Annotated in this window: 61 protein-coding genes (1 of these 61 running past the window's edge); 23 read left to right on the top strand and 38 right to left on the bottom strand. The window is 37.1% G+C overall.

Translation table 11 applies throughout. The features are described from left to right. The 15 genes from U9K52_RS09750 to U9K52_RS09680 all read right to left on the bottom strand — a co-directional run. Nucleotides 1–1,321, bottom strand: the beginning of a protein-coding gene (locus tag U9K52_RS09750; protein WP_322926173.1) for a hypothetical protein. 1,385 nt of this gene lie to the left of the window's left edge; the window shows 1,321 of its 2,706 coding nt (coding positions 1–1,321); its start codon is at nucleotides 1,319–1,321; its stop codon lies off the left edge, out of view. Then, nucleotides 1,321–3,021 (bottom strand): SGNH/GDSL hydrolase family protein, encoded by a 1,701-nt coding sequence (locus U9K52_RS09745; protein WP_322926171.1) that lies wholly within the window; start codon nucleotides 3,019–3,021, stop codon nucleotides 1,321–1,323. The genes U9K52_RS09750 and U9K52_RS09745 overlap by 1 nt, the downstream gene beginning before the upstream one ends. A gap of 10 nt (nucleotides 3,022–3,031) precedes the next feature. Beyond that, nucleotides 3,032–4,048: a hypothetical protein gene (locus tag U9K52_RS09740; RefSeq protein WP_322926169.1), complete on the bottom strand. Its 1,017-nt coding sequence runs from the start codon at nucleotides 4,046–4,048 to the stop codon at nucleotides 3,032–3,034. After that, nucleotides 4,039–4,512, bottom strand: a complete 474-nt coding sequence (locus U9K52_RS09735) for a hypothetical protein (protein ID WP_322926168.1) — start codon at nucleotides 4,510–4,512, stop codon at nucleotides 4,039–4,041. The genes U9K52_RS09740 and U9K52_RS09735 overlap by 10 nt, the downstream gene beginning before the upstream one ends. Further along, nucleotides 4,512–8,954, bottom strand: a complete 4,443-nt coding sequence (locus U9K52_RS09730) for a tape measure protein (RefSeq protein WP_322926167.1) — start codon at nucleotides 8,952–8,954, stop codon at nucleotides 4,512–4,514. The genes U9K52_RS09735 and U9K52_RS09730 overlap by 1 nt, the downstream gene beginning before the upstream one ends. 8 nt (nucleotides 8,955–8,962) lie before the next feature. Further along, nucleotides 8,963–9,190, bottom strand: a complete 228-nt coding sequence (locus tag U9K52_RS21290) for a hypothetical protein (protein ID WP_323673789.1) — start codon at nucleotides 9,188–9,190, stop codon at nucleotides 8,963–8,965. 5 nt (nucleotides 9,191–9,195) lie between these two features. Continuing rightward, the gene (locus tag U9K52_RS09720) at nucleotides 9,196–9,672 is read right to left on the bottom strand and encodes a hypothetical protein (RefSeq protein ID WP_322926164.1); all 477 of its coding nucleotides are present in this window, start codon (nucleotides 9,670–9,672) and stop codon (nucleotides 9,196–9,198) included. A gap of 62 nt (nucleotides 9,673–9,734) precedes the next feature. Further along, nucleotides 9,735–10,238: a hypothetical protein gene (locus U9K52_RS09715; protein ID WP_322926163.1), complete on the bottom strand. Its 504-nt coding sequence runs from the start codon at nucleotides 10,236–10,238 to the stop codon at nucleotides 9,735–9,737. 13 nt (nucleotides 10,239–10,251) lie between these two features. Beyond that, nucleotides 10,252–10,659 carry a hypothetical protein gene (locus U9K52_RS09710; RefSeq protein WP_322926161.1) on the bottom strand — a complete coding sequence of 136 codons (408 nt, stop codon included), beginning with the start codon at nucleotides 10,657–10,659 and terminating at the stop codon, nucleotides 10,252–10,254. Next, nucleotides 10,656–11,147 (bottom strand): hypothetical protein, encoded by a 492-nt coding sequence (locus U9K52_RS09705; RefSeq protein ID WP_322926159.1) that lies wholly within the window; start codon nucleotides 11,145–11,147, stop codon nucleotides 10,656–10,658. Before U9K52_RS09705 ends, U9K52_RS09710 begins: the two co-directional genes overlap by 4 nt. Continuing rightward, complete coding sequence (locus U9K52_RS09700) at nucleotides 11,138–11,461, bottom strand: hypothetical protein (RefSeq protein WP_322926158.1); 324 nt, start codon at nucleotides 11,459–11,461, stop codon at nucleotides 11,138–11,140. Before U9K52_RS09700 ends, U9K52_RS09705 begins: the two co-directional genes overlap by 10 nt. Continuing rightward, nucleotides 11,461–11,784: a DUF6706 family protein gene (locus U9K52_RS09695; protein ID WP_322926156.1), complete on the bottom strand. Its 324-nt coding sequence runs from the start codon at nucleotides 11,782–11,784 to the stop codon at nucleotides 11,461–11,463. Before U9K52_RS09695 ends, U9K52_RS09700 begins: the two co-directional genes overlap by 1 nt. A gap of 3 nt (nucleotides 11,785–11,787) precedes the next feature. Next, nucleotides 11,788–12,876, bottom strand: a complete 1,089-nt coding sequence (locus U9K52_RS09690; RefSeq protein WP_322926155.1) for a major capsid protein — start codon at nucleotides 12,874–12,876, stop codon at nucleotides 11,788–11,790. A gap of 7 nt (nucleotides 12,877–12,883) precedes the next feature. Then, entirely contained in the window at nucleotides 12,884–13,225 is a 342-nt protein-coding gene (locus U9K52_RS09685; protein WP_322926154.1) for a hypothetical protein, read from the bottom strand. Nucleotides 13,226–13,242: 17 nt separating this feature from the next. After that, a complete protein-coding gene (locus tag U9K52_RS09680) occupies nucleotides 13,243–13,848 on the bottom strand; it encodes a hypothetical protein (protein ID WP_322926153.1) in 606 nt (201 codons plus the stop codon). Between the two features lie 127 nt (nucleotides 13,849–13,975). On the opposite strand from U9K52_RS09680, the gene U9K52_RS09675 reads away from it, so the two are divergent. From U9K52_RS09675 to U9K52_RS09655, 5 genes are read left to right on the top strand one after another with little or no spacing between them, the layout of a single operon-like run. After that, entirely contained in the window at nucleotides 13,976–14,245 is a 270-nt protein-coding gene (locus tag U9K52_RS09675) for a hypothetical protein (protein WP_322926152.1), read from the top strand. Next, nucleotides 14,230–14,580: a hypothetical protein gene (locus tag U9K52_RS09670; RefSeq protein ID WP_322926151.1), complete on the top strand. Its 351-nt coding sequence runs from the start codon at nucleotides 14,230–14,232 to the stop codon at nucleotides 14,578–14,580. Before U9K52_RS09675 ends, U9K52_RS09670 begins: the two co-directional genes overlap by 16 nt. 8 nt (nucleotides 14,581–14,588) lie before the next feature. Beyond that, on the top strand, nucleotides 14,589–14,792 hold the full coding sequence (locus U9K52_RS09665) for a hypothetical protein (protein ID WP_322926150.1): 204 nt from the start codon (nucleotides 14,589–14,591) through the stop codon (nucleotides 14,790–14,792). A 56-nt stretch (nucleotides 14,793–14,848) separates the two neighbouring features. After that, the gene (locus U9K52_RS09660; protein WP_322926149.1) at nucleotides 14,849–15,211 is read left to right on the top strand and encodes a hypothetical protein; all 363 of its coding nucleotides are present in this window, start codon (nucleotides 14,849–14,851) and stop codon (nucleotides 15,209–15,211) included. A gap of 3 nt (nucleotides 15,212–15,214) precedes the next feature. Beyond that, entirely contained in the window at nucleotides 15,215–15,442 is a 228-nt protein-coding gene (locus U9K52_RS09655; protein WP_322926148.1) for a hypothetical protein, read from the top strand. A 238-nt stretch (nucleotides 15,443–15,680) separates the two neighbouring features. Here U9K52_RS09655 and U9K52_RS09650 read toward each other — a convergent pair whose 3' ends face one another. From U9K52_RS09650 to pyrH, 14 genes are all read right to left on the bottom strand, one after another. Beyond that, entirely contained in the window at nucleotides 15,681–16,391 is a 711-nt protein-coding gene (locus tag U9K52_RS09650; protein ID WP_322926147.1) for a hypothetical protein, read from the bottom strand. A 24-nt stretch (nucleotides 16,392–16,415) separates the two neighbouring features. Beyond that, nucleotides 16,416–16,820 carry a hypothetical protein gene (locus U9K52_RS09645; RefSeq protein WP_322926146.1) on the bottom strand — a complete coding sequence of 135 codons (405 nt, stop codon included), beginning with the start codon at nucleotides 16,818–16,820 and terminating at the stop codon, nucleotides 16,416–16,418. A gap of 17 nt (nucleotides 16,821–16,837) precedes the next feature. Continuing rightward, nucleotides 16,838–17,875, bottom strand: coding sequence for a hypothetical protein (locus U9K52_RS09640; protein ID WP_322926145.1), 1,038 nt, complete (start codon nucleotides 17,873–17,875; stop codon nucleotides 16,838–16,840). Continuing rightward, entirely contained in the window at nucleotides 17,853–18,221 is a 369-nt protein-coding gene (locus tag U9K52_RS09635; protein WP_322926144.1) for a hypothetical protein, read from the bottom strand. Before U9K52_RS09635 ends, U9K52_RS09640 begins: the two co-directional genes overlap by 23 nt. 160 nt (nucleotides 18,222–18,381) lie before the next feature. Next, nucleotides 18,382–19,716: a phage portal protein gene (locus U9K52_RS09630; protein ID WP_322926143.1), complete on the bottom strand. Its 1,335-nt coding sequence runs from the start codon at nucleotides 19,714–19,716 to the stop codon at nucleotides 18,382–18,384. 14 nt (nucleotides 19,717–19,730) lie between these two features. Further along, nucleotides 19,731–21,290, bottom strand: a complete 1,560-nt coding sequence (locus U9K52_RS09625; protein WP_322926142.1) for a hypothetical protein — start codon at nucleotides 21,288–21,290, stop codon at nucleotides 19,731–19,733. Continuing rightward, nucleotides 21,277–21,786, bottom strand: a complete 510-nt coding sequence (locus U9K52_RS09620) for a terminase small subunit (protein WP_322926141.1) — start codon at nucleotides 21,784–21,786, stop codon at nucleotides 21,277–21,279. Before U9K52_RS09620 ends, U9K52_RS09625 begins: the two co-directional genes overlap by 14 nt. A 125-nt stretch (nucleotides 21,787–21,911) precedes the next feature. Next, nucleotides 21,912–22,112 carry a hypothetical protein gene (locus tag U9K52_RS09615; RefSeq protein WP_322926140.1) on the bottom strand — a complete coding sequence of 67 codons (201 nt, stop codon included), beginning with the start codon at nucleotides 22,110–22,112 and terminating at the stop codon, nucleotides 21,912–21,914. 18 nt (nucleotides 22,113–22,130) lie between these two features. Continuing rightward, complete coding sequence (locus tag U9K52_RS09610) at nucleotides 22,131–22,430, bottom strand: hypothetical protein (protein ID WP_322926139.1); 300 nt, start codon at nucleotides 22,428–22,430, stop codon at nucleotides 22,131–22,133. An 83-nt stretch (nucleotides 22,431–22,513) separates the two neighbouring features. Next, entirely contained in the window at nucleotides 22,514–22,852 is a 339-nt protein-coding gene (locus U9K52_RS09605; RefSeq protein ID WP_322926138.1) for a hypothetical protein, read from the bottom strand. Nucleotides 22,853–23,549: 697 nt separating this feature from the next. Continuing rightward, nucleotides 23,550–23,786: a hypothetical protein gene (locus U9K52_RS09600; RefSeq protein ID WP_322926137.1), complete on the bottom strand. Its 237-nt coding sequence runs from the start codon at nucleotides 23,784–23,786 to the stop codon at nucleotides 23,550–23,552. A 105-nt stretch (nucleotides 23,787–23,891) separates the two neighbouring features. Further along, nucleotides 23,892–24,443, bottom strand: a complete 552-nt coding sequence (locus U9K52_RS09595; RefSeq protein WP_322926136.1) for a recombination protein NinG — start codon at nucleotides 24,441–24,443, stop codon at nucleotides 23,892–23,894. Nucleotides 24,444–24,817: 374 nt separating this feature from the next. Next, nucleotides 24,818–25,984 carry a hypothetical protein gene (locus tag U9K52_RS09590; RefSeq protein ID WP_322926135.1) on the bottom strand — a complete coding sequence of 389 codons (1,167 nt, stop codon included), beginning with the start codon at nucleotides 25,982–25,984 and terminating at the stop codon, nucleotides 24,818–24,820. A 177-nt stretch (nucleotides 25,985–26,161) separates the two neighbouring features. Further along, nucleotides 26,162–26,869, bottom strand: coding sequence for a UMP kinase (pyrH, locus tag U9K52_RS09585; RefSeq protein WP_248393451.1), 708 nt, complete (start codon nucleotides 26,867–26,869; stop codon nucleotides 26,162–26,164). A 282-nt stretch (nucleotides 26,870–27,151) separates the two neighbouring features. On the opposite strand from pyrH, the gene porQ reads away from it, so the two are divergent. The 5 genes from porQ (at nucleotide 27,152) to U9K52_RS09560 (ending at nucleotide 30,319) form a co-directional block, all read left to right on the top strand. Beyond that, complete coding sequence (porQ, locus tag U9K52_RS09580) at nucleotides 27,152–28,144, top strand: type IX secretion system protein PorQ (RefSeq protein WP_263603117.1); 993 nt, start codon at nucleotides 27,152–27,154, stop codon at nucleotides 28,142–28,144. 168 nt (nucleotides 28,145–28,312) lie between these two features. Beyond that, nucleotides 28,313–28,987, top strand: a complete 675-nt coding sequence (gene cmk, locus U9K52_RS09575) for a (d)CMP kinase (RefSeq protein WP_322926134.1) — start codon at nucleotides 28,313–28,315, stop codon at nucleotides 28,985–28,987. 94 nt (nucleotides 28,988–29,081) lie between these two features. Next, nucleotides 29,082–29,429 (top strand): YtxH domain-containing protein, encoded by a 348-nt coding sequence (locus U9K52_RS09570; protein WP_248393448.1) that lies wholly within the window; start codon nucleotides 29,082–29,084, stop codon nucleotides 29,427–29,429. Between the two features lie 80 nt (nucleotides 29,430–29,509). Beyond that, nucleotides 29,510–29,818, top strand: a complete 309-nt coding sequence (locus tag U9K52_RS09565) for a phage holin family protein (RefSeq protein WP_248393447.1) — start codon at nucleotides 29,510–29,512, stop codon at nucleotides 29,816–29,818. Nucleotides 29,819–29,821: 3 nt separating this feature from the next. Then, complete coding sequence (locus U9K52_RS09560; protein WP_248393446.1) at nucleotides 29,822–30,319, top strand: phosphoribosyl-ATP pyrophosphatase; 498 nt, start codon at nucleotides 29,822–29,824, stop codon at nucleotides 30,317–30,319. Between the two features lie 68 nt (nucleotides 30,320–30,387). On the opposite strand, the gene U9K52_RS09555 is transcribed toward U9K52_RS09560, so the two are convergent. Next, a complete protein-coding gene (locus tag U9K52_RS09555; RefSeq protein WP_322926133.1) occupies nucleotides 30,388–31,122 on the bottom strand; it encodes an RNA methyltransferase in 735 nt (244 codons plus the stop codon). On the opposite strand from U9K52_RS09555, the gene U9K52_RS09550 reads away from it, so the two are divergent. Beyond that, nucleotides 31,108–33,705, top strand: coding sequence for a BamA/TamA family outer membrane protein (locus U9K52_RS09550; protein ID WP_248393444.1), 2,598 nt, complete (start codon nucleotides 31,108–31,110; stop codon nucleotides 33,703–33,705). The genes U9K52_RS09555 and U9K52_RS09550 overlap by 15 nt on opposite strands. Here U9K52_RS09550 and U9K52_RS09545 read toward each other — a convergent pair. Continuing rightward, a complete protein-coding gene (locus U9K52_RS09545) occupies nucleotides 33,702–34,289 on the bottom strand; it encodes an ElyC/SanA/YdcF family protein (RefSeq protein ID WP_322926132.1) in 588 nt (195 codons plus the stop codon). The genes U9K52_RS09550 and U9K52_RS09545 overlap by 4 nt on opposite strands. A gap of 26 nt (nucleotides 34,290–34,315) precedes the next feature. Further along, nucleotides 34,316–35,440, bottom strand: a complete 1,125-nt coding sequence (locus tag U9K52_RS09540) for a flavin reductase family protein (RefSeq protein WP_248393442.1) — start codon at nucleotides 35,438–35,440, stop codon at nucleotides 34,316–34,318. A gap of 28 nt (nucleotides 35,441–35,468) precedes the next feature. Between U9K52_RS09540 and U9K52_RS09535 the strand changes: the two genes are divergently transcribed. The 10 genes from U9K52_RS09535 to U9K52_RS09495 all read left to right on the top strand — a co-directional run bounded on the left by U9K52_RS09535 (nucleotide 35,469) and on the right by U9K52_RS09495 (nucleotide 45,740). Beyond that, nucleotides 35,469–36,023 carry a TlpA disulfide reductase family protein gene (locus U9K52_RS09535; protein ID WP_322926131.1) on the top strand — a complete coding sequence of 185 codons (555 nt, stop codon included), beginning with the start codon at nucleotides 35,469–35,471 and terminating at the stop codon, nucleotides 36,021–36,023. Nucleotides 36,024–36,038: 15 nt separating this feature from the next. Continuing rightward, complete coding sequence (locus U9K52_RS09530; RefSeq protein ID WP_248393440.1) at nucleotides 36,039–37,010, top strand: iron ABC transporter permease; 972 nt, start codon at nucleotides 36,039–36,041, stop codon at nucleotides 37,008–37,010. A 412-nt stretch (nucleotides 37,011–37,422) separates the two neighbouring features. After that, nucleotides 37,423–38,346, top strand: coding sequence for an ABC transporter ATP-binding protein (locus tag U9K52_RS09525; protein WP_322926130.1), 924 nt, complete (start codon nucleotides 37,423–37,425; stop codon nucleotides 38,344–38,346). Between the two features lie 163 nt (nucleotides 38,347–38,509). Then, a complete protein-coding gene (locus U9K52_RS09520; protein ID WP_248395005.1) occupies nucleotides 38,510–38,959 on the top strand; it encodes a MarR family winged helix-turn-helix transcriptional regulator in 450 nt (149 codons plus the stop codon). A gap of 102 nt (nucleotides 38,960–39,061) precedes the next feature. Then, on the top strand, nucleotides 39,062–41,455 hold the full coding sequence (locus U9K52_RS09515; RefSeq protein ID WP_322926128.1) for a 3-hydroxyacyl-CoA dehydrogenase/enoyl-CoA hydratase family protein: 2,394 nt from the start codon (nucleotides 39,062–39,064) through the stop codon (nucleotides 41,453–41,455). Nucleotides 41,456–41,591: 136 nt separating this feature from the next. Next, the gene (locus tag U9K52_RS09510) at nucleotides 41,592–42,770 is read left to right on the top strand and encodes a thiolase family protein (protein WP_248393437.1); all 1,179 of its coding nucleotides are present in this window, start codon (nucleotides 41,592–41,594) and stop codon (nucleotides 42,768–42,770) included. Between the two features lie 53 nt (nucleotides 42,771–42,823). After that, a complete protein-coding gene (locus tag U9K52_RS21285) occupies nucleotides 42,824–42,955 on the top strand; it encodes a four helix bundle protein (RefSeq protein WP_263603123.1) in 132 nt (43 codons plus the stop codon). Nucleotides 42,956–42,973: 18 nt separating this feature from the next. Continuing rightward, entirely contained in the window at nucleotides 42,974–44,752 is a 1,779-nt protein-coding gene (locus U9K52_RS09505) for an acyl-CoA dehydrogenase family protein (RefSeq protein ID WP_248393436.1), read from the top strand. Between the two features lie 157 nt (nucleotides 44,753–44,909). Next, on the top strand, nucleotides 44,910–45,191 hold the full coding sequence (locus tag U9K52_RS09500) for a hypothetical protein (RefSeq protein ID WP_322926127.1): 282 nt from the start codon (nucleotides 44,910–44,912) through the stop codon (nucleotides 45,189–45,191). Nucleotides 45,192–45,293: 102 nt separating this feature from the next. Next, nucleotides 45,294–45,740 (top strand): phosphohydrolase, encoded by a 447-nt coding sequence (locus tag U9K52_RS09495; RefSeq protein ID WP_248393434.1) that lies wholly within the window; start codon nucleotides 45,294–45,296, stop codon nucleotides 45,738–45,740. Nucleotides 45,741–45,795: 55 nt separating this feature from the next. Here the strand turns inward: U9K52_RS09495 and U9K52_RS09490 are convergent, their stop codons facing one another. Next, nucleotides 45,796–46,518: a DUF2490 domain-containing protein gene (locus U9K52_RS09490; RefSeq protein ID WP_248393432.1), complete on the bottom strand. Its 723-nt coding sequence runs from the start codon at nucleotides 46,516–46,518 to the stop codon at nucleotides 45,796–45,798. A gap of 75 nt (nucleotides 46,519–46,593) precedes the next feature. Beyond that, nucleotides 46,594–48,405: a TonB-dependent receptor plug domain-containing protein gene (locus U9K52_RS09485; RefSeq protein ID WP_322926126.1), complete on the bottom strand. Its 1,812-nt coding sequence runs from the start codon at nucleotides 48,403–48,405 to the stop codon at nucleotides 46,594–46,596. Between the two features lie 350 nt (nucleotides 48,406–48,755). On the opposite strand from U9K52_RS09485, the gene uvrA reads away from it, so the two are divergent. After that, nucleotides 48,756–51,548, top strand: a complete 2,793-nt coding sequence (gene uvrA / locus U9K52_RS09480) for an excinuclease ABC subunit UvrA (protein WP_322926125.1) — start codon at nucleotides 48,756–48,758, stop codon at nucleotides 51,546–51,548. 164 nt (nucleotides 51,549–51,712) lie between these two features. Here the strand turns inward: uvrA and U9K52_RS09475 are convergent, their stop codons facing one another. The 4 genes from U9K52_RS09475 to U9K52_RS09460 all read right to left on the bottom strand — a co-directional run bounded on the left by U9K52_RS09475 (nucleotide 51,713) and on the right by U9K52_RS09460 (nucleotide 56,266). Next, nucleotides 51,713–52,891, bottom strand: a complete 1,179-nt coding sequence (locus tag U9K52_RS09475) for an aminotransferase class V-fold PLP-dependent enzyme (RefSeq protein ID WP_322926124.1) — start codon at nucleotides 52,889–52,891, stop codon at nucleotides 51,713–51,715. A gap of 311 nt (nucleotides 52,892–53,202) precedes the next feature. Next, nucleotides 53,203–54,342, bottom strand: coding sequence for a hypothetical protein (locus U9K52_RS09470; protein WP_322926123.1), 1,140 nt, complete (start codon nucleotides 54,340–54,342; stop codon nucleotides 53,203–53,205). 12 nt (nucleotides 54,343–54,354) lie between these two features. Continuing rightward, a complete protein-coding gene (locus U9K52_RS09465; protein ID WP_322926122.1) occupies nucleotides 54,355–55,269 on the bottom strand; it encodes a TssN family type VI secretion system protein in 915 nt (304 codons plus the stop codon). A gap of 55 nt (nucleotides 55,270–55,324) precedes the next feature. After that, nucleotides 55,325–56,266, bottom strand: a complete 942-nt coding sequence (locus U9K52_RS09460) for a hypothetical protein (RefSeq protein WP_263603130.1) — start codon at nucleotides 56,264–56,266, stop codon at nucleotides 55,325–55,327. 316 nt (nucleotides 56,267–56,582) lie between these two features. Here U9K52_RS09460 and U9K52_RS09455 point away from each other — a divergent pair, with 316 nt between their 5' ends. Next, the gene (locus tag U9K52_RS09455) at nucleotides 56,583–57,374 is read left to right on the top strand and encodes a S1/P1 nuclease (protein ID WP_322926121.1); all 792 of its coding nucleotides are present in this window, start codon (nucleotides 56,583–56,585) and stop codon (nucleotides 57,372–57,374) included. The last annotated feature ends 297 nt before the right edge of the window (nucleotides 57,375–57,671 follow it).

Genomic DNA, 57,671 nt, shown 5'->3' with positions numbered 1-57,671 from the left:
TTATTTTCAGTGGTTCATCAACAATCCGAATGTAATCACCAATGTCAAACTTTCCCACGCCAATTTTTTTCATGTATTCCGGATCAACTTCCATCGAATATGAAACCTTGGCATTTTTGTTCAGCTCAAATTGTTCAAGACCCTTAACCAGAAGTTCATTTTCAGCAGCATCAATATATGATTGCGGCATATTAATATCCAGCAATACATATTCATCGCCTACAGCAAATTGAAACGCAGCGGCATTTTCATCCGGGAAGCTCCGCCCCTGATCATTTTTAAATGGAATGATCTCGAAATATTTTAAATCATGATCGTAACCACCTTTTTTGATCTCGAATTCATATCCCGCTAAATTCCCGGAATTGAAATGCACTTTTGCAGAAGTTCCTGCGACCAGATACTTTGTAGATCCGTCCGAATTCTTTGCATTGAGATCGAAATCCATTGTTGTATCAAAGAATTTAAATTTCGTTCCACCGAGTCCCGTAATTTTCCCGGTCCTGTGCGGGTAAATATCATCAAATGTGATCGAACCTTCTTTCAACCCGAAAGAAAGCACAGAATCTTGATCCTGAATATAATCTGCATTTGGGAGTTTTAAATGGGTGCTGAAGTTTCGGTATTCATTCGGAATATTGTTTGTTCCTCCGAAAACATACAATCGGTTTACAATATCGTTATCATCAACATTTGCCCGGGAAAGAGAATACAATCCTTTACCCTTACCATATTCAAATTGAATCGGAACGGTTTTGCCGTAGTTTCCGGTATGAATAACAAATTTACCATCTTCGACCTTTATCCAGAAATCCGTTTTAAATTCATTGCAAATCTTCTGAAGTGCTGAGAGACATGTATCATCACCGAAAGTTATTGTTTTCGTTTCGGCATTAGTGAATGTTCCGATTTGCCAGTTTGAAGCAAACCTCTGCATGTTGTTTTTTAGAGCAATCAAGAAAGTCTCAATTGTTCCAATCAGCGGAAATTCCAGATCAGGACCAAAACCTGTAGCGTCAGCATTGAAATATTTACAGCGAAGCAGGTCGAACATTAAGCCCTGCGTGGTGATATTATATTCATACTGAGAATTACTTTTTTTGTCAACTGCCGGAAGTGTATTGATACGGTAAACCGAGCCAAAAAGAATAAAGTAATCGTTTATTTCTATATCTAATTCAGAAACGGAATTCAGCTTTATTGATACTGAATCATCAGACAATAAAGCGCGGTTCAAGGAAGCGGTTTCTACCGTCCTTTTACCTCTTTCAATTAAATTGAAAATTGGATTTCCGTTTCTGTATAGAGTAATATTATTCATTAGCTATTTACTATTCTTGCAAATGTTTGAAAAATTGAGTTCCACAGTCTCACGATAATACTGTAACCGAAATCATTTGGATGAAGTCCGTCTAATGTTGTCATATCAAGCGTTTCATCTATTATGCCGCTGAATCTGTTTTGGTCTACAAACCTCCATTTATTTATTTTTGCGACAGCCATTAGTGCTTTTTCGTAATCCAGTAATGTGTGCCCTAGAGTATTCGTTGATGTTGAAGTATACCCTGCATTATTTCTTTTCATTGCATTTGCAACAAAAACATTTGCAGTCGGTGTTAATGCTACTATTTTATCTTTTAGAGCTCTCAATGCTCCATAATAAGTCATTACACCTGTCGCGTTATTGTAGTCCGTAATTGTTCCAATTGGAATATTTCTTTTGAAGTCATTGGTAATGGTGTCAACAGTCCAGAACGCATCAGAAGTATCGGTCCAGTCAACAAAATAATTAGTGATTGATGATGTGTCACCTGTTAAAGATGTAGCCCCTAATGATCTTCCGGAATAACAATATTTATTATAGCCGGTAAATTCAAATGTTTGCTTTACGAGGGTTTGAATTCCGACAGCAATATCCGTTGTTCCAGAATAAGCAATTCCGTCCTGCGCCCAAATTGAATGCCCTACACAATTCCACTTTAGTGGAATATATATTTTACCATTTTGCACAACTTTTCTACCAGCCTGCGTAATTCCTAAAACATTAGCAAGTGTATTGAATTCAAGAAATAAATCAACATAACCCTGAGCGGTGCTGAATGTTGTTCCATCCAAATTGTTAACAGTCGTGACCGCGGGAGTCCCATACCCGTTAGCTGCAGTTCTTGCCGTTGCTGGAGACACTCTTTTATACGCAAATGGGTTATTGACAAGAATTTGTGCCCACATTTCGCCGGCATAGTTTATTGTAGAATCAAAATTGACCGTTACTACCGCTTGTGTTACTGCTCCAGGGGCGACCGTTTGTCTTTTCTTTGCAACAAGAGTACCGCCAGCTGATTTACCTTGAAATAATCTAATTTCAATTTCCGTAACTGGACTTGTGGTATTTTGCGCAAAGCTGATTGTAACCTTATTGAAAGCATTTGGGACAATTCCAATAGACGCCGATACACCATAAACCGAACCTAAACTTCCATTTGATATTGTTCCAGATGCGGTCGCTTGTTTAACCCCATTATCTTGTAAGCTTGAATTGAAAACAGTGTCCTGTTTCCAGTTTTTCTCCGCAACATAATCAGCAACACTTTTATCTGCGGGTGTCGTACTCGTAGATAACGGGTTCAATGCTGAAGAATTAATAGTGTTCGGTAAGAGATCCTCTGATTTAGTCCATACACTCCCTTTTTTGTAGAAAAGAGTAGAATAACCTTTTTTAGCACGCAAATTTCCGGCATTTGCATAAAGTGTTCCGTAATCGGCCGGTGTTGTCGGGTTGGCATCATCAGAAGATAGCCCAGGCTTATATGTACCGTCCGCTGTTGGCGCAGTATCCGTCGGCATTAAAACTCCTTTGAAATCCGATTCAATCATTCCCTGAACTTCACCTTTAAAAGTGTCCAAATCTGACTGAAATTGATCTTTTGACACAGCGTTACCCACTAATCCATCTTTATCGATTGTAGCGGCATTTGGAGCCGGAATATTATCTGAAATATTAATTATTACTTGGTCTGGCATTATTTCGTTTTTATATTTTTTCCCATATTACTTCTGCAGGCGTTTCAACTATTGTGACATCATCAATATTACCTGCGATAATGATGATCTTTTCTTTACCCAGCATATCTTGCCAGTTTCCGACAACTTCTGCGGTTTCTATCTTTGGATTTGAGTAAACAATACCCGGTATTTCATTTCCGGAGCTGTCTAAAACTTTATAGAAGAATTTTGTATAATTGCTCATGACCAACTCCGCTACTACTTTAAGGTAGTTTATTCCTAATGCAGCTTCGATTACGGGGCTGTTTTCAATGAGTTCATAAGTATTGTCTGGCTTACGTCCCAGAATATAAAACTTGATGTTTTGCGGGCTTGCCAATGTCACTTCAACTGTGAACTGATAACTATTGTCAGTTGTAGGCACGGTGTATACTTCATAATATTGACTGTTTAAGGCACTACCTTGAACAAGTGATATTCCGGAACCTTCATAATTTGGCTTTGAATAATCAAGAAGAAAATCAACATCACCACGGCCGATTAGCTTTGTTCCGTCTCCCGGGAAAATTTCAGTTTCATAAGGGGAAGTGTACTTAATGCGTAACGTATCTAATTCTGTCTTTAAAATTTTCTTTATTGGATTTGGCTCTATTAAGCTTAAGGTAAAAGAACCATACATCTCCCCTTCCCGGAGTTCCTTTTCAAGTTCGACACCATTAATGAGTATTACTTCGTATGCGTAGGGTTTTTGATTGAACGGTGTTAATGATAATCTGCTAGTGGAATTTCTATCAAAAAAAGATAGGAATGCATTGAAATTATCCGTAAGATCATCAATATTTAAAGCTTTAATCCAGCACGAAAGAGATATTTCCCGGGCCTCGTATTTTGGAGCAGAAAGATCGATTTGCTTACCATGGTATTCAGTCCAGGTATAGGAATTGCGTTCTCTTGGCTTTAACTTATCCAATACACCTTTCGATTCCGACACATGAACGCCAAAATCTAAGAAGTCAAAACCGTTTATTGCCCATTTTAATCCCATCTACATTCTTTTACCTCTGCATCACCTGAAACTTTGCCGCCGTATCGAAATACACTAACATTGGCCGTTTCTTCTTTCTCCACAATTAATTCCGCATCATCCAGGACCGTAATAAAAAGCTTGGTATATCCGGAAGCTTTAACGGTGATTTTAGAATTTCCCCGGATGAAAATTTCAGACACATCATAGCCCGAAAAGCTAACTTCTGAAACACAGTCAAATATAGCCAATCTTAATGCCTTTTGTAAAGACTTGGACTGGTAGAAAACCCCGTATTGTTCATAATAACCACGGTATTTTTGCAGTACTTCTTTTGATGGGAAATTCTCCCTTAATGCCCAGTCGGAATTGGCAAAAAACAAGCTGCAAAGACTCTTCATGGAAGAATCTTTTACAGCATTTTGAAAACCTTCTTTGCAAGGATGAAATTCTTTTATTTTCGTGAGTATAAAATCTGTTTTCATTATGGTACACCGGCAAGGTTGTTTTTAACTTTTGAGTTTAATTCTTTGATCTGATCGTATATTCCTTTCAAAGGCCGTGTATTAATTTCAATTTGAGTTAGTTGCAACAATTGATTCTTAAATACATTCTGGTTTTCACGGTGAATCTTTAACGCTTCAGCCACATTAATACGCATGGCATTAATTTGCCCTTCCAATGCTCCGGCTGTTTTTTCAGTAATTCCTTTAATATCACCTTTCAACCCCTGGGCGTTTTCCGCAGATTCTCCAAACAATTCTTTATACTGTTCAAGAGCTGCCATGTACTGCTGCATGGCGGTTGTGCCCATAGCCTTGATCTTATCGCGTTCCTCTTGCGTAAGGCCATCGAAACTTCCAGAAACCACATTTGCTGCAATCTGCTGTTGGAGGATTTTTATTTTTTCAAGGAGACTATTTTTAATCTTATTTAAGTCGTAAGCTTGCGTGCTACTAGCGGTTTTTAACTTTTCGTCAATCTCTTTTATCTGATCTTCATAGCTTTTTAGAAGTGTTGCCTGTTGAGATGTTGCGCCTGATTCGCCGCCAAACCCCATGGAAGAATATAAGGAATCAACCATTTGCTGAACTGCAGGCTCAAGAATTTTTATACGCAGGGCATTTGCAACTGCATTCCTCATCACATCATCAACAATTTTCTCGAATGACTTTGCGGCATCTTCACCTTTCCCAAAAGCCTCTATAAGAGCTTCTGATATTTTTTCTGATAACTCCTTGAAATCTGTTGTAGTTATTGACTTTTGGAAATTATCAATTAGGTCTTGAATCTGAATATTTATGTCATTTATCTGCTGTGTGAAACTAGCTATCTTGTCCTGATCAGATTTCTTTTTTTCTGATTCTTTAGAGCGCATCTCAATGAGAATCCTTTGTTGTTCTTTTAGGTTGGCAATAAGTTGTCGTTGCATTGATAATTGACCTTCTCCAGCTGTTTTTTCGATAACCCGTTGAAGTTCTTCATATGATGCTTTTAGTTCATCAACTGCTCTTTTCCAAGCTCTTATACCCTTCTCTTTTCTGCCGTCACCAGCGGTGGAAAGCATTTTAACAATACCGACAACCATTTGAGCAATACCACCAACCATTTGCTGAATGTTTCCAGAAAAATAACCAACTAACGCATTAACCAAACCTTCAAGAGTTTGGGTAAGATCTTTTGCGAACTTTTCAAATGGTCCGCCTTTGCCATCTATGCTTAATGCTTCCGCCAATTCTTTTGCAGAGTTGACTGCTAAATCGGTATAAAATTTTGTTTCCTGTAGATGTTGGTTTAATCTGTTGAAATCTTCCTGGGTAGCTGTACCTTCTCGGATTTTTTTTCTTAGTTCTTTAAAGCTGTCAATAAGCTTTTTTACAGGGCCTGAATCTTTTGATAGATCTTTAAGCTTTTCAAGCTTTTCACGAAACTTTTCAACTTCCTGAGCAGGTGCTCCGAGATTAATTAGGTCATTTATTTTTGATTCCAATTGAGGAATAAAAGTTGAAATTTCCTTTTTTGTAAGAGCATCAATATTTCCAAACACCTTTTCAAACAAATCTGTTTTTTCCATCACAGAAACAAACGCATCCCTATACTCTTTAGCTTCAGCTTTTCCGGCGGCATCTAACAGACGTAATCTTTCCGGATCTGATAGAGTTTTATTTTTTCCAATTTCTTTACGTATGCCATTATATTTTTGAGCTATACTGACTTGTTTTTGTTCAAATGTTTCTTGCTCATTAATAAATTGTTGGTAAATATTTTTTTGCTCTTGAATTTTTTCCTGAAGTTTTGAATCAGCAGCTGCATAAAACCCTTGACTGGTGCCAGTATTATCTTGAGAATCCCTTAAATTTTCTAAATATTCAATTTGATCGTAAAGTGAAGGCAATTTTTGTAAAGCCTTATCAATAGAATCATTGAAATTCGACAGGGGATCTTTTTGTCCTGTTAATGACGAAAGAATATCTTTCAGTTTTTGCCATTGGTTTATTTCAGAATCCGTGAGAGAAACTCCTTCATTTCTTTTATTGTCTAAGACCTGAAATTTCTGTAAAATATCATCATAGTAAGAACCTTTCAAATCTGGAAACTCCTCATTGGCTATTTTCTCTCCATAATACTGAGCAATCTGATATTTAGCTTTCCATTGTTTTTCAGATTCTGCTAATTGTTCATCAAAATTTTTATATTGTCGTTTATTTATTTCCCCGTTAATTTCTTCTAGTCTTTTACCGGCTTCTTCGATTGATATAATTTTACCGGTTAAAAAAGGATTTCCTTTCTTATCCTTATCGTTGCCGTATTTATCAAGTTTACGAAGCTTAACCATTCCTTTTGATGCTACATCAATAGCATCAGATAAGAGCTGAGCATTACGCTGTAGGGCTTTTATTGAATCTTCTGGAATAATTTCAGCATATTGTTTTTCTTTCGTTTGTTTTGGGTTAAGGAGGTCGTTTAATTGTTTAATTTTATCTTTAATCTTCATGTATGCAGCTTGATTTGGAGCGCTGTCAAGCTGTGATTCTAATTCGTCTATTTGTGCTTTAATTCTTGCTGCCCAGCCTTCTTTTGCTTTGGTTTCCTCTTCAGGAGTCATATCTATCGGCTTAAATCCATTCAGGAAATTTTCAAGTTTTTCCCTGTTTTTTTCAAGCTGACCAACATCTTTTCCTAACTTTTTGTATTCCGCAATCTGTTTTTTAGTTTTTTCCAGGTTTTTTGTAGCATCATTAACCTGTTTGTTATTTTCCCTAATGATAGTATTGGAAACTCCTGTTTTTTGATTAGCTATTTTTCTTTTTTCGACAAGTTCCTTTTCAAGTTTAGCGGCTTCTTGATCGTATTTAACAGCATTCCTCAGATACTCTAGATTAGCTTTTCCTTGCTTTCTTGCTTCTACGTCTAAATCTCGCCACTTTTTAGCTTCGGCTTTAGCGTTATCAATTTGCACTTTTACCGCATCACGTTCAAACTGTGCTTCAAATGATTGTTCAAGCAGTTTGCGAGATGCAGATGCTTTGGCCTGCGCCATTGCAAAGGCATCAATTTTTTGAGTAACAAAAACCATTGCCTCGCCAAGCTTTGTAGTAGCCCTATATTGCGCGTCTAATGCTCCTCGGAAAGTTTCATCTATTTTTATCAGCTTTTCGTAGGCGGTTTTCCGCATTTCCAAAGTTGACGATTCGTTTTTAATAGTGTTTACAAGTTCACTGATTGAAGCTTTGGTCTGATAAACGCCTTTTGAAAAGTTCAAATGATATTCAGCCATGACTTCCTCTTGTGCTCTCTGAGCATTCGTAGTATCGTCAATGATACCTAACAGTTCACCTAATTCTTCCCTGTAATTGTATGTAATTGCAACTAAAGCACCTATAGCAGTAATGATTAATACATACGGATTTGCGTTTGCGGTTAAATTAAATAATGCTTGTGCGTCAGCAGCAGTTCTTATGCTCCTGGCCAATGAAATCCATGCTTTTATAGCATCAATTGCAATAGATGCCTTTTGAATTGCAGCAGTTACTAGTAAGGCAGTACGATAAATTCCATATATTTCAATAAGAGTTAAAAGCACCCTTCCAACCTCTTTGTAATTTTCAATAAGATGAGTAATAGCATCAATACCCCCCTTTAGAATGCCTTCGTTTGCAGTACCAATTTCATTGAGCATTAACTCAAACTCATGTTTCATTCTATTTAATGAACCAGTTAGAGTAGTTGCTTGCTTTCCGATAAGGTTATTGAATTTTCCTCCTTCTGAAGTAAGGTTGTTCATCGCTTTTTCAACTTCTGGGAATCCGACTTTACCTGCTTCAATTAGCCCTTTAAGTTCGGAAACATTCACTCCCATTACTTTTGCAAGTTCCCCCATGATTGGAATACCACGCATTGTAAATTGAAGAATATCTCTGGTATAAGCACGTCCCTGGGTTTTCAAGGTTCCATAAACGTATGCAATATCGCCTATAGGAGCAGAAACACCTGCAGCAACATTACCGAGCATTTCTATATCATGTGTTACTTTATTGACATCAATGCCGTAAGCTAAAAGCTGTTTTCCTGCCTGTCCGATTTCAGAAAGACGAAATGGGGAACGGAGTGTCAATTCCTTCCATTCATCCATCAATCCATTCATGACCTGCGTAGATCCGGTAATGGTTTCAATTGCATTTTCCATCTGCTGGAATTCACCACGAACATTAATAAGTTCCATGATGAAATCCTTAACAACATGAACTGAAAAGTAACTTGCAACACCAACCGATAGATTTCGGAATGCATTGTCCATTTGTCGCGTGTTTTGCTGTGTTTTTTGATTTAAACCAGCAATATCACGTCGCATTTGATCTACGTTTCTTCTCCATTCATTCAAGTTCAGCACTGCATTGAAATTCAACGCTCCTCCTGCATTATTCATCCTCTACATTATTTATATTTTTCAAGCATTGAGAAAAGCTGTTCCGGAGTTTGATCGGTATAGCTTACCGTTTTTCCGGGTGGCTTTCCTGAGCCTTTATCAGTTTCATTTTTGTCGTAATCGTAAGAAGGTGCATCGATAAGCATCCGCTGCAGGAATGCATAATCAACATCCCACAATAAGTATTCGAGTGACCATCCAAAGTGGTGACAGAGCTGACCACATAGTCCATAGATTGTTTTTAATCCATTTTCTCTACCTTCATCGGATTCGTCACTCTTACTGCGCTTAGTAATGTGGTAGAGGTCATAAAAGACTGGTAGTCGTTCAGCGAAAGAATGTTTTGAGTGAATTCCAGTAAATCTTTGGAGTCAATGTTTTCGTAAAGATGTTCAGTGAGCAATCTTTTGAAAAGACGTATTTTCCATCGCCTCCCTAAAATGGTAATCGCAATAATTTCAGCACATAATTTCGCGTTATCCGCAACTGAATTGAACTGAGCGTTTAAAATTCCAGTTACATCATCGCTCTGCAACTGATCCTGGTGTGTTTTAAGTTTGAAAAAAAGATGGCTCTGTCTGAACATTACTGCAAGTGGAACTTTTCTAACTTTCCAAACTCTTTCTTTTCCGAATAGCCTCGTTTTAACTACAAAACCAACCTCATTTAAAATTTTTAATTCTTTTTCCTCAGCAACTAATTTTTCCTCTTCGTTCATAGTACAATATTTTAATGTTAAAAAAAGCGCACCCACCTAAGCAAGTGCGCTGAAAAGAAAAATTAAGGTACTATTGGATATTTTACCATCTCGAAAGTTGGTGTATTTGCTTTAGTTGGCCGCAAAACTTTAGCATTAACGGAAACGCCTAAAAGATTGTCTTTACCCATATCAGAAGTGAATTTGTATGTAATTAGCGTTCTTACAACATCAAATCCAAATCCTACTTCTGGAGTGATTCTCAAACTTCTTTCCACTACTACATGTCCGATTGGTGGAATGTAGTTTCCGTCTTCATCTTTGGTTCCGGCTCCAAGTTCAACAAGTGTATCAGCATCCGGATTAGCAACGTCAAAATCAAAAGACATTGCTCCTTTAGTTGTTCTGGTAAAAAGAGGTTCGTCATACTCTTCAACATTGAAGTCGGTTGTTGTGCCGTCTTCCATATTGATTTTAAGAGTTCCGAGCATCGTTTCTCCCAGGGTTTTAAATACGGACCCCATTCCGCCGTCTGTTGCGATTGGTGCTAATTCAATTTTTGCCACACCATTATTAATCTGTCCCATTTATTATTGAATTTTATTTGTTATTAAATGCGTTTAATTTTAATCGAAAATTGATATAACAGTCTTTTTCATCCATAATGGTAGAACTGAACTCTATGTCAATATTTCCGTTGTTTGTAAATTTGTTTTCCAGAAGAGGCTTTACAGCATCTTTCACTGCTTTTAGTCGTGCTTCGTTCGGAACATTCTGCGTCACGGAATTAATAGTTACTTTCAAATATGGTACATAGCAATTAACATTGAATGCCCCGGTTTGAAAGAAAGTATTATTGATGGTGATACTGTTGATTACAATATCTTCCTTTATGCTGCCAGAAGGCCTAAAATCTTTGTAGATCTCTCCGGTAATAACAGATCTCACACCGCCATTTTTAAGAATGTCGAAAATCCATTGCTTTCCTTCAATATCTGACTGTCTCATGCTATTTGATTTAAGAATCTGTTCAGATCAAGTTTTGCTTTGAGTTCAGCACTGGAAAGAACGTTTTTCCCTCGGCTTTCAACAGCAACGGCATAATTCATACCGGCAACAACTACAAGAGCTAATTCCGGAAGGGCTTTGGAAATATCGATGGCGAGATCACGTCCAATTTTTTTACCATCCTTATTTGCGACACCACCCGCTTTAAACCTATTATCTGCGGTTCCGTCTTTTTTAAAATTGGTTACACCTAAATTAAAGTCCTCACTTACTACCCGCCCATTAAGGGTAATCACATAACCGATTGATGATCTTAAATTCCCGGTGACATCGTGCCAGTCACGATCTTTTGTGTATGATCTTGCTTCATTCACCGCATCTTCACCTACAACACGCATTATCCTGATTGCATTTTGTATTTTAGCGTCCAGCATATCATTGATGTATCGGTTGACTTCCGGCATCTTAAAGTTTGCTTTTATACCCATATCCTCGCATGCATTTGATCGTATTTTGTTCTCAAAACTTCACCTGTCATTCGCTGGTTTCCGTCTTTGTCGATTACCCGAATAGTCGATCCTATGTTGATTGGCTTTAAATCCTTCGGACACTGTATTAACCATGTGTATTCGTACTTGATCTGATCGTTTTGATTACTTCGAGTTCCGGAGTTGTTAACTTCATCCCGGCATTTGCCGAAATACTGCCAACCTTCAGAACCTGGAATCCATGAACCTGTGTCCGGATCATAAGTAGCGTCGGTTTTGACGAATACTTCAAGCTTGTACGGATACTGTTTCATTACCAAAGGTTTGAGCGATCACGGATTTTATTTTTTAAAAGTACATTCGGAAACTCCAACTCTTGACAAAGAATATCGTAATATGATTTGATACCCTCACTGTCATAGGTAATTGAATATCCTCCTTCTGAAACACTTTTCGGTCTTAATAAAAGTTTAGGGATTATGTTGTAAAACAGCGTTTTAGTTTTTACTTCTGATTCGGAGTTATATTCGGAATCGCCATTCAAACCGACATTAATCAATTCTGCATCAATAAGCGAATCGGAAAGATCAACCGACCATAATTCAAGGTTTGCTGTTATATAATCCCTAACTTTCATTTTCTATGATAATTTCAGTTTTAAATGATATACCGCATCGATTGCAGTGATTGCCGGGATTGCATGCAGCTGTCCTCTTGTAAATTCGTTCATTGGCTCCGTTTTGGACCATTTAGCAATTTTTACTCGGTCAACGTTAGCGTAAGAATGTCCGGAAACTTGCATCAAGTCACCTTCTACCACTAAACCGTTTTTAACAGTTCCAAGCTGCCCTTGTGGAACGAATACAATCACATCGTCAGCAAACGCTTTGAACGTGGTAATTGCTCCATCCTGTTCAAGTCCGAATAAAGAATCCTGAAGCTCGATTTCAGGAAGACCGTTTGAAGTCATGAAATCGTTCACTCTTGCAAGGGTTACCAATGCATAGTTATCTTTGCTTGAATTCTTGAAAATCGCCTGGATTTCGGCAGAGTCTTTCAGCTTATTGAAGGTCGGACGGGTCATAAGCATTTTTGCGAATTCTCCATTTCCTTTTGCTTGTGCTGCATCAATAACTGCTTCAAGATCGCTTGTTGGTTTTGCTGTCGAATCAGTCCATACTTTTGTGGCCGTGATAATGTTTTCTGCCGGAAGCATCATGTCAATCTGTCCATAAGCAACACCGTCAGGATTATTTGCCACAGTCAGATCGATTTTTCCGGTAGATAGAGCCTGTAAAAACATTACATCTACCCTTGCGGTACAACCGTCGGCAGCGTTTTTCACGTCATTGAAGATAAGATCAATGATCTGTTTTTTCTTCGTATCGTCGTTTACGTTATTTTGGTTCTGTAAAGTAATGTAGTTTCTGTAATCAGAAGCCTTCATAATATACTTGTGGGAAATTGTCGGGATTTTACCTTCTAATTTCTCAAGACCCTGGCGGCTTCTTACTGGAGATACAGCATCTTCTCCAATTACGGAAGCGATAGCTTCAATTCTGCTACGTCCAATAACGTCAGCAAAAGAAAGATCTACCTGTGGAGTATCCCATTCAAGATACTTAGTAAAAAGTCTTTCTTTGAATTTGTCTTTTCTTTTATCGATAATTGCCTGTAATGCTCCGCTTGTTGCATATTGCCCGAAAATCGATGTTATAATTTCGCTCATGTTTTAGTTATTTTGAAAGTGAAAAAATGATGTTCGGCATCTTAGCTTTAAGAGCATCGGAAATAGCCGGGATTCTGTTTGCGTAAACAGTTCCTCTCAGTACAATATCAACAGAAGTCGCTGAATCAATTACAACATCTTCGTACAGTAACCCTTTCGGATTTGTTTGGTCTGGCTTTGCAAGTCTTGTAGCTTCATCGAAAGAAAATGCAGTACCTGCCAATAATTTATCTCCAACAGTTAACCCTGTTGTATCTAATGCGAAACCACCTAAAGCGGTTTCTAAAACGTGAGCGAAAATTGTCTTATCTCCCGCAACAACCGTCTTCTTTAAACCTAGTTTGCTCATTTTGTTTGTTTTGTTTTTTAAGCTAACCTTTCAATATCCTTTAAAACCTCAGTTTTCTGAGTATTGCCTCCGGTTCCGATTGGAGGATTCCCCCCTTTAGCTCCGTCGATTGCAAAAGCCTGTTTGAAATCTTCGTATTCAGTTTCCATAGCTTTTACCGTTTCTTCTTCAGAATAGTTTTCGCCATAGTCCACAGTGTTAAGGAATTTGTTGTAATATTTCTCTGGAATGCTTTTGGCGGCCAGAGCTTTTACAAGATTTCCTTTTTTATCGTCAGTGGCTGTTTTGGAAACTAGCGCCTGTACGGATTGTGTCAGTGCCTTAACCTGTTCGGCTAAACTTTGATCTGGGTTCCCTGGATTGGGTGCTGGATTTGGGTTCGGCGCCGGTGCTGGCGTTGGCGTTGGCTCAGGTTTTGGAGGTTGTGGCTTTTGTCTCGCTTTGTCTAAGCTTGACTGAATTGATTTTAATAATCCCCCTACTCCGTCGACTACTCCGTCTATAGTTTCGTCAGTTGGTTTACCGGTTAAAATAAAATCTGCCTGCGACCCTAAAATCTCATCACTTAACCCCAAATTCGCGTATTTGGTTTTAAGTTTTTCAATGATAGTTTCTTTTGTCATAATTAAAAGGTTATATTTTTATTAATTACTACAAAAGTCGCCTGTAATGTGTTAATTTTCAATAGATTTTTGTTGAAATACACAATGGTTTTTGTAATTTTACTATAATAACCACTATATATTAGTTATGACGGAAGAATTAGGAAGAATGAGAACGGCTGATATGAATTTAAACCAGCTTTTAGTCGCTGTCAACAGGATTTCAATGGCACAAAAACTTACGCTGCGACTTCATGAGTTTTGCGAGATTACAGGAAAGGATAAATCAAAGGTTTATGCGCTTTTAAGATCACGTTATTACCCCGAGGAATTGATAATCGGCGGCTACGAAAGTCGAAAAACTGGAAAAACATTATTATTTGACACAGAAAAAGTATTGGAATGGATGAGAAGGTAAAACAAAGTATTAATAAAGCAATTGCTTTAACTCCGGTAATGAATAATTTTCGGGGCTTCTTAAGTTTAGTTAGAAAAGCTGAACAATTAAAAGCTGAAGAAAAAAACCTTACTGAATTAGTCGGTAAAGAAAAGGCGGAAGATGTAATCGATAAAATCAAGTTTGAAGCATACCAGCAACATCGAGATAATGGGCAATATATTCTCGAAAGATTGAAAAGTGGCGAAATTGAATATGTAAAGCATTCTGACTGGAAGATCGATGAAACGCCATATCATAAGGTTGAATGTATGAATAAAAACTATTTTAATAGACCGATATATAAAATTTATTAATTATAAATATGAGCAACAAGACTATTAATGAAATCAAACAAGAAATTGAGGTTTTAAAGAAAAGCCTAAAAAGCAAAATCGATGAATTTGTAAAAGCAAATCCAGAGCTAGAATTAAATATTGAAATTGAAAAGGAACCACGGTTTTCAATACGATCTGAGAATGAAAAAGTGGATTATTATAATCCTAAAATTGAAGTAATTTTGAAATAATTGAAGCAAACCGACAAAAAATAATTTGCGTCGTATGTTTGTAAAAATTAAATCTTATGAGATATAGTGATTTTAGAATAGGCAACTTAGTATTACATGCGACAACCGTTACAAAAGTTGTTGCCATTCACGAAGACGGAATTGTAGTAAAACATTCAGAAAAATATCCAAGTGCAAAATTGACGATTCAGGGTATTAGGGAGATTGCAGTGGATGAGAGTTGGTTTTTAAAATTCGGGTTTGCTAAAGTAAGGGATTATCCTTGCTTTCGCATTGATGGAATTCAGATTGAATACGATGGATCTTCATCCGAATGGAAGGCTGATTTATTCTCGGGCAGGACATCTATAAAATTCGTTCACCAGCTTCAAAATTTGTTTTTCGCACTTACCGGAAAAGAATTAACAATTAATAAGTAATGGATGGAAAAGAAAATCTATATGATTGTAGTCGGAGAATACGAAGATAGAGATATTGAAGCCGTTTTCGATAATGAAGATGATCTTCAAGAATATTTAAACAATTTCGAGTCTCCTTGGACTGACAAAATACACGTAGAAGTTAAATATTTAAATCCAAAACTAGGAGGCAAAACAGAACCTGATTACAATGTTGAACGTTATCCTGTTTTTACAAAGAAAAATAATTAACTTTGAATGGAAATTAATATTAACTAAAAACTTTAACCATGGAAATTAAAATCGGTGACATTGTACACCTAAACTCTGATCTTAAAAGAACAATACTAATGACTGTAAACAGTAATGGCGCCAGCAGTTCTTATTTATCGTGCGTTTGGTTCGGCGGATATGAACTAAAGACCGCTACCTTTAATAAAGCCGCCCTAACCAAAATTGATAAATAAAAAAGCCCCAAATTTGGGGCTTTTTATTGACTTAAATATTTTATTCCTTCTACTATTGCAGTTTTTACAATCTCTATTATAACTTCTTTTTTGCCTTCAACCCAGATTTCCTTCATAAACTTAGATCCTAATTTTGCAATTTGAGCATAAATTTTAGAAACATTCTCGGCAATCCATTTCTGAGAACGCGTAGCTAGATTTTCTCGTACATATTCAATCTCAAGTATAATTGAATCAATAACAACTCTATTACTGTCATCTGACATTTCAATTAATCTTGTTTCTACGCGATTTAAAAGATAATCTAGCTTAATAATTTGTTCAACCTCAAAAGGAATATCATCTAAAGATTCGTCCTTCAGATTGAAGTATGAATAAAATTCAGCCTGAAAAGCGTTTAATATTGGATCGTCAAAAATAGATTTCACATTATTATATTCTTCAATTCTGCTAATCCAATTATTAAAAACTTCCATTAAATATCCTTCTCTTACTATTTGGGAATTCGCACTAATCTCCCTGTCACTTTTTGGAGAGTACTGAACCCTAAAGGCACTTTCTCCATTAGAATAATCATATGAAACTACTTGAAACATGAAATTTGATTTCGGATCAGCATCCTTAACCGTTAACAGTATATTGTCATTTTTTTCGATCAAAACCCTATTATCTTTTAAAGTTGCAATAGGCTCTAAACAATGTAATACATAAAGCGGTACGTCTTTTTTATTCATAATAATATTTTATTTTATTTTATATTACTTATTAGATAGATATTTCCTAAACTCACTTCTCCCTTGTACTTCCGGCGTTGTCTCTACTACTTCCCGCCAATACTCTTGGTTCTTAGCTTCATAATCTGCTATCCCAGATTTCACTAGCGGCTCCCGAAGCGTAAGAAGTGTATTCGATACGTTATCGGAAAGCATTTTATGCTGCTGAACTTTAGCCAGAAGCTTTACATGAAATTCGCAAAGTTCTTCATATTGCCTTTTAGTGTAAGAATACGAATGAAAGTGATAGCATATGAAAGGAAGTTCTTCATGTATTTCACCGGTTAAGTTGCAATGCTCAACTAATTCAAGCAATTGATCCGGCAATGGCGCGAAATTGCAGAACCTGGTTAAATGGTCATATAGTTTTTGTTCTTGATGGGAGATCATAAGAGCAAATATAAGAATTACTTAATGTATTTCCGATTATCAACCATAAAAGATGGCTGAGATTTCCACGCTTCCATTTTCTCCTTATTTTGGTCCATGTAGTTTTTGAATTGTTCAGGAACATCAGCAATATAATTCTGGGAACTTTCCGGCGGCAGATTGATACCTTTGTTGATTTCATCAATGATTTCTTTGTCGGTTTTGCGAACCGTGAACCGCTGGCACATGCAGCCTATATGCCAGCCTTTCCAAACAAACGTTTTAGGGTAAAAACCTTTAAGATCATCGCAAATATCCACGATCTTATGTGCATTGCTCAACTGTATTTGATAACCGACAATATCATTGTTCTGCATAATTCGCATCTGATCGGCTTCCCGGTATGCCTGATTGTTTTCTTCTTTGGTCAGACGTACAGCATTGGCCATACTGCTTCGATATACACCTTGCCCCGGCTTATAGGCTTTTGCATTTTTACTCAAAGTAAGATTTCCGTGCTTATCACGAACTCGACGATACAAACGGTCCGGCTCTCTAAGGTGCTTCTTTACCTCTCTTGCTAAAGATTGTGCGCTTTTGCCTTCCGACAAGCCAAGATCAAGCGCAAATTCAAGTTCTTTCTTTGTATTTTGGGTAATAGACCACACACGATCAGATATGGTGAATTTACTGATCTTTCGTTCCTGAAACGCTTTTAATGCTTCGAGATTCCGGGGCTGTGGTGCTTCGGCAAGCTTCTTATACACTTCTGACGGGATCTGCTTTGCTATACTTTTCAGAGTATTGAGCTTTAGAAAGTCGTTTTTCTGATTTGCCAGGGTCCAACTGTCTCCGGTGGAAACTGTAAGCAATTCCCTAAGATCTTTGTTGAACTGCAGCAAAGTAGCTTCGATATATTTTGTAATCTTCGGATATTTCCGGAACTGGAAAAACCCCTCTTTCAATTCAAGGGGCGCAGATTTGAATACAATACCTTCTATCAGTTCATCGAATAGTTTTTCGACACGGCGAAGGTACTGCTGAACTCTTTTTTTATGCTGATTGTCGTAGTCCATTGAAGAATTTTTCTATTTGGTCAAAAAACCATCCGGTCATGTACGCCTGAGCTTCGTCGTTTTCAATATCTAATTTCTGGCCCCGGTCTTTAAACAATTCATTGACTAAATGCACACATTCATGAGCAATTACACTGTTTTTCGGACGATCTTTGAAGCATACTATATACTTCGAATATCCTGCGTACTCATCTTTGAAAACAAATGCATCATCGCTTTGATCTGCTGGCCTGTTCCACTGTAAACGGTGCTGATAAATAGCATTTACATTTTTCCATTCTTCCGTATCGAGAATTATTATGAAATCACCAAAATAGATGGGTATTTTTATGATTTTCTTCTTCATGATACTTTCACGCTTTTAACTACCTTTTCAATTGCCTCACTCAATTCCTTTAAGGCTTTACACAGCGGCCTTGTATTGATTCTAAGAATAACTCTGAGTGGTTTCACAAAGTTTTTTCTTCGTATTTGAGCTTTTTTCTTCTGGATTCTTTTTGCATTACTCATAGCCCGAATGTATTTGAATTCTCAGTTTCCGTTGCATAATCATTTTCCTCACGAATCTTTTTGATTTCCTCTTCTGGATCATCGATTCCAATATTTCGCATTGCTGTTGAAACACTCATGATCTGCTGGCCTCCTGTTGCATCGGTGTAAGTACTGATCTTCTCCTTCATATCGTTAATCATATACGGATTGTAGACAATATCAACTTCCAATTCTTCCAGTTTCTTCGCGTCTTTAGTGCTTAATACATTCGCCAGAAACGCTTTAATGATATTAATCCTGCGGGCGAGGTAATCATCCCAGATTTCACGCTTCATTTCGACTTTCAGGTGAATATCCATGAAATAGTACTGCGCAGCCACTCCGGAGATAGCTCCCATAGATTTGAGTTTATCGAAGGAAATGTCTGGGGTTTGGGTAAGTTTGAAGATAATATTCCAAAGGTTTTCAAATTCCAGCTTATACGAGTCGGTGTTATTGTTCCATGTCATGTAATCCATTTCCGCGTCTTTCTCCATCTCGAAGATAGCTCCCTTCTCTCCTTTTTTTGCAAATCCTGTGATTTCCCCTTTTGTTTTGATTTTCGGAGCCACATGGTAGTCGTTAATTTCAGCATGTCCTGAGGCTAGTTCTTCGAGACGTTCGATCAGCGGCTGTACAATATCCCATTCCGTTTTTTTCTGGGAGCCATAAACAACCGGTATTTTACCGATAACATTACGTTCCCGTCCTTCTTCGATCCAAACAGTTTCTTTTTTCAGGATAATCTTTTCCTCAGTGGTGTAAATTTCCCGATATTCCACATCTTTGTCGTTTTCGTCCTTTACGAGAATTTCCCGGATAAATGCAGTCATATCTCCATTTTCAAATATTGGATAGAAAACATCTCCTTCCGTTGGTTTTAGCAGTTTATATCTGAGCCTATCAGCTTCCGGCGTTAAATACCATACTTCAGCGGTTTTTGTAGCTCCATAAATCTCCCTTGCAGCATTACGATTTAATGAAATGCTTTTGTTTTGATCCAAAACCGACTGTACCAAAGACCATGCATTTGCATCTGTAGGTACATATGAAACCGGCTTTCCGAATCCGAAAGCAACTATCTTATCAACAATCATCTGCTGAATAGCGAAACCGATCCGGTTAATCGGTATCGATGTTGTACCCTCATCAGTCTCCACTAGTTTATTCGGGTATTTCGTTGTATTGGTGAAAATCTCATGCGTTTCCACATTATATTGCAGAACGGCACTTGTAAGATAGTCTGAGTTTGGCCGTAGCTTATCCAGCTTTTTTACTATTTCCTCTGCATCTAATCCTTTAAAATCCATATATAGTTTTTTTATTATCCTACCATTCTGCCGAGCTTTTTAAGGTCTGTTTTCTTTTTGACTACAATCGGATAGAAAGTATTTGCGAGTGCATCAAACAAGTCAATAGACCGGCCCAGACGTTTTTTTATATCTTCTTTTGATTCAATCTGTATTTTTCCATCACTTCGGAAAAACCATTTTATCTCGGTAGCTTCTTCTTTGAATAAATCATTCGGTGGTAGCATTGCGTTTTGTCCGTTTTTTGGATTCAACCAATCTCGAACACACCAGAACAAGTAAGCCCTCATATTTAAAAATTCATACTGCTCTGTAACGTCCTTCAAAGGTTTATCGTTAAGTGATGCTTTTTCAGAATATTTACAGCTGATTACGTTTTCGATCTTTAGTTCTTCTAATCTCGAAAATACGCCGGCGCCTTCTCCGATCGTATCAATGGAAGCGTATGCATTTGGGTTTGATTTTAGTATTGATGCTAATTTCCCGGAAACCTTCATATGATCTGCAACACCAGCCGAATTTGAAACATCAATTTTATCTACGAAATTACCATAACGAAAAACATCAACACTATTGTCGCGACCCATCCCTGCAATATCAGAACCCACCACCAAACGTCCGGATCTTCCAGCCTCTTTATGCTTGTATTCTAACCATCTTTTGTTAGCCTCCTCGATCCATTGCTCAGGGATAAGGGAATCCTCTGAAACCTTTGGGAATTTTCCCAAGACTTTAATCCTGAAAATATCTGTTGGGCGATACCAAACTCCATCATGTTCAAAGTCATCTTCTTCAGCGCTTACCTCATCTTTACTGATTATTGTACACCAGTTATCAAGTTTATCCTGAATCCAGTTATGATCTACCTGTCCCGGTATAATTTCTTTTTTAGCAATAACATTCGGCGCATCAAGGCTGTTTAATCGATATTTTGACCAGCGTTCCCCCTTTTGGCTCTTTGCGGCATATCCAATTGTTGTATTAGGGTTAAAAACGAGAAGAATCCGGGAATTACCCTGAAGGTTGCCTTCAATCGCCCCGAAAGTATCATCGGAAATACCCGAAGCCTCGGTAATAGCAAACATAGTATTTACAGCATGGAATCCGGACCATGCTTCATGGTTATGTTCATCAGCCTTGAAACCTGTTAAAAACCACTCATCATAATCGGTTCTAATATCATATGCATTTAATCTCCCAGGTAATCCACCAATAAGCTTTTTAGCCTTATTGAATAATCGGGATATTTCCGGCATCATAATATTTTTAACCTGTCTGTCTGTTGGTGCCGTTAATGCAACTTTAGTATTTGCAATTAGATCACCTTTATCGTTCCATCGAGGTGTCAAATACATGAAACAAATAGCAGAAACAGCTGTAACAAAGTCTTTTCCCCTTGCTGTTCCAGAAGCAACCGAGGTTCGGGGATTATATTGAACAGATTCAAGTATTTTCTGTTGTTCTTTGTCAAGGCTTACACCTAAAGCTTCAGCGGCAAACTTATTCCAGTCGCCGCGCCATAGATCCACCTGCTGAATCCCTTTAATTTCTATTTCCTTTTCACTCAGACTCACTTCTTCCTGATTTCATTAAGAACGCTCCAAATGTCAATGTTTCTCCATTACTTGTTAAATCCTGTTTATCGGAAATACCCTGAATTCTGGCCGTAAGATTCGCATTGAAAGCTCCGACCATAGCGCCTTCGATCTGCTGATTATTAATTTTTTCCCTCACCCACGTTGTGACTGTCACGAACTCCGCTCGTTCTTCATATTTTTTCCAGCCGTTCAATGAAAGAGAAAGGTAGTGACAAAGGGCTATTAACGTGTATGGTCTTTGTGTTGGAATTTGTAAAGGAGTTCCAGCAAACTCACCACCTTTAACCACATCGTTCTTTATCCATGGGTTTTTATCAGCCCATTCAAAATAACCTTTACAAAAAGACTCCAACTCTTCAGGAGTAGAATATTTTAGCGGAGCACCACCGTTATTTCCGACTGAGATCTTATTCCCCTCCGCAAACTTTCCGTCCGGCATTCTTCCTTCGTTATCTTCAATCTTCTTTGCCATTAGTTTATATTTTCGCTATTACTTTTGTCTTACTCGATTCCAGAGATGCAAGTTTTATCTCCGGGGTTTTGTAAAGGATGGCATCGGTGGCCGTCCAGTTGGTTTTTATTTCTTCGAGGGTCACTTCAATTTTTATTAAAAAAGTTCAACAAATTCTCTTTTGCTTCATCAATTCCAACGCCCTCAAAGTCATGAACAATTTTATTATTAGCATCGACAACCGAACCTGAATAGAATGTTCCGAAAACACTAAGTGTCATTTCGTAAAGTGCCATTGTGAATCCATGCTTTTCAATTATATTCTTTAATTTGTTTTTATTGCTCATCGTCTTTTATTTTTAGGTTTAAAAAATCGGCTCAAAGGCTGAAATCTTATTCGCAAATTCAACCGCCTCTTTTGGAGTTTCTACATTAAGCCATACAGTACATGATCCGGTGAATATTCCATATCCCGTATTTATTCCGGATGTTCCAAAAAATAGCGTTGGAATTGTGTCGCCTTCCAGATCATTTTCTTCGATAACCTCTTTAGAGATTAAGCTTTTTTGGTAAAATGTTAGAGGATCAGTTTCTGGATCTACTTCTGAAAATCCTTCAGCGATAAATTCAGCGTGATACTTGTCTTTAAATTCTTGTCGGTTCATTATTTTTTTCTGTTTTTAGGTTTCACGTATTTAGGTTTCAAATTCTTTTTACCGTTGGGGAGGATGCCGTATTTTTTCATGATTTATAAATCTGTTGCTAATTCGACCAGATGCGTATAATTCATTACAGCATTACCATATTCCTCATACATTCCAGAACGAACATCTAACCGTTCCATTATATTCAAGCAATGGATTAGAGCCTCTAAAAGATGTGGAGCCATCGAAAAGGCTTTAGCATTTGCCATATCAGTTACGTTTATTCCTTTGGTTGTAATGAAGCGACCAATTTCCCTTTTTGCACTATGTTCACCACAAGAACATGAATCTGTCACTTCAAAAATGTATTGAGAATCGTTTTGACCTCCAATTCTACTAACTGCAATTGGTTCAGTAGTACCTTTAAATTCAATCTTTATCATGAGTATTTTATTTTGATGAATTTGTTATTATGTCACACTTCAATTTAAACAAGGCAGATTTTAAACAATCTTCATATTTTAGAAAAGGAAAAGCCTCCTTTGACCCAGTATAAGTTTCAAAAGGAATCCATTTTGGTTTTCTTAAAAACCTTTTATGTTGTATCTCTGAAATATATTCATTTCCAACTTTACGAATCCTTATCATATCCTTTATTTTTTAAGCCACTCTTTTAAATTAAAAACCCCGCTACCTGAGCAGCGGGACACCAAAAAAATAGTTATATGAATGTTTCCAACTGCATTAAATCAAACCCGTCGAATTCGACACCTTTAAAAAATTAAAAGAACAGACAGGATTCGATACCTGTATGCCTTAAGTATAATCAGGCAATAATTTTCTAAGCATTTATACATACGTTCGAAGTAATATTGCGTCTATCTTCCGCCACTGTTCTTTTGTGCCATTAGGGGAGTCGAACCCCTTTTGCCGAGTTATTATCCCGATGTCTTACCCCTTAGACGAAATGGCGTGTGCTGTCTTTCCAGCTGTCAACCTTAGTCCTAATAAGGATTTTTAAGCACTCCAATGTGAACTTTTATTTTGCTGATACTCCCCGAATCGAACGGTGATTCTCTACCTTACTCCTTCATTGCCTATCCACGGCGGTAGCGCATTACCTATATGCTAGCATCACGTTTAATTTACTATATAATAACGACCATCATAGCTCATTTTATTCCTTATTTCAACATCATATTCAATTTCTATCTCTTTAATATCTCTTTGAAGAGTTCTAATTGAATAATCGGTTATTTCGCATCTTTGGAATTCATTCGATCGCAGAAGATGTTGTTTTATTTGCTCAAACCTACAAGGCCCAGATTTAATTCTCTCATATATTAACCTGTACCTTTCTTTAAAATCCTTCCTCATAATACAATCTTTAAAAAAACCAGACACCCCACTTCATCGTCCATCACTCAGCCCCCATCTTCCACAGCATGTGTGCCTGGTTAAAATCAATACATCATTCCTTCATTAAACCGCAATGCCCTTTTTCATTTCCCTTATCTTTTCGCGGTAATATTCTATCTTCATCTTTATTTCCGGAATTGAAAGCTTCGTTTCTTTATGCGGCCCTTCCAGCCACTCCACAATTTCCACTCCGTATTTTTTTATCAAACCCTTTCGGTATTCGATTAAGTTTCCGCCCCAATACCCATTGCATTTTCTACACTGCAGGTTTACATTCTTTTCTTCAAACCTTAATTCCGGATGCGCTCCGATACTTCTGTAATGGCCCGCGTCGGTCGGGTTTGGGTTTTGGCAGCTTATACACTTGCTACCTTTTTGAGACAAGCGGATATATTCATTGAAAACAACTTGGAGGTCTTTCAACCATCCAGACTGCGTTTTCATCTTCTCCTTTATGATCTTCTTCTCTTTCTGCCATTCCCGGGCGTTTTTCTTCTGAATATTTGACTTACCTAAAGAAATTGCGCAGGTCGGACCGCATACCTTCTGAGTCGTCCTAAATGGAATAAAATCTTCTCTACATACTGCGCATTTCTTCGGCTTTATCTCCTTCATTTCCAACCGCTTTATAGTAAAGTTACGGGTCCTACCGTTCATTTTCAAATTTTATCAAATATTTTTTCAAAAACTTTAACCTACTCGTTTCCAGTAACTTTATATCTCAAAATTAGCAATAGCATTTGTAATAATCAATATATCTAACAAATATTTTAGAGAAATAAAACAAAAAAGTTAGATTACGGAAACCCGTAAGAATTTAAGTATTTGTATTGTTAAATTTACCTTATGAAACTATTAAAAGATTTTATTAATGAGTGTCTATTTTTCGCAGTCAGGATGTGCAAACCAGAGTGATTGGAGGCGTAATGTGGTTATGCCTGGGATTGTTGATTTATACCTTATTTGGATTTGTGAAATAGAAAAAGGGACTATTTGAAGTCCCTTGCTTTTTCCTTAAGTGTCCTAAAATTCACTAAATGCAGTATTTGCGCATAAATCTGCGTTGTTATCGGAGTAGAGTGCCCAAATAGTTTTTGTATTGCTTCAAGGCTAACTCCATCCTCTAAACTGTCATTTGCTTTTTTATGCTTGTTTGAATAAAGCTTTTTAGGAATTCCTAATTCTCCTATAACTTTCAGTCTCCATACATGGCCTGCGGTGTTAATCCCTAAGATTATTGGACTGGGAGAAAAGTCCTCTTTAGAAAAGTTGGCCCGGGCTTTTTTCCTACCAAAAACATAATAATCCGGATTCGATAAATCAAGCTTCAGTAAATCTTTTTTAAGGTCTTCCGGAATAGGGATTATTCTTCGACGATCTGTTTTAATTAGTTCTTCTGGTAATATCAACAAATCATCATCGCCTCCATTTAACCTTACCATTGAGCATTTCAGGAAACGAACCTCAGCGGGTCTTAATCCGGTATGATATAGTGTTTTTAGAAAAATGTTATAATTAGGAAGGAAATCACTAAAGTATTTTATAACCTTCGTTTGTTCCTCTGGTGTAAGCGGCACATACGGCGTTATTTTTTCAGACTTTAAAGTGGGTACTTTCGCGACAATATTTTCATCAATTAAGTGTTTAGCCAAAAGTGATGAAAATAAAGACTGCAGAGTTATTCGCCTGCGATTATACTCTTTATTGGTCCAGATTCTTCTTTTTTTAATGGAAAGTAAAAGATCCTCAACATGGTGAGGTTTTAGGTTTTTCAATGGTTCGTTCTGCCATTTTTTTTCTTTGACTTCAGTATTCAAAAACCGAACCAGACATCTGTAATTTGCAAAGGTCCGGCTTTTAACTTTATCCCTGTGCAACTCTAAAGCCTTATCAAAACATTGCCCAATGGTTAGCTGTTCTACAACCAATTCAGGCAATGTTGATTTTATTTTAGGCCTCCAATCGGAATTAAGTTTTCCCTGTACGGCTTTTGCTAAATCTTCAGCGGCAGACCGCCGGTCTTGAAAGTCGGGATAAATATTAACTCCCTTGTAAAATTTTTTGACTACTTTCTGTTCATCGTTATCATAAAGATAAACGTAAAAGTCTCCATCTTGCCTTTTAGGCGTGTAAATTTTTACCTCTAGTTTTCCCATATTTTTCTTCAAAAAAATAATTGCTTGCAGGCATTGAGAACCAGAATAATTTACTGTTTTTTACTATGATGTTATTTTAGCTATTGTAATATGCTGATATAAAGTTAATTAAAATTATCGATAAATCTTTGATAAGTTACACATTAATATAAATGATTAGTGATGAGTAATAAGCAATTACAAATCAACTAAAGTACCAACAGCTTCTCCGTCTACAATTCTTTCAAGATTTCCGTCTTTGTTCATATCAAAAACGATAATCGGCAATTTATTTTCGTGACTTAAAGTAAAAGCAGTCATATCCATAACTTTAAGATTTTTGGCATAAACTTCGTCGAAAGATAATGAATTATATTTTACGGCGTTTACATTTTTTTCAGGATCACTGTCATAAATTCCGTCTACCCTTGTTCCCTTTAAAATGACATCAGCTCCGATTTCGATTGCTCTTAATGTTGCCGCTGTATCGGTTGTGAAATAAGGATTTCCTGTTCCTGCCCCGAAAATCACCACTCTTCCCTTTTCAAGATGTCTTACGGCTCTTCTTTTGATGAAAGGTTCCGCTACTTTGTCCATTTCGATGGCAGACTGTAATCTTGTTTTAATGCCGGCATCTTCCAAAGCTCCCTGTAGTGCCATTCCGTTGATTACCGTTGCAAGCATTCCCATATAGTCGCCCTGTACTCTGTCCATTCCTTTTGCAGCTCCTGCCACACCACGGAAAATATTTCCTCCTCCAATCACAATGGCAATTTCGCAACCTTTGTCCACTACTTTTTTGATCTCGGCCGCGTATTCCTGAAGTCTTTCGTTGTCAATACCATATTGTCTGTTTCCCATTAAGGCCTCACCACTAAGTTTCAGAAGGATTCTTTTATATTTCATCTTTATTATTAAATAAATTTTATCTGTTGGTTTGTCAGAAATTTGACTTTGCAAATATAATCATTAATAAGGTTGATTTTTAATTCTGGATTAAATTTTTAAATCTTGTTTAAATGGCTATTTTGAAAGATATTCCCAACACAGCTTTAAGGTTTCAAAAACCTTCAGGATTTAACGATAAAACCATAATTTTTAAAAAACTTAAAATTTACCGGTAAATAATGTGAGAAATATTTTGAAAAGTACGAAAAAGGATTATTTTTGCATTACTAATAAACTGAATTGAAGAAAATTGTCATTTTTTCATTATTTCTGTCAGGGATTGTTTCTTATGCACAAACAGGAACAAACGTTTACCCGTTTTTGAATATTCCGGTTTCTGCGAGACAGGCTGCTCTTGGCGGCGATGCAATTTCTGTAAGAGATCATGATGTTTCCTTTGCCATTGCAAATCCCTCATTGCTCAATAAAGATTCCGATAACCAGCTTTCCGTGAATGCTGCATCATATCTTGCCGATTCCAAATACGGAACAATAGCCTATGCCAAAGATTTTGACAACGGTCATATGGCTACCATTAATGCAAGGTATATGAGCTATGGTGACATTCCGAGAACCGATGAAAGTGGTTTCGAAAACGGCACATTCAAGGCTTCCGATGTTGCCATTGGTGCTGGATATGCCTATCAGTTTGAAGAAGACTGGACGATAGGCGGAGGATTAAATTTTATCACTTCTAAGATTGATAACTACACCTCTTCTGCCATATCAGGAAACGCAGGAATTACGTATCATAATAAAAAGAACAAAGAAACGGCCTCTCTGGTATTCAGAAATTTTGGATATCAGTTTAAATCATTCAACGGAACCAGGGAAAATCTTCCTTTTCGCGTAGATTTGGGATACACCCGGATTTTAAAAGCTATTCCGCTGGCGATTACCATTACGGCACACGATCTTCAGGAATTCGATATTTCTTCACAATACAATGTAAACGGTCAGGAAGTAAATGTGGGAAGGAAAATTGCCGATCATTTCTCTATTGGTGCAGAACTGTTCCCTGAAAAAGGATTCAACATCAGGCTGGGATATAATGTAAAACGCGGAAATGAACTGGCAGTGGCCGATCAGAGAAATTTCTCCGGGCTTTCAGCCGGATTTGGAATTAAATTATCAAGATTCCGAATCGATTATGCCCATGTAAGATATCATAATTCAACCAATGTTAATCAGATTGGTGTTTCGGTAGATCTTGTAAGCCATGCCGGAGAATAAGTAAAGTAAAATCATTTACATATATCCCTGAATTTATTCGGGGATTTTTAATTTAAATATTTGATGTAAAGCCGGTTCTAATATTTTTATATAACTTGATGCATATCATCATCAATAAAATCCTCAAACTTTACTTGGTTTTTAATAAAAAATCTGGAAATTTGTGCCATGAAAAAACCTGTTATAGCAATCGATGGGTACTCGTCTACCGGAAAAAGTTCAATATCTAAAATTATTGCCCAAAAACTTGGGATTATTCATTTGGATACGGGTGCACTCTACAGAGGCGTTACCTGGTTTGCCCTTCAGAACTGTTTGAGCGACGACGGATCAATTAATCTTCAAAGTCTGTTTTCCTCTTTCGATGAAATAGAGCTTGAATTTAAAAATGATAATGGCGAGCTGGTTCTTTTCTTAAATCATATTGATATTTCAAAAGCGATCCGTACCAATGAAGTGTCAGAAAATGTAAGTTTTGTCGCAAAACAGAAGGAAGTAAGGGATTTTCTTCTGCAGTCCCAGCGTTCTTTGGCAGAAAAAGGCGGAATCATTATGGACGGGCGTGACATCGGGACAGTAGTTCTGCCAAATGCGGACTATAAGTTTTTCCTGACGGCGAGTATTGATGAAAGAACAAAAAGACGCTATCAGGAACTGATAAGCCTGGGAATCGAAGCCAATGAACAACAGGTAAAAGAAAACCTTATTATACGCGATAAGATTGACAGTGAGCGGGAAATAGCCCCTCTTAAGCAGGCAGATGATGCTATCGTAATAGACAATACCACCATTTCGAAAGAAGAAACGATAGAAAGTATTCTTTCATACATCAAAAACATTTAACACTTTTTAATAGATGTTTGGCTCCTTTGGTATATTAATTGTACAAATATTAAGCAAGTAAAACTAGTATTATTAACTATTAAAAAAAACGAAAATGTCTAAGAAAAACAATACAGCGGGTATTTTGGCAGGGCTTCTTGCAGGTGCTGCGGCGGGTGTAATTTTAGGAATGCTTTATGCTCCGGAAGAAGGTAAGGAAACCAGAAAAAAAATTAAAGAAAAAGCTAATGATATTAAAGATCAGGCTAAAAACAAATACGGAGAGGTTTCTGAAAAGGTAAAAGACCAGTACAGCAGTATTTCTTCTACTTTCAAAGAAACAGCAAGTAACGTAGCTCATACTATGAAAGACGGATACGATAAATACAAGGATCAGATTGTTTCAAAAACTGCAGACGTAGTAAAAAATGTAGAATCTGAATTAAACGATCTAAAACAATAAAATAATTTATTTTTTAGGTAAATTATGAGAAGGAACTTTATAAACAAAAGTTCCTTTTTTTGTAACTTTAAAGAAAAACAATGATTGAAACTATTAAAGAATACGCATCGAAAAGAATTGACCTCCTGAAAATTGAAGCCACAGAAAAATCTTCACTTTCAGCCGGAGTTGTTACCTATCTTGTTTTAATGTTGGTAGCCTTTGGTTTTTTCATTATCCTGTTCAACTTTGGGATTGCTTTTCTCATAGGAAAAGCTGTGGGCGGTACATCTTATGGATTTCTGATTGTAGCAGCATTTTATTTTCTTATCATGATGATTTTAATGGTATTAAAAAAGAAAATCGTAAATTATGTGGCAGATCAGGTTATTAAATTTTTAAATCATTAAACTATGGGCAGAAAGTATGAGAGCTTAGAAGAATTAAGAAGAAAGAAAAAACTGTTGAAACAGGAAATCGAAGGATTGGAAGATCTTCTTACATTCAAGAATACGAAAGAAAGTTTAAGTGCATTCACCAATGGTTTGACAGATCAGTATCTCGAAGAAAAAGTAGATGAAGACGGCGACGAAAAAGTAGTGCTGAAAAAAGACGTAATCGCCAAACAGATCACTTCCGAAATAAAAGGAGCATTAATCAATAAAAATACAGCAATGGGAATTGCGGGATCTGCTTTTAAAGGGGATGCTGCAGATATGCTGATTAAACTCGGCGTTACTGCCATTGTAGGAAACTATGCCAGAAAAAGCCTTAAGAGTTCAAACTGGAAAAGGAAAGTTGCCGGAGTAGCATTAATCTATCTTGCTCCGATTGCATTGAGATTCATCAGAAAAAAATTGGAAAACTACCAGAAAAACCAAAGTGTTTCAAGTATGGAACAACTTATTTGAGTTGGAGTGTGGGGGCGTTTGAGTGTTTTAAGTTATTTCTAACTCATCAACTCTCCCACTCTCAAACCCTATTGCCCTTTTTCACTGAAAAGCTGTCCTAAAATAATTCCGGCTGCCATAGACACATTCAGGCTTTCTGTGGATTGTGATTGCCCAAATCTGGGGATCATTACACTTTTTTCTAAAAGTCTTTCGGTTTCAGGACGCATTCCATTTCCTTCATTTCCGAGAATCAGATTCATTTTTTCCGGTTTGCTAAATGAATAGATATTCTCCCCTTCCATATCCGTACCGATATTGATATTCTTAGTCCCGGAAAGATATTCTACTAAGTCGGTGTAAATAATATTTACCCTTGTAAAAGATCCCATACTGGCCATAATCACTTTAGGATTGTAAAAATCAACAGTGTCTTTACTGCAGATAATCTGCTCAATACCAAACCAGTCGGCAAGGCGTATAATTGTACCCATATTCCCCGGATCCTGAATACCATCAAGTATAAGCTGAAGATTTCCATCATTCAGTTTTTTCTCTTCACTAAGGTAGCAAACAGCAACAGAATCTTTGGGATTTTGCAGGAAGCTTATTTTTTTAAGCTCATTATCAGAAATATGGGTTATCGGAGCTTCCGCTCGGTCCAATTTTTGCGGATCGGTAGAAAATATTTCTTTAATTTTAAAGTTAGAATTGAAAAGTTCAGTGATGGTTTTATTACCTTCAACCAAAAACAAATTGTATTTTTGTCTGAACTTCTTTTTATCTAAAGATTGTAAAACTTTTATTGTATGAGCTGTAAGCATTATAAGAATTCTCCTCAAAAGTATTATAAAATTATATCATTTGCAACATTTGTAGGTCTCCTTTATGCTTGTAGCACCACAAAAAAGGTTCCGGACGGAGAATATCTGCTGGTACAAAATAATTTTGAATTTGAAGATAAAAAAACTCCATTTGACGGTGAACTGAAAGGATACGTACAGCAAAAACCCAATAAAAGGCAGTTTCTTTTTATGCCGCTCAGTTTGTGGCTCTACAATGCCGCCAACCCGAAATATGATACCCTTCTGAATGAGTATATGACATATCCCAATGAATTGAGAAATCAGAAATTAAGAGATTCTCTTTTCATTAAATACAATATGAAAAGCAGTGTCGGGAAAAGCCTGTTTTTCGACAGGTTATATCACAACTGGGGTTCGGCACCTGTAATTCTTGATCAGACTAAAACGGAAAAAAGTGCAGAATCAATAGAGAAAAGACTTACCTATCGCGGATACTGGGATGCAGAAGTGAAATTTAAACATGATCTTGATTCAGCAGCAAAAAAAGCAGCGGTAACTTATTTTATTACTCATAAAGATCCTACTTATATCAAAGAATATTATTATAATATCACAGATCCGGCCGTAAAGAATATTTATCAGCAGAAGATCAGGGGAAGTCTGATCAGACAGGGACAGATATTGGATCAGACAGTTCTTGAAAAGGAAGTGACGAGGATCAATGACCTGATGAGGGATTACGGATATTACAGATTTAATAACCTTGGTGACGAGATTTATTTCGTAGCCGATTCTCTGAAAAGCAGAAAACAGGTACCTTTAACCCTTGAAATTCATAAAGATTCTCTGGACAGCCCTTATAAAGTCTCTACAATAGGGAATATTGATGTTGCCATTGTAGATGAAGTAAGTGATTATCCTAAAAATACAAAAAAAGACAGTTTAAGAGGAATACGTTTTCATAAAGTTAATAATCAATATGATTCAAGAGCAATATGGAGAGCAATTACAATCGGAAATAAACAGGTCTACGACCAGAAAAAATTTGATCTTACCAGAAGGAATCTTTTGGCGATGAATAACTTCAGTATACTCAGATCAAGGGATTCTTTAAGACACGGAGGCGGTGCTGCACCGAATGACAGTATCATCGATGTAATGTATGTTCTTAAACCGCTCCCGAAATACGAACTCAAGCTCGGTACGGATGTCAACTATTCCCAGTTGCTGAATCTGGGGGTTTCTCCTTCCGTAGATCTTACGACAAGAAACGTTTTTGGCGGAGCAGAAAACCTTTCCACCAGTCTGTCGGGAACTTTCGGATCGATAAGAAGTACCAAAGATATCAACAGCAGGGTTCTGGCTTATGAAATTTCCGCGCAGGCCTCTCTGAACTTTCCAAGATTACTGCTGCCATTCGATTACTATAAATTGCTTCCGAAAAGGTACAGCCCTACTTCATCCATCGTGTTGGGAGCTTCAGTCCAGAATAATATCGGTCTAGGAAGGGTAAACTTTAATACGGGTTTAAATTATCTCGCCACCGTAAACGATAAGGTATCTCACAGACTTACAATTTTCAATACTCAGCTGAGTTTAACCAAGAATAAAGATGCTTATTATGATTATTTTGTGAATGATGATGAAATAAGAAGGGAAATATTCAGTGATTACTTTGCATTCAACCCTTCCTTGGCGCAGGAATTCACCGCAGGACAACGCACGATAGACGAAGTTTCGAGATTAATTACACTAGATACACAATATGTGGGAACACTCGACCAGCAGGGAGCCGACAGGTTTGTAGCCTTTGTAGGAACACTGATCAATAAAGACCGCCAGACACAGGATGTCTTAATTTCTTCGTTTATCTACAATTTCGTGTATAATGAAATCGGGAAAAAAGATTATCCGAACTCATTCTATTTCAACGGGAAAGTAGAGCTTGCAGGAAATATCTTCAGCATTTTTAATCAGAAAAGAAATGACGGCGGAGTAATTACCAGCCCGGAACGAACTATTTTCGGCGTTCCGTATGCACAATTCGTAAAATTTGATTTTGATATAAGAAAATATTTTAAATTTAATAATAATACTCTTGTATTGCGGCAGTTTGTAGGTCTTGGGATTCCTTACGGAAACTCTTCCAGTATGCCGGTGATCAGGTCCTATTTTAACGGAGGAGCCAATGATATCAGGGCGTGGGTTCCTTTTGGCGGACTTGGTCCTTCAGATTCACAAATTGACGAACGCGTACGTACTTATATTACGGAAAATCTGAAACTTACTACCAATATTGAATTCAGGGTTCCATTTAACGAAACCTACGAAGGAGCACTTTTCACCGACATCGGTAATATCTGGTCTTTAAAAAACTCTAATGAAGCTGCTGCGGATGAATTTAAGCTTAATAAATTCCTTAAACAGGTCGGTGTTGGAAGTGGTTTCGGGTTAAGGGCAAATATTGCTTATATCACTTTAAGACTTGACCTCGCATATAAAATGTATGATCCTAATAAACCTGAAGGCGACCGATGGAGAATAAAGTACTTCCAGCCGTTTAAACCAACATTGAATATTGCATTCGGATATCCGTTCTAATCCGGAGAAATTCCTAATGCAAAATAAACAACAGCAACCGTTCTGGCCAAAATCTCCCGGAACTGGTTTCTGTAGTAACTTTCGGGTTTGGTAACATCGCGCGCATCAAATCCCAGGGCGTTCATATTGTTGTTTCTCGCAAAAAGAAGTGCCCGGAGATTGTGGAAACCCTGCGACACGATAATTACATTATCTTTTTTATATACATCTTTACAGCGTAGAATACTGCGGTAAGTATTAAATCCTTTCGGGTCTTCGATAATGATCTCTTCAGGAACTCCTTCCTGGTAGATCAGGTAATTTTTCATGGCTGCAGGCTCATCGTATCCTTTGCTTTTTTCACCACTCACCAATATTTTTTTGATTTTTCCATGGTGATAAAGCAATGCCGCCGCGTCCATTCGTTTGGTAAAATACGGATTGGATTGCCCGGATCGCATTTTTGGTGAAGTTCCCAGCACCAGGGCGACTTCTCTCGGCGGAATTTTAGAGATCTTGTTGTATGTCCGCCCGTCAGTGAGGGCAAAAACCCAGGCATTAGCAAGGCATATCAGCAGAATCATGATTTCCACTGATATTAACATGAGGTTAAATATGTTTCTTATTATTCTCAACTCAGATCAAAGTTAAGCTTTATTTTCTTGCTTTTAGCAATAGACATACAAGCCAGGATATGTCCTTTTTCTTCTTCTTTTTCCGTAAGATATTCATTTTCCAGCAGCTCTACTTCACCTTCTTCAAGAATGCACTCGCAGCTTCCGCAGATACCCGACTTACAGGAATACGGTACGGCAAACTTCTGAATCAGCAATTGCTGCAATATTCTCTCCTTATTATCCGGAAGTTCAGTAAAATAGTTTTTTCCGAGCATGGAAAACTCTACATCAATATTTTCGATGACAGGAAATTCTTTTTCCACAGGATAAATATCGTCATTATATTCCTCAAAAAGCTCAAAATGAATATTATTCTTGGGGATTCCGTGGTGATAACATGCGTTGGCCAGTGTTTTAATCATATCCCCTTTTCCGCAGATCAGTACTTCGTCTACGGCATCCCAGATCGTAGATTCTTCATCGGTATCATCCAGATGCAGAATCTGATTGATGATAAGACTCAGCTTTTTATCATCAAGTCTTCCGTGGAATAAACTGTTTGATTGTTTTTCTTTGGAAAAGAAATAAAAAATCTGGAGCCTGTCGCCATAATTCCGGGCAAGAGTATCGAGTTGCTCACGGTAAATCATATCTTCAGAAGATTGATTGCCGAAGAACAGGAAAAGCCTTGTTCTGGGCTCATTATGCAGGATGTTTTTAAAATGGCTGAGAATAGGGGTAATTCCTATACCCGCTGCAAAGCCTACAATGGTTCTGAATTCACTTGGCTTGGAAATCAGTGTGAATCTTCCGGCAGGTTCGCTTATCAACAAAAGATCTCCCACATGATAATTTCTGAATAATTCTGCAGCATCTCCTTCAGATGAATTTATCTTTATACCCAACGCTATTTTTTCTTCATAAGGTGCGGAAGTTATCGAATAATCTTTGATAACATCTTCATCATGAGATTTGAATTTTATACTGACAAACTGCCCTGCCTCAAACCTGAAATTCTCTTTCATATTGCCGGGAATTTCAAATTCGAGAGAAAAAGTATTTTTGGTCAGTTCTTCCTTTTTCGTTATTTTTAGCCAATGAAACTTTGTAAGTTTCCCCTTATAGATTTGTTGTTCCATACTTCAATTCAAAAATAGATAAAAAATAATGAAAAAGATAATCTTATCCACCCTTTTCCTGATTTCAGTTTTCAGTTGTAAAAAAGAATCTGCTAAAACAGAAGACGGAATGGCTGTGCAGGATTCTGCTTCTGTCTCAGAAACTACAGAAGCTCCCGCTGCTTTAAAAATGTACACTGCTGAACAGACTTCCGAGTTTTTAGGTAAAAAAAATGACACTTTATACGTTACCAATTTTTTTGCCACCTGGTGTGGACCTTGCGTGAAGGAAATCCCTCATTTTAAAAATAAAATACAGGAACTTAAAGGAAAGCCGGTTAAAATTACATTCGTAAGTGTAGACAGCAAAACCGACTGGAATACAAAAGTTCCCCAGTTTGTAGATGAACAGGGAATCCGCAACAACACAGTTCTGCTTGACGGACAGCTTCTTGGAGGTGATTTTTTTGCAACTAATTTTAAAAGTTGGGATGGGGGCGCAATTCCTTTTACTTTTATGAGAAGAGGTGACAAGACCGATGAAACTTTAGGAATGATAAGTGAAGAACAGCTTACCGAAAAAATCAATTCTCTTTTAAAATAAAACATCAGACTTTTTATGTCAGATCAATTTAAAATCCTGTGTTTGGTTTTATTTCTTGCCATTTTATTGGCAGCAATCATTAACCTGAATACGGGGTTTTTAAGTTTAGATCTTCAGGACTTTTTTACAGAATCAGCAAATGGCCAGATTGCGGAAATTCGTGTAAACCGCGTGTTGATGATGCTTTTGGCGGGAATTTCTATTCCGACTTCCGGGTTTCTGATGCAGGAATATTTTCAGAATCCTCTTGCCGGGCCGGATATTCTGGGTATAACTTCTGTGGCAAGTTTATCGGTGGCGTTTTACATTTTTTTTTCACATGATCTGCTGATTCCGGAGATTCTCCAGAACAGCTTTTTAAGCTTTTCTGCCATTGGAGGAAGTTTACTGATGATGCTGATTTTTCTTTCTGTCACCAAAAAACTTCAGAATAAATCTTATTTAATTATTTTCGGTTTTCTGATCTCTGCCTTTTCCGGAGCCGTTGTTTCTCTATTACAATTGTATGCAGAAAATCAAAGTTTAAAAAATTATATTTTGTGGTCCTTCGGGGCGAATAATATGGTTTCAAGGAATCAGATTTATGTATTGTCAGTTTTAGTTTCAGTGGGTTTATGGGTTTGTTTTAAAAGTATAAAACCTTTAATCGGAAATTCGTTGGGAACATCGTATGCGCAGAGCCTGGGAGTTAATCTGAACCAGCTTAAAATATTCATTATTGTTGCTTCATCCCTGCTTTCTGCTTCGGTAACCGCTTTTTTAGGTCCTGTTTTGTTTATAGGAATTATTGTTCCACACTTCTGCAGATTAATTTATAATCCGGCAAAACTCTGGCAGCAATGGATTTTAAACATGTTTTTAGGAATGCTGATCATGTTGATCTTCTCAATAATCGCAGAAAAAACGCAGATTCCGTTGAATGTAATAAGTTCAGTCTTTGGAATTCCTGTGATTTTGGGAATGCTTTTGAAGCAGAATAAAGTATGAAAATGAATTATCAATTGTTAAATGTTTAAACAAATCATAGCTATAAATATGATGAACATTAAAATATACAGACGGTTAATTATTGCAAACATTATTTTATTTATATCTAGTTTTATTTTCCTGGAATATTCAAAAATGTTCAGATTGAGTCTTGACAAACACTGGGTTTATTCATCGGGACACAGTTGGTGGCTATTGTTCGCTCTACCTGCCACATTTTTTGGTTCTCTGTGTTTATTTGTTTACAGTATTATAAATATTAAAAAAAGAAAATTTTTCTATTGTATTTTTAGCCTAATGCCGATAATTTTATTCTTGATGTTATTTTTTTAAATGTTATACATTATCACAGTTAAAAATGATATAACTAAGTAAAAATAAATCCTCGAAATACGTGGAAAATAAAAACAAAATGCACCTACAAATCAGACAAGCAAACCTCGGTTACAGTAAAACGTTAATCTCAAATGCAGATACCCATCTGAATCTGGGAGAGGTCTGTCTGCTTATTGGAAATAATGGGGTCGGAAAAACAACTTTAATTAAATCCATTTTACACCAGATTCCGCTTCTTAAAGGTGAAATCAGCATTAATGACAAAAATATAAAAGAACTTTCGGCAAAAGAAATTGCAGAGCAGATTGCTGTTGTTTTCTCAAGTTCGGTTATTCCTCAGAATTATACGGTTGAAGATTTGATTTCATTGGGAAAATATATTTATTATCCTTTTTATTTTGAACTTAAAAAAGAAGACCGAGACGAAGTCGCACATATTATCGAAAAACTGGATTTGGTTCAGTATAGACATACGCCGCTCGGAAACCTTTCGGATGGAAATCTGCAGAAAGCATTTATCGGAAGGGCTATTACACAAAACTCTCCCGTTATCATTCTTGATGAACCGACAACGCATCTTGATGAAAAAAATAAAATCATTATTCTCAAAACACTTCGTTCTTTAGCCAAAGAACATCATAAACTTATCCTGTTTTCTTCTCACGACTGGAGGCTTGCTAAAGAATTTGCCGATAAAATATGGTATGTAAAAGATCAAAATTTATATACCGGTATGGTGGAGGATATTCTTTTGCAGCATGAAGAACTTACCCGTGCTACACTCTTTGAGATCAATCCGGAATTTGTTCCGCCACATATCATTGCTCCGGATGTGTACAAAGAAATGTTGTTTTCATTACTACAGAAAAATTTCAGAAAAGATCTTTCCAGATTCACGTTTGAATTACACAATAAACAGTGGACGATTTCAGGATTTGCAGACATTCACCAATGTGAATCTTTTGAAGATATTGTTATTTTATTAAAAACCATTCATTAATACTTTCTCTTTTATATTAAATTGATATATTATGCATGCATAGTATTATGCGCGTCATATCAATTAATCTTTTTATTATCAATGTGTTAACAAATTTTAACTTAAATAAATGCTATGCATGCATAATATTTAGTATATTTGGTTAAACCTTGATATGAAAATGATGGATAATAAAAAAGATAAAATAGAAAATGTTGATCTAATTCTCAAACAAACCTGGCTTGCCGTTTCAAAGATGTACACTGAAATGGCTCAGGAACACGATTCTACGGCTGTTCAGGCACTCACTCTTCTTAAAATAGATCCTAAAGAAGGAACAAGAAGTACAAATCTTGGTCCCAAAATGGCAATTGAACCTACATCTTTAACAAGAATTATCAAACTTCTTGAAGATAATGGATATATCTACAAAGAAAAGACGACCACCGATAAAAGAGAAGTTATCATAAAACTTACTGATAAAGGACTTCAGTCAAGAAATATGTCTAAAGAAGTAGTGGTTAACTTCAATAAAAGAATCATGGAGAAAATTGCTCCTGAAAAGCTCGAAACTTTTAAGGAAGTCATGAATGAAATTATGAAGATCGCTACGGATTTAAACAACAGGAAATAATGTAAAGAGGTCTTCTGACAAACAGGATCTTTTAAATACATAACGGGAGCTTTCGCCATTCAGAATAGCAATAAAATTAAACAATTACAAATAATAAATCAAATGAAAAGAAGAATCAAACACGTCACAGTTCTTGGTTCAGGAATTATGGGAAGCGGTATTGCAGCGCATTTTGCCAATATTGGCGTTCAGGTGTCGTTGCTCGATATTGTTCCTTTTGAACTCACTGAAGCGGAACAGAAAAAAGGTTTGACCAAAGATGATAAGGCAGTAAGAAACAGGATTGCCTCGGAAAACTTTGAAAAACTTAAAAAAGCGAGTCCTGCCCTGCTCTATTCTCCGAAATTTGCTGACAGAATTAAAGTTGGAAACTTCGATGATGATTTACCTAAAATAAAAAATACCGACTGGATCATTGAAGTAGTTGTTGAAAAATTGGATATCAAGAAGTCGGTCTATGAAAAAATAGAACAGTTCAGAAAGCCAGGAACATTAATTTCTTCCAATACTTCAGGGATTCCCATTCATTTTTTAACAGAAGGAAGAAGTGAGGATTTCAAACATTATTTTGCAGGAACCCATTTTTTCAATCCCGTAAGATATCTTCCTCTTTTAGAAATTATTCCAACTCATGATACACTTCCTGAAGTAATTGACTTCTACATGAATTATGGTGCTAAATTTTTAGGAAAAACAACGGTTTTAGCAAAAGATACACCTGCATTTATTGCCAACAGAATCGGCGTTTTTTCTATGATGGATTTGCTTCACAATGTTCAGAAATTAGGTTTAACCGTTTCCGAAGTTGATAAATTGACAGGTCCTGTAATTGGCCGTCCGAAATCTGCAACTTTCAGAACTGCTGATGTTGTAGGTCTGGATACTTTGGTTATGGTAGCAAACGGTGTTCGCCAAAGCGGTGCTGAAGCTAATGATTTTAATGATGTCTTTGCACTTCCGGATTACATTCAGAAAATGGTTGATAACAAGTGGCTGGGATCTAAAACAGAACAGGGCTTCTATAAAAAGGTAAAAAATGCAGAAGGCAAATCTGAAATTCATGGGTTAAATCTTGATACTTTAGAATATGAACTTCAGGGGAAATCTTCTTTCCCGACGCTGGAATTAACCAAAACAATTGACAAGCCAATTGACCGATTTAAAGTATTGATCGGCGGAAAAGATAAAGCCGGAGAACTGTACAGAAAATCTTTAGGTGCATTGTTCGCTTATGTTTCTCATAAAGTTCCTGAAATCTCTGACGAAGTTTACAAAATAGACGATGCCATGAGAGCCGGATTCGGATGGGAAAATGGTCCGTTTGAAATTTGGGATGCCGTTGGCGTTCAAAAAGGTGTGGAATTGGCTAAAGATGCAGGCTATGAAGTTTCAGACTGGGTTAAAAATGTAGAAACATTTTATAAAGTTAATGATGAAGGACAAAGCATTTACGTTGATAAAAACTCCGGTGAATACAACAATATTCCGGGACAGGATGCTTTTATTATTTTAGATAATATCAGAAAGAATAAAACACTTTGGAGTAATTCTGGTGCCGCTATTGAAGATTTGGGCGACGGAATCATCAACTTTGAAATCCGTTCTAAAATGAACTCTTTAGGAGGCGAAGTTCTGGATGGATTAAACAGAGCGATTGATTTAGCTGAAAAAGAATATGACGGATTGGTAATCGGAAACCAGGGAACCAATTTCTCTGTAGGTGCCAATTTAGCAATGATTCTGATGATGGCTATCGAGCAGGATTGGGATGATCTGAACATGGCAATCGCTTATTTCCAGAAATCAATGATGAGAGTTCGCTACTCCTCTATTCCTGTAGTTGTTGCTCCTCACGGAATGACACTGGGTGGCGGTTGCGAAATGACCATGCATGCCGACAGAGTGGTTGCAGCAGCGGAAACCTATATCGGACTGGTTGAAACCGGAGTTGGTGTTATTCCCGGCGGTGGAGGAACTAAGGAATTGACCTTGAGAACTTCAAGAGAATTCCACAATGATGATGTGAAAAACAACAGATTGCGTGATGCTTTCATGAATATAGCGATGGGAAAAGTAGCTACTTCCGCTTATGAAGCGTACGACATGGGAATTCTTGAACATGGAAAAGATATCGTGGCAGTTGATAAAAGAACGCAGATTAAAACCGCAAAAATGCTGGCTAAAAGCTTAGCAGAACATGGTTACACACAGCCTATCGAACAAAGGGTAAAAGTTTTAGGTAAAGATGCGCTTGGAATGTTCTATGTAGGAACCGACCAGATGCTTACCGGAAATTATATCTCCGAACATGACAAGAAAATCGCAGACAAATTAGCCTACGTCATGGTGGGAGGAAATCTTTCCGAACCAACTGTGGTTACAGAACAGTATTTATTGAATCTTGAAAGAGAAACTTTCCTGCAGCTTTGCGGAGAAAGAAAAACATTAGAGAGAATTCAATATATGTTGCAAAATGGCAAACCGTTGAGAAACTAACAGAAGCTTCGTAGGAGCGAACTGTTAATAGCAGAATAATATAAAATTGATAAAAGCTAAAGTTTTTGAGCCCGGAAAGGGCGAAATAAAATAGCATCGGGTGAAAACCGGTGTAAATCCGAAATAATTTAAACAAATGAAAACAGCATATATCGTAAAAGGGTTCAGAACGGCCGTTGGGAAAGCACCCAAAGGAAGTTTAAGATTCACAAGACCCGATGTAATGGCGGCAACCGTAATTGAAAAATTAATGGCTGAACTTCCGCAATTAGATAAAAACAGAATCGATGACCTGATTGTAGGAAACGCTATGCCCGAAGCTGAACAAGGCTTAAATGTGGCACGTCTGATTTCCTTAATGGGTTTAAACACCGATAAAGTCCCTGGAGTTACCGTAAACAGATACTGTGCATCAGGAAGTGAGGCGATTGCCATTGCTTCTGCAAAAATTCAGGCCGGAATGGCAGATTGCATTATTGCCGGAGGTACAGAATCGATGTCATACATTCCGATGGGAGGATATAAACCTGTTCCTGAAACAGATATTGCCAAAACAAACCCCGATTATTACTGGGGAATGGGCTATACTGCTGAAGAAGTGGCTAAACAGTATAATATTACGAGAGAAGAACAGGACCAGTTCGCTTTTGAATCTCATATGAAAGCCTTAAAAGCCAATCAGGAAGGCAGATTTGCCAGTCAGATTGTTCCGATTCCTGTTGAATATAATTTTCTGGATGAAAATCAGAAGATACAGTCTAAAAAATTCGATTTCTCAGTAGATGAAGGTCCGAGAGCTGATACGTCTCTGCAGGGTCTTGCAAAATTAAGACCTGTTTTTGCTAATGGTGGAAGCGTAACCGCCGGAAATTCTTCTCAGATGAGTGACGGAGCAGCTTTTGTGATGGTTATGAGTGAAGAGATGGTAAAAGAATTGGGTCTTGAGCCGGAAGCAAGATTGGTTGCTTATGCAGCTGCAGGATTAGAACCGAGAATCATGGGAATGGGACCTATATACGCTATTCCAAAGGCCTTAAAACAAGCAGGTTTAGAATTAAAAGATATTGAATTAATAGAGTTAAACGAAGCATTCGCATCGCAGTCTGTTGCTATTAAAAAAGAATTAGGCTTAAATCCGGATATTCTCAATGTAAACGGAGGAGCAATCGCTTTGGGTCACCCTCTTGGATGTACCGGAACGAAGTTAACCGTTCAGCTTCTTGACGAAATGAGAAAACGCGGAAACAAATACGGAATGGTTTCCATGTGCGTAGGAACAGGACAGGGAGCAGCAAGTATTTTTGAATTGCTTTAAAGATAAAAAGAGAATAGACAGATAGATAATAGATTAAACACAAGAAATGATGAATGATTATAAAAAAATCTTTTAGTCATTTTTTTAATATTTCTTTAGGTTCATCATTTGAATTGCAGACACAAATATTGTTAGCAAATCATAGAAAATATTTATCTGATTATCTAAAAGTCTCAAAAAAATAAATAAAAATCAAGTATTAAATGGGAAATATAGTAAAAGGTGGTGAATTCTTAATTAAAGAAATTCCTGCAAACGAAATCTTCAGTCTTGAAGAACTGAATGAAGAACAGAAAATGCTTCGCGATTCTGCGAAAGAATTTATAGACAGAGAAGTCGTTCCGCATCATGATCGTTTTGAGAAAAAAGATTATGCATTAACAGAAGAAACAATGCGTAAACTAGGAGAAATGGGACTTCTTGGAATCACCGTTCCTGAAGAATACGGCGGTCTTGGAATGGGATTCGTAAGCACAATGCTGGCTTGCGACTATGTTTCGGGAGGAAATGGTTCATTAGCAACAGCTTACGGAGCTCACACTGGAATCGGAACACTTCCAACCCTCCTTTACGGAAGTGAAGAATTAAAAAAGAAATATCTTCCGGATCTGGCTACTGGAACGAAATTCGGAGCTTATTGTTTAACGGAACCCGATGCCGGTTCTGATGCCAACTCTGGAAAAACAAGAGCGAAATTATCTGAGGATGGAAAACATTATATCATCAACGGACAAAAAATGTGGATTTCCAATGCAGGTTTTGCGGATACATTCACTTTGTTTGCTAAAATAGATGATGATAAAAACATCACAGGTTTCGTCATCAACCGTTCTGAACTTGAAAATCCTGAAAGCTTAACTTTCGGTGAGGAAGAGCATAAATTAGGAATCCGTTCGTCTTCTACCCGTCAGGTTTTCTTCAATGATATGAAAGTTCCTGTTGAAAATATGTTGGGTGAAAGAAATAATGGTTTCAAAATCGCTCTAAATGCATTGAATGTTGGCAGAATTAAGTTGGCGGCAGCTAATCTTGACGGACAAAGAAGGATCTTAAACCACTCTATTCAATATTCAAATGAAAGAAAACAATTTGGCGTTTCTATCTCAACTTTCGGAGCAATCCGAAAGAAAATTGCAGAAATGGCAACCGGAGTTTTTGTAAGCGAAGCGGGATCTTACCGTTTGGCAAAAAATGTTGAAGATAAAATTGCAGAATTAGTTGCAGGCGGAATGGATCATCAGCAAGCTGAATTAAAAGGTGTTGAAGAGTTTGCGGTAGAAGCATCGATTCTTAAAGTTTTTGTTTCAGATCTTACTCAAAATACAGCAGATGAAGGAATCCAGATCTATGGAGGAATGGGATTCTCAGAAGATACTCCAATGGAATCTGCATGGAGAGATGCAAGAATCGGAAGAATTTATGAAGGGACCAACGAAATCAACAGACTTCTTGCCGTTGGAATGCTGATCAAAAGAGCAATGAAAGGAGAATTAGACTTATTGTCTCCGGCGATGGCAATCAGCAAAGAACTGATGGGAATTCCGTCGTTTGAGGTTCCTGACTACTCTGCTTTTATGAGTGAAGAAAAAGCAATCATTGCCAATCTTAAAAAAGTATTCTTAATGGTTTCAGGTGCTGCGCTTCAGAAATATATGATGGATATTGAAAAACAGCAGCATTTGTTACTGAATGCCTCTGAAATTCTTAACCAGATCTATATGGCAGAATCTACAGTGTTGAGAGCCGAAAAACATTTCTCACCGGATTCTGTAGAAGCAGCAATGGCTCAGCTGAATCTTTACAAAGCCGTTGAAAAAATCATTACTGCAGCAAAAGAAGGAATTGTTTCTTTCGCTGAAGGCGATGAGCAGAGAATGATGCTGTCCGGATTAAGAAGGTTTACAAAATATACCAACCATCCGAATGTAGTGGCATTAACAGAAAAAATTGCTGCCCATTATATTGAAAAAGGAGCTTATTAGTCTTTTATATATAAATTTGATTTCAAGGCGTCTCAATGTTGAGACGCTTTTTTATTGCAACAAAGAATACCAAAATGAAGTGTAGAATGTAATAAAAATAAGATTTAAGTTGTTTTTACTATGCCTAATTATAGTTTAATATTAAAAATTTTTACTGATGAAAATACTAGTACTTCCGGTTATATTGTTTGCAGTGTCTGCTTCGGGACAGCAGAAAGAAAAGAAACTTCTGATACCCCATGATACTACGAAATACAAGAAGTCTTATTTCCCCGATAAAGAAATGAAGCCGTCCGATCCTCAAAGAAAAATATACAAAATGCCTTCTGCAAAACCTGATGAGTCGGTATATTCCAGACTCAAAGACAAAAGAAAAGATACTACGGATTATAAGATGCTTAATTCTATAATACCTGAAAAAGATTCGGATAATAAATAATTATATTTGAATTAGGCCGGCATGTGTAATACACAAAATTATTATTAAAAAAATGTTTCAGATGTTGAGGCATTTTTTATTTTTGTACTCTACTTATTAACGATGACAAAAGAAGAACTGCTCAACAGAGCAATAAAAATAGCCGACAAGGCACATAAAGGACAGACGGATAAATACCATGCACCATATATTGCCCATGTCATGCGTGTCATGGAATACGGAAAAACGTTGGATGAAAAAATCGTAGGCGTTCTCCATGATGTTGTTGAAGACCATCCACAGGAATTCAGCCTGGATTATCTGCGTGGCGAAGGCTTTCCGGAATATATCATTTTTGCGATCAGCTGCCTTACTAAGTTTGACCCGGATGAAGAGTATGACGATTTTGTAAGAAGAACCGAGCGTTCACCATTAGCCGTTGCCGTAAAACTTAATGATTTAAGGGATAATATGGATCTTCGAAGAGTAAACCGAGAGCTGACTCCTAAAGACATCAAAAGATTTAACAAATATCTTAAGGCCTATCATTATCTTATTGAAAAATATTGATAGGGACTGCTAATATCCAATTTAACCAGTTTGTAATAAGAATTAAGAAAACAGCTTAATCCGCACCAGGGAAGTCATAGGTCTTTTTGGGATGCTTCGTCCCGTCGATATTAACGTTTAAAGCCAAATATACAAAGTGGAAATTTTTATTTCCCGAAGCTTCAAATTCCCTCTGCCATAAATAACCGCCGAGAACACCGAAGTAGTCGTCAATCTGATAGCCGAAACCGCCATATACCCTATTCCTGGCGAAAGTAGGCTTCATCGGGCTTACAAGGAAAATTTCGTCATACACATTGGCGAAAACAGTTCCTTTTTTCACTTCTTTTGCATTCAGCGGCACACTTATGTTCAGACGGTATCTGTAGCGCATTCTTTCAGAGCTTTTGTCGGTTTGAGGTTCATAGAACCAGCTTTTTTCCGCACGAAGCCTGTTTTCAAATTTCACGATGCCTTTTTTAAAATCAATGACGTCCTGAAGCCAGACCCTGAATTCTTCTTTATTAATTTTTTGGTCCTTGTAAGTGGCATATCTTCCCAATCCGATAAAAGGCTTGTGATTTTTAGTAAGGTTATAACCCAGTCCGCCCTTTATTTCATAGTAATCCGGATACGTGTATTCCTGGATTCCTCTCGACTGTCCTTCAGCGTATAGAAAAAACTTCGGATGAAATTTATAGGTAATGGTCAATGCATTAAAGCTGGAAATATGTTCCTGTGCTTTGAGGGATATTACACTTAAAAATAACCCCAAACCTAAACCGAATGACAATTTCATCTGAAAAAAATTTTTGCAAATGTAAATTAATTAACAATTTGTTAATATTAACTTTGATTCATTAATAGTTAACAATTATTTAATATTAAAATTGTAAGATAATCCTATATGAAACCATCTTTGTGGCATTTCAACACCGAATGTTTCTGTATATGAGGTGTTTGTTAAATTATTAATCAAAACATACACGGAGAAATCTTTTTTAACAAAACTTAATTTATCATCTACCAGATTGTAACTGCCGTTATTCAGCCTTTCGTTATAACGATAGACCACTTCATTCGTGAAATTTTTCAGGAAGCGTGTTTCTAGTTTCGCGATAATTTGGTGCTTTAAATTATCTAATAAATATCTTGCCGAAAAATCTGCGGGCTTGTTTAATCTGTTATCAAGGTAGGTATAGCCAATAGTATATTTCAGCCAGTATTTCAACTGGTGATTGAATTCTACCTCAATTCCTTTTACCGTAGTTTCTCCTATGTTTCGGGCATACCATACCGGGTCTTCAGGTTTCATCTTTGTCCAATCAATAGCGTCATTGGTATCTCTTAAAAAACCGCTTACTTTAGCTAAAATATTCTTGGTCTGAAACTGGTACCCGATTTCTGCATAGACTGCATTTTCAGGTAGAAGATCAGGATTTCCCTGTTCGGTTTTGCTTGTATAATAAAGATCGGTGAAGGTCGGAATACGGTGTACCTTGGCAATATTTCCGTATACTTTGTTATTCTGGTTAAAGCTGTATCCGATGTCCAGTCCCGGATAGAAAAAGTTTCCCTCATTAGAATAATTGGCCCATGATATTCCCGGACTGATATTCAGTTTATGGTCTAAAAGTGAAAAATGATGTTCGAAAAACACCTGAGAAACAAAACGGTTTCTTTCTCCCAGATTATTGCTTGCCAGAAATTCTTTTCTTAGTTCAACACCAATTCCTGTTGTTCCAAGTGACCAGTCATAGCCTGAATTGACTTCCCCTCCCACATTATTTCCGATATGCATATTGCGGTAAATTTCAGGCTTCTGTCGGTTAAATAAATACATGTCCTGACCTCTTCGCCAATATACATTTGAATTTAATTTTAATCTTCCAAAGGTCTGCTGATGCGCAAGGCTGATCACGGAAGCCTGCACTTCTTCATATTGCTCAGTTGCCGCTTTTGAAGCGTAAAATCCGTTAGCCCCAAATTTTTTTTCTGAAAATCCTGCCTGAAGCCTTATATTTCCGTCTTTTATATTCAGTTTGCTTTGATAAAAAACATTCCTGATTTCATAATCCGTATTATACATATAGCCTTGCGACCCGGAAGAATTAGCCTGTAACGAATTGGAAAATTTTTCATTTCCAACCTGCGCGTTGAATCCAAGCTCATAGGTTTGATAATCTCCGCCTTCAACATTTATTTTCACCCTTTTTCCAAGATTTACTTTGGTAATGATATTGATGACTCCGGCATAGGCATTTTGCCCAAAACGCCTTGCTGCAGGACCTTTTATCACCTCAATTCTTTCTACATCACTGAGGTCGACAGGAAGGTTCATCGAATTATGGCCGGTCTGGGAATCATTCATCCGGATTCCGTTAAGAAGCAAAAGAACCTGCTCAAAAGAGCTTCCCCGAAAACCGATGTCACTCTGCACTCCATTGGCCCCTCGCCTTCTGATATCCATTCCCGTTACCTGCTGCAGGATTTCATCGATACTTTTCGCAGGAGAATTAATAATTTCCTCTCTGGTGATCACCGAGATATTCTGGTTGGCACTTTTGTATGGGGTGGAAAAAAGTTTTCCCTGAATTTCAATGGCTTCAATATCGGTAGACTTTTCCTGTGCCTGTGCAAAAAATAAGGTTGCGAGAAAAAAAATACTTCCTGCTTTTCGTATCATATGTCAGATTTATAGCTAATTATTTGTGATGCCAAAAGTAATGGAGTTCACGAATACTTACAAATGATAGTTGTCATAAAAAAATGCAGCTTCTAAAAACTGCATTTTTGGAATTATCGTTGTTATCTTTTTCTCATCAAATGTGCAATCAGATCTCTTAAGAACTTTCTCATATCTAATTACATTGATCCTGCAATGTTAGATAATTTTATAACAGTATGCAATGTTTTTAAAATAAAATTATGTTAAATACATGCAAAAATATTCAAAAAATCCTTTAGAGAATTTGGATCTCATTAACCCTAACAAATCCGCCAAAATTTCGTAATTTTGTTAGTCTTAATTTTACTATGGCTAAAACAACAGATATAGATATTAAAAAACAGATTTTCGTTAAGAACGCACATCTTAACAATCTGAAACACATTGATGTTCTTATCCCGAAAAATAAATTAATTGTCATTACAGGAGTGTCCGGAAGCGGAAAGTCTTCACTGGCTTTTGATACCATTTATGCGGAAGGACAAAGAAGATATGTAGAGAGTCTCAGCTCTTATGCACGACAGTTTTTAGGTAAACTGGAAAAACCGAAAGTTGATGATATTAAAGGTCTTGCCCCTTCTATTGCTATCCAGCAGAAAGTAATTTCCTCCAACCCGAGGTCTACAGTAGGAACTTCAACGGAAATTTATGATTATCTGAAGCTGCTTTTTGCAAGAATCGGCAAAACGTTTTCACCGGTTTCCGGAGAAGAAGTAAAGAAAGATTCGGTTTCTGATGTGGTAGATTTTATTAAATCATCCAAAAAGGATTCATCATTTTTATTAACGGCTCCTTTGGATTATGATGCCGATAATTTTGCTGAAAGTCTTAATGTTCTGAAGTTAGCAGGATTTACCAGACTTGAAATCAATGGTAATGTAGCCGGAATAGAAGATCTGGAAAGCTTCGGATTTACTCCCGAAAAGAATATGGAAATCAATCTGGTGATTGACCGGTTTTCGTACGAAGAAGATGAGAGTTTCCTGCAACGTCTTGCAGATTCTATCCAGATGGCTTTCTACGAAGGACGCGGATACTGTTACCTGAAGAATACAGATACCGGAAAAGTAAAAGAGTTTTCCAATAAATTTGAACTGGACGGAATAGAATTCCTGGAGCCGAATGTTCATTTTTTTAGCTTTAATAATCCTTATGGAGCGTGCCCTACCTGCGAAGGATACGGAAAGGTAATCGGAATTGATGAAGATCTCGTAGTTCCGAATAAGGCGCTTTCCATTTTTGAGGATGCGGTGGCTTCCTGGAGAGGAGAAAGCATGAGCGAGTGGAAAAAAGACTTTATTAAAAAGGCCAAAGACTTCCCGATTCATAAACCATATCACCAGCTTACCAAAGAGCAGAAAAAATACCTTTGGAAAGGTGACGGAAAAAGTACATTCCCATCCATTGACAATTTCTTCAGGATGCTTGAAGAAAATTTATACAAAATACAATATCGGGTAATGCTTTCCAGATACCGCGGAAAAACGCTTTGCCCTACATGTGAAGGATTAAGACTGCGCGAAGAAACCAGCTGGGTAAAAGTTGGCGGACATAATATCCAGTCGATGATCGAACTTCCTTTAGATGAACTTTTTTCTTTAATAAAAGACTTAAAACTTTCCGATCATGATCAGGAAGTAGCCAAAAGATTATTGTATGAAATAACAACCCGTCTTGAATTTTTATTAAAGGTCGGATTGGGATATTTAACGCTGAATCGTACTTCTAACACACTTTCAGGTGGTGAAAGCCAGAGGATTAATCTGGCAACGAGCCTTGGAAGCTCACTGGTAGGTTCTATTTATATTCTTGATGAACCATCTATCGGGCTGCATTCAAGAGATACGGAAAACCTGATCGGTGTTCTGAAAAACCTTCGGGATCTCGGGAATACCGTAATAGTTGTTGAGCATGATGAAGATGTAATGCGAGCGGCAGATTATATTATTGATATCGGTCCGGAAGCCGGATATTTGGGAGGCGAACTTGTATTTGCAGGAGACTATAAAGAATTGAAAAGTGCAGATACGCTAACTTCCAGATATCTCACCGGAAGACTGGAAATAGAAATTCCTAAAGAGCGCAGGAAAGCGAAAGAGTGGATTCACATTAAAGGAGCCCGTCAGAATAACCTTAAAAATGTTGATGTAGATGTTCCTTTGGAAAATCTTGTCGTTATTTCCGGAGTTTCAGGAAGCGGAAAGTCTACCTTAATGAAGGAAATTCTTACGAATGACATCCAGATTCAGTTGGGAATGGGCGGTAAAAAAGGAGATTATGACTCTGTTGATTTTCCTAAAAAACTCATCAAACATATTGAACTGATCGATCAGAACCCGATCGGGAAATCTTCACGTTCCAATCCTGTGACGTACCTTAAAGCGTATGACGACATCAGGGACCTTTTTGCGAAACAAAAAGTAGCAAAAATGATGGGTTACAAACCGAAACATTTCTCTTTTAATGTTGATGGCGGAAGATGTGATGAGTGTAAAGGAGAAGGGGTAATCAATGTATCTATGCAGTTTATGGCAGATATCGAACTGGAATGTGAGGTTTGTAAAGGAACCCGCTTTAAAAGTGAAATTCTGGAAGTAAAATATGATGAAAAAAATATTTCCGATATTCTTCACATGACCGTAGATGACGCGCTGGAATTTTTCAAAGACAATCATGAAGATAAAATTGTAACCAAACTGAGGCCGTTACAGGAAGTCGGATTGGGATATCTGCAGCTGGGACAAAGTTCTTCTACTCTTTCGGGCGGAGAAGCGCAGCGTGTAAAGCTGGCATCTTTCCTGGTGAAAGGAGTAACAACGGATAAGACGCTTTTCATTTTTGATGAGCCTTCCACAGGTCTGCATTTCCATGATATTCAAAAATTACTGAAATCTTTACAGGCTTTGATTGATCTTGGCCACTCGGTAATTGTGATTGAACATCAGCCGGATATTATAAAATCCGCCGATTATATCATTGATATCGGTCCGGAAGCAGGAAAATACGGCGGTGAAGTAGTATTTACAGGAACTCCTGAAGATCTTGCCAAAAATAAAAAATCGCACACGGCAAAATACATTAAGGAAAAGCTGGAACAATAATATAAAGAGAGTCGAAAGGCTCTCTTTTTTATGAGTGATTACTTTAGCGCAGGAAAAATATTTATCTTACAATTAATCCTTCAACAAACTAATGATTACATTATGAAATACTTAGGGTATTGTTTAAGCGTTGTCAGGCTGAGCCTGTCGAAGCCTCATTCTATCTAAAAAAAAGCTCTTTTCAGAACATTAGAGACAACATCAATTTCTTCAACGGTATTAAAATAATGCGGTGACAACCGTACAATCCCACTAATATTTTTCCGTGCAAAATCTATTAAAGCGGAGTTTTTATGCGTTACTGAAAAGAAAACATTATGCTCTTTCAAAACATGCTGAATTTTTTCCAGATCACCATCCGGACCGGAAAAAGTGACGATGCTGCTCAGGTTTTCACCCCAGTCCCAGACATTAAAGCCGCTGTTTTTTAGGTTTTCCCTTAATCTTTCAGACAATCCTCTGTTGTAGTGTTCAATCGCGTTCAATCCTATATTGTTGGCATATTGTAAAGCTTTTGTAAAGCCCATTAACGAGGCATATGAAATTTCCCAGCTTTCGAATCTTTTTGCTGTTTTAAATAGCTCATAATTATTAAACTCCGTCCAGTCGGCACCTCTCATATCCAAGAGTAGCGGTGCATAATTCTGTTCCAAGACTTTGTCTGAAACATACAAAAAGCCGGTTCCTCTTGGTCCTCGCATGAATTTTCTGCCGGTTGCCGATAAGAAATCACAGCCTATTTTTTCAACATCTACAGCAAGCTGACCTACCGATTGACATGCATCAACCAGATATAAAACATCATATTGTTTACAGAGTCTTCCGACACATTCCACATTCTGGATTAATCCCGAATTTGTCGGGATATGAGTAACTGCAATTAATTTCGGATTGTATTTTTTAATTAAATTTTCCAGGTCTTCAAGATCCAGCTCATTATCGGGAAGATTTTTAGTTCTTATTATATTTACCTTTAATTTTTTCTGGAGTGAGATAAAAGTAATCTGGTTGGAAATATAATCGTCTGCAGTGGTAATGATAACATCGTCTTCTTCAAACATAATGCTGGATAAGGCTTTAGCATAAGCTTCGGTAGCGCTGGTTGCAAAAGCAATATTGGAAGGCTTTGCATTAATCAATCTGGCCGTTTCATCATAGAATTGTTCCAGAGCTTCTGAATTTCTGTTTGCTGCTTCATACCCTCCTATCTGTTCTTCCAGTTCAAGATATTCTTTCATTGCATCTACTACGATTGATGGCATTAAAGACGATCCTGCATTATTGAGAAAAATTTTTCCGTCCGAAAGCCCTCTGATATCCTGTCGTATTTTTTCTGTATTCATTTGTAAAAATGATTTTAATCTTATTTGATTGTAATTTTGTTTAACTGTTTAAGTTGATTTTAAATTTAACCGCAAAAGATGCAACAGATTTAGATATTTAATATTTAAAGTTAATTAATATGAAGATAAAGAGGACAACGGTTTTTAAAAATCTCTGATTTTTATCTTTGAGAACATTATTTATCTAATAAGAACTTTAAAATAATCTTTTTGGTCTTTGTGGTTAGATAGAAAGTTTAAAACAATTTTTTATATGAAAAATCCCGAATAACAAATTTCGGGATCACTATCTTTTAAAGAATATTTCAGCATTAATCTAAAACACTCCAGCCTCTTTTAGGATTGTTATTGTTGGATACTTCCTGCTCATTAACAATGATATTTTCTTTTCGCTGACCGATATAATCAAGTTCGCTTAATTTGGAGAAAATTGTTTCAAGGCTTCTCAGCATTTGTTGAATATAGATCAACGGTTCGCCGCAGTTGTGATGATCGTAATTGGTTTCTGCTACAATAGAAAGCTGATTCAGTAAAGTGTGAGGTGCAATTTCGCTCCATTCCAGACTGTAGTTCAGCATTTCTTCCAATTCAGCCGGAACAAGGACCTGGGTTGCATTGTACAGACGCAGTGCCAGCTTTGCAAAAGATTCAATCAGAAATACCGGCGGCTGATATGGTGTAATATTCCTGAACTGGAAATACATATCCCCAAATGTATTGATCATGGTATTGCATAAAAACTTAACGTTCTGCGCAAGAGCAGTATTCTGGTTTTTATGCGATGCCTTCTGAATGATTTTAAAGGTATATTGCTGAAGATTCCCGACGGACTTTGCAAAAGTATTGTAATAATCCAGCAGTGCGGGATGGCTCTGAACCGAAGTACATGGCGGGATAAAGTTAGAATCTACCTGGGCAATATTTCCTTTGAGATCTACTTTGCCAATGATAAGGTAATTTCCTCCGGAATAGCTGCTGTTGAGCGATGTTACTGGAAGCAGTTCAATGTGATGGTTCGGCTGTGTATTCGGGTGACGCGGCGGAATTTCTTCGGGGTCAATATCTCCAAACGGCACTTTATCAAAAGGATTTACGGAAATTAAAATATAGTAATCGCCATCTGCCTGTTCATCATTCATGAGTTTTGCAAGAGATTTTACACTTACTCTTCTGTCAATCAGTTCAATTCTGTAACCGGCAAGCGTTACTGCGCTGCAACGCTTGATGACCAATTGTACATCATTAGTAGCCGTATTGTGGACATCAAAAATACTACGGTCTGTAAATTCGTTTGAAATAGGCAAAAGCCCATAGTTATATGCGGTGATTCCCAATGAACTGGAATCTCTGATGGTATCGATTAAAAAATTATCCTGATCGTTAAGATGTCTCTGGGAAACCTTCATCCCGTCAACCCAATTGATGGCAAAATGCTTAATAGGCTGTATCATATTCAATATTTTTTAAATGGTGTGAGATTGTGTTCTTCTTATTCCTTCTTCCTCATGCTGGATGACCCTTTTACAGATCACCACATCGTTTTCAGAAATCCTGTTTTCTGTGATATCCTGTTCAAAATCAATATATTTTCTAAAGCTGAAGAATGACTTTTTCGTATAGAAAATCCAATAATATGATTCGTTTTGCTGATCTGATAAATGAATCACGGAATTCGGGTTTTTGTGGTTGTAATCGTCCACTACCCTGTAAAACCAATCTCCGAAAGTAATTCCCGTAGGCAATGTTTTGGCTTTAATCCGAAATCTGTTGGCATCTTCAAGATTTTTGCTGAGCTCAACATTCAGAACCATCAGCCTGTCGAAATCTGCTCCTTCAAAGTCCGGTAGTTTCTGTTCCGGAGAATAGCGCCAGGTCTTATATATATCAACCGGAATACTAATTAACTGAACATAGCAGTAATGGAAAACCAGCGGAACAAGGAATATTAAAATACTTGTCGCGGCCATTATGGGATATCCTGTACCTTTACTCATCCAGTTGAATATTAAATAAAACAAATATCCTCCAAAACCGACACAGGTAACGGATAAAATGGATTCAAATAATATGCTTTTCGTTAAAGAACTAAAATGTTTTTTAAAATATTTGTCTGAAAGGTTCACATGTATTATTCCCAGAACCAGATAAATGATTTGTGCAATTAGATACCAGTACGGATTGAAAAGATTTCCCGCGAAGCCGAAAAATCCCGGAATGGCAAGACACAAACTGCACAGCAGAACATAGATGATAATGGTTTTTATTTTTATCGCAGGCTTATTTCTTCTGATAATTCCGAGGATTACCATCATAATAACCGCAAATAAAGGCATGAGAATATACCTTAAAAAGATTCCCTTTACTGAAGAAATTTCCATGTGTCTTTTTCGAATTAATATTTTTAATTGGTTTAGTAAATATAGTTAAAAATTTTCAGAGGAATGTAGAGTATCCAAGTCGGTTTGAATTTCTTTCATCATCTTCCAGAGCGAATGAAAAGGCTTCTTTTTCGGTGATAAAATTCTCTTCAATATCCACACTTACCGGAAGGAAATAATCATACATGGCATTCAGTACTTTCCGGAACGGGCTGCCATTGATATATTTTTTCATTTCCCCATAAGGAATAGGGCCGATATTAACTACCCAGTTTCTCTGTCCGTCCATATGTTTCCCACTCGGAATATAAGTTACGCCGAGGCGGGAATTCCCTAACAACATAGAGTCATCATTCTCTTCTACACCATCGATAATGTTTGGAGCAAAGGTTACCATAACAGGAATTTGCAGAAAAGCGGTCATGCACCTTTCAAACCATGCTTTATCTCCACGGATCTGATTAAAAAAAGGCAAAATATGGATGAATATATAGGCGTTTTGTTTATCCATCATTTTTACAAGCGGCCAGAGTTCACTTACCGTTTTCAACAGAGCATCGGTATCACTGGCAATTTCAAAGTCGAATTCTTTCAGCAAAGCACTTACTTCGGTAAAAAAAATTTCCAGTTCAAAAGGCCTGAAGAACTTTCGTGCATCTTCTTCTACCCTTTTCTGTTTGCGGATTTCCTTCACGACACTTTCCACGTTTTTCCTCGTTGCGCCCAAAGATGGCGGGTGGAAAAGTCCTTCCGGCAGATAATCGTAGATACCTTCCCTATAGGTTTCTATAATAAACACTTCTTCGTCGAAACCAAGGTAATCGCTGGTAATACTTTTAATGTCTTTAAGATAGGCCCGGTCATTGATGCCGATTCGCTGGATAAATATATTGCTTACTGCTCTGTGATATTTCAAGAGGTTTACTGCTACAGCTTCTGCTTTGAAATCTGTCTGCAGTTTATTGTAATGCATCTCTACAATATTGTTCTCATACATAGTGTCTGCTGTGATTTTGGCTTATAAAAATACTATATCTCAAATTATTGAAAAAATAATTGTTGATTAATTTTATTCTAAAATAGTAAATAATTACGAGTAAAAGAAGAAACGGCAAAAATAAGGTTAAGACTGAGGTTGAGATTAAATTACATGAATAAATTAGTTCACACTAAATTTAACCTACCTTATCCTTGACCGAACCTTAATCTAAAATTGAAATTAAGATTTGATTAAATCTTCCACTCCTTTTCTCTACCTTAATTTTAACCTCAAAATTAACCGTATCTTTGCATCCTGAAAATGTTATTTTACAATGAAAAGTATTTATTCTAAAATTCTGGTTTTAGCGTTCATGGCATCTTCGCTGTATTCATATGCGTGGGGATTGACAGGACACAGAATTATTGCGGAAATTGCCGAAAATCACCTTTCCGGGAAAGCAAGGCGGGAAATTAAAAAAATGATGGGGAGAGAACGGCTGGCTTATTGGGCCAACTGGCCGGATTTTATTAAATCTGATACAACAGGTGCCTGGAAGCAGGCTTCATCGTGGCATTATGTAAATATCGATCCGCAGACTGATTTCAAAATTTTTGAAGAAAAACTGAAAGGACAAGCCGGACCAAGTTTATATACTCAGGTGAATGTTCTTTCCAGTCAGATCAAAGATGAAAAAACTGCTGAGAAAGACAGAAAAATTGCTTTGATTTTCCTTATTCATATTATGGGTGATCTTGCGCAGCCTTTGCATGTAGGGAGAGCGGAAGATCTGGGAGGAAATAAAATTAATGTTACTTACTTTGGAGATAAGACCAATTTGCATTCTGTCTGGGATGGAAAACTCGTAGATTCTCAAAAATACAGCTACACCGAGTATGCAACATTGTTAGACATTAAATCTGATGCAGAAGTAAAGGAAATCCAGAAAGGTACTCTTGAAGACTGGCTGTATGATTCTCATAAAATTGCCAATACAATTTATGCACAGACCCCAAATGATTCCAAATTGTCTTATGACTATCAGTATAAATTCACTAATACGATGGAAAGACAACTTTTATATGGTGGATTACGACTGGCAAAATGGCTAAATGATCTTTTTTAAAGATGAACTTAATGTGAATAGTCAATTACTATTTGTTATAATATTGAAGCGAAACTTCGGTTTCGCTTTTTTTTATCTATTACCTGTAATTTGCCATGCTGAAAGCATCTCAACGTAATTTTTTAAGCTTGGTTAGATCTTTTCAGGATGACAAATATTGTGGATGTGGTTACTAATTTACATTTAATAGGATAACTACCACCCTAGCCCCGATTGAAGCTTTGTTTAAGCTCATTTTTATTATTTTCGGGGGGGGGGGGGGGCCCCCCCCCCCAACAAAAAAAAAAAAAAAAAATG

The sequence above is a fragment of the Chryseobacterium sp. MHB01 genome (assembly GCF_034651565.1).
In the GTDB taxonomy this organism is placed as follows: domain Bacteria; phylum Bacteroidota; class Bacteroidia; order Flavobacteriales; family Weeksellaceae; genus Chryseobacterium; species Chryseobacterium nepalense.
The sequence above is the reverse complement of the archived record's forward strand: the minus strand, read 5'-3'. Positions and strand labels throughout refer to the sequence as shown.

Coding starts and splice junctions, on each gene's coding strand:
- U9K52_RS09635 (WP_322926144.1), bottom strand. CDS start 18,221: ATGAAGAAGAAAATCATAAAAATACCCATCTATTTTGGTGATTTCATA.
- U9K52_RS09505 (WP_248393436.1), top strand. CDS start 42,974: ATGGGAAATATAGTAAAAGGTGGTGAATTCTTAATTAAAGAAATTCCT.
- U9K52_RS09460 (WP_263603130.1), bottom strand. CDS start 56,266: ATGTATGAGAACAATATTGTAGAGATGCATTACAATAAACTGCAGACA.
- U9K52_RS09600 (WP_322926137.1), bottom strand. CDS start 23,786: ATGAGGAAGGATTTTAAAGAAAGGTACAGGTTAATATATGAGAGAATT.
- U9K52_RS09545 (WP_322926132.1), bottom strand. CDS start 34,289: ATGTTAATATCAGTGGAAATCATGATTCTGCTGATATGCCTTGCTAAT.
- U9K52_RS09610 (WP_322926139.1), bottom strand. CDS start 22,430: ATGAACCGACAAGAATTTAAAGACAAGTATCACGCTGAATTTATCGCT.
- U9K52_RS09735 (WP_322926168.1), bottom strand. CDS start 4,512: ATGAAAACAGATTTTATACTCACGAAAATAAAAGAATTTCATCCTTGC.
- U9K52_RS09665 (WP_322926150.1), top strand. CDS start 14,589: ATGAGCAACAAGACTATTAATGAAATCAAACAAGAAATTGAGGTTTTA.
- U9K52_RS09570 (WP_248393448.1), top strand. CDS start 29,082: ATGTCTAAGAAAAACAATACAGCGGGTATTTTGGCAGGGCTTCTTGCA.
- U9K52_RS09745 (WP_322926171.1), bottom strand. CDS start 3,021: ATGCCAGACCAAGTAATAATTAATATTTCAGATAATATTCCGGCTCCA.
- U9K52_RS09590 (WP_322926135.1), bottom strand. CDS start 25,984: ATGGGAAAACTAGAGGTAAAAATTTACACGCCTAAAAGGCAAGATGGA.
- U9K52_RS09475 (WP_322926124.1), bottom strand. CDS start 52,891: ATGAATACAGAAAAAATACGACAGGATATCAGAGGGCTTTCGGACGGA.
- U9K52_RS09525 (WP_322926130.1), top strand. CDS start 37,423: ATGCACCTACAAATCAGACAAGCAAACCTCGGTTACAGTAAAACGTTA.
- U9K52_RS09740 (WP_322926169.1), bottom strand. CDS start 4,048: ATGGGATTAAAATGGGCAATAAACGGTTTTGACTTCTTAGATTTTGGC.
- U9K52_RS09455 (WP_322926121.1), top strand. CDS start 56,583: ATGAAAAGTATTTATTCTAAAATTCTGGTTTTAGCGTTCATGGCATCT.
- U9K52_RS09520 (WP_248395005.1), top strand. CDS start 38,510: ATGGATAATAAAAAAGATAAAATAGAAAATGTTGATCTAATTCTCAAA.
- U9K52_RS09645 (WP_322926146.1), bottom strand. CDS start 16,820: ATGATCTCCCATCAAGAACAAAAACTATATGACCATTTAACCAGGTTC.
- U9K52_RS09530 (WP_248393440.1), top strand. CDS start 36,039: ATGTCAGATCAATTTAAAATCCTGTGTTTGGTTTTATTTCTTGCCATT.
- U9K52_RS09605 (WP_322926138.1), bottom strand. CDS start 22,852: ATGATAAAGATTGAATTTAAAGGTACTACTGAACCAATTGCAGTTAGT.
- U9K52_RS09470 (WP_322926123.1), bottom strand. CDS start 54,342: ATGATACAGCCTATTAAGCATTTTGCCATCAATTGGGTTGACGGGATG.
- U9K52_RS09555 (WP_322926133.1), bottom strand. CDS start 31,122: ATGCTTACAGCTCATACAATAAAAGTTTTACAATCTTTAGATAAAAAG.
- U9K52_RS09465 (WP_322926122.1), bottom strand. CDS start 55,269: ATGGAAATTTCTTCAGTAAAGGGAATCTTTTTAAGGTATATTCTCATG.
- U9K52_RS09650 (WP_322926147.1), bottom strand. CDS start 16,391: ATGAATAAAAAAGACGTACCGCTTTATGTATTACATTGTTTAGAGCCT.
- U9K52_RS09680 (WP_322926153.1), bottom strand. CDS start 13,848: ATGACAAAAGAAACTATCATTGAAAAACTTAAAACCAAATACGCGAAT.
- U9K52_RS09515 (WP_322926128.1), top strand. CDS start 39,062: ATGAAAAGAAGAATCAAACACGTCACAGTTCTTGGTTCAGGAATTATG.
- U9K52_RS09670 (WP_322926151.1), top strand. CDS start 14,230: ATGGATGAGAAGGTAAAACAAAGTATTAATAAAGCAATTGCTTTAACT.
- U9K52_RS09700 (WP_322926158.1), bottom strand. CDS start 11,461: ATGAAACAGTATCCGTACAAGCTTGAAGTATTCGTCAAAACCGACGCT.
- U9K52_RS09710 (WP_322926161.1), bottom strand. CDS start 10,659: ATGAGACAGTCAGATATTGAAGGAAAGCAATGGATTTTCGACATTCTT.
- U9K52_RS09715 (WP_322926163.1), bottom strand. CDS start 10,238: ATGGGACAGATTAATAATGGTGTGGCAAAAATTGAATTAGCACCAATC.
- U9K52_RS09500 (WP_322926127.1), top strand. CDS start 44,910: ATGAAAATACTAGTACTTCCGGTTATATTGTTTGCAGTGTCTGCTTCG.
- U9K52_RS09495 (WP_248393434.1), top strand. CDS start 45,294: ATGACAAAAGAAGAACTGCTCAACAGAGCAATAAAAATAGCCGACAAG.
- U9K52_RS09705 (WP_322926159.1), bottom strand. CDS start 11,147: ATGGGTATAAAAGCAAACTTTAAGATGCCGGAAGTCAACCGATACATC.
- U9K52_RS09630 (WP_322926143.1), bottom strand. CDS start 19,716: ATGGATTTTAAAGGATTAGATGCAGAGGAAATAGTAAAAAAGCTGGAT.
- pyrH (WP_248393451.1), bottom strand. CDS start 26,869: ATGAAATATAAAAGAATCCTTCTGAAACTTAGTGGTGAGGCCTTAATG.
- U9K52_RS09535 (WP_322926131.1), top strand. CDS start 35,469: ATGAAAAAGATAATCTTATCCACCCTTTTCCTGATTTCAGTTTTCAGT.
- U9K52_RS09540 (WP_248393442.1), bottom strand. CDS start 35,440: ATGGAACAACAAATCTATAAGGGGAAACTTACAAAGTTTCATTGGCTA.
- U9K52_RS09685 (WP_322926154.1), bottom strand. CDS start 13,225: ATGAGCAAACTAGGTTTAAAGAAGACGGTTGTTGCGGGAGATAAGACA.
- U9K52_RS09720 (WP_322926164.1), bottom strand. CDS start 9,672: ATGAACGAAGAGGAAAAATTAGTTGCTGAGGAAAAAGAATTAAAAATT.
- uvrA (WP_322926125.1), top strand. CDS start 48,756: ATGGCTAAAACAACAGATATAGATATTAAAAAACAGATTTTCGTTAAG.
- U9K52_RS09730 (WP_322926167.1), bottom strand. CDS start 8,954: ATGAATAATGCAGGAGGAGCGTTGAATTTCAATGCAGTGCTGAACTTG.
- U9K52_RS09510 (WP_248393437.1), top strand. CDS start 41,592: ATGAAAACAGCATATATCGTAAAAGGGTTCAGAACGGCCGTTGGGAAA.
- U9K52_RS09675 (WP_322926152.1), top strand. CDS start 13,976: ATGACGGAAGAATTAGGAAGAATGAGAACGGCTGATATGAATTTAAAC.
- U9K52_RS09695 (WP_322926156.1), bottom strand. CDS start 11,784: ATGAAAGTTAGGGATTATATAACAGCAAACCTTGAATTATGGTCGGTT.
- U9K52_RS09620 (WP_322926141.1), bottom strand. CDS start 21,786: ATGGCAAAGAAGATTGAAGATAACGAAGGAAGAATGCCGGACGGAAAG.
- U9K52_RS09690 (WP_322926155.1), bottom strand. CDS start 12,876: ATGAGCGAAATTATAACATCGATTTTCGGGCAATATGCAACAAGCGGA.
- U9K52_RS09660 (WP_322926149.1), top strand. CDS start 14,849: ATGAGATATAGTGATTTTAGAATAGGCAACTTAGTATTACATGCGACA.
- U9K52_RS09655 (WP_322926148.1), top strand. CDS start 15,215: ATGGAAAAGAAAATCTATATGATTGTAGTCGGAGAATACGAAGATAGA.
- U9K52_RS09615 (WP_322926140.1), bottom strand. CDS start 22,112: ATGAGCAATAAAAACAAATTAAAGAATATAATTGAAAAGCATGGATTC.
- U9K52_RS21285 (WP_263603123.1), top strand. CDS start 42,824: ATGATTATAAAAAAATCTTTTAGTCATTTTTTTAATATTTCTTTAGGT.
- cmk (WP_322926134.1), top strand. CDS start 28,313: ATGAAAAAACCTGTTATAGCAATCGATGGGTACTCGTCTACCGGAAAA.
- U9K52_RS09565 (WP_248393447.1), top strand. CDS start 29,510: ATGATTGAAACTATTAAAGAATACGCATCGAAAAGAATTGACCTCCTG.
- U9K52_RS09595 (WP_322926136.1), bottom strand. CDS start 24,443: ATGAAGGAGATAAAGCCGAAGAAATGCGCAGTATGTAGAGAAGATTTT.
- U9K52_RS09485 (WP_322926126.1), bottom strand. CDS start 48,405: ATGATACGAAAAGCAGGAAGTATTTTTTTTCTCGCAACCTTATTTTTT.
- U9K52_RS09560 (WP_248393446.1), top strand. CDS start 29,822: ATGGGCAGAAAGTATGAGAGCTTAGAAGAATTAAGAAGAAAGAAAAAA.
- U9K52_RS09550 (WP_248393444.1), top strand. CDS start 31,108: ATGAGCTGTAAGCATTATAAGAATTCTCCTCAAAAGTATTATAAAATT.
- U9K52_RS09640 (WP_322926145.1), bottom strand. CDS start 17,875: ATGGACTACGACAATCAGCATAAAAAAAGAGTTCAGCAGTACCTTCGC.
- U9K52_RS09490 (WP_248393432.1), bottom strand. CDS start 46,518: ATGAAATTGTCATTCGGTTTAGGTTTGGGGTTATTTTTAAGTGTAATA.